This is a genomic window from Ignavibacteria bacterium (assembly GCA_017303675.1).
Taxonomy (GTDB): Bacteria; Bacteroidota; Ignavibacteria; order Tepidaquicellales; family OLB5; genus OLB5.
The window spans coordinates 288,358-346,028 of the sequence record JAFLBX010000002.1 but is presented as its reverse complement, the minus strand read 5'-3'; the positions used below and the strand labels follow the sequence as shown (position 1 = coordinate 346,028).

The following is a 57,671-nucleotide window of genomic DNA, read 5'->3' as shown; positions in this document are numbered from 1 at the left end:
ATCAATATTTCCACTTCCGTTGGCCTGTAATATTTTTCATCAACTTTTACAACTGTTTTCCCGGTTTCAACGCAAAAACCTTTTTCATTTTCATCTTTACCTTCCCATTTAAGGGTCATACCAAGCTCACCAAATGCATGTTCGCAGAATTCACGGACAGTATGCGTTTCACCTGTTGCAACAACATAATCATCTGGTTTATCCTGCTGCAGTATCAGCCACATTGATTCAACGTATTCAGGGGCATAACCCCAGTCACGTTTAGCGTCAAGATTTCCGAGATAAACAGTATCCAGCATGCCTGCTTTAATTTTTGCTGCTGCCTGTGTTATCTTACGGGTAACAAAGGTTTTTCCACGGCGCGGTGATTCATGGTTAAACAAAATTCCGTTACATGCAAAAAGATCATATGCCTCCCTGTAATTTACAGTTACCCAAAACGCGTATAATTTTGCTGCAGCATACGGACTCCTGGGATAGAACGGGGTTTTTTCACTTTGCGGTATTTCAGCAACTTTGCCGTAAAGCTCGCTTGTTGATGCCTGGTAAAACCTGGTTTTAAGCTGCAGTTCTTTTATAGCATCAAGAAATCTGAGTGTACCAACAGCATCGACTTCCGCGGTATATTCCGGGATATCAAATGATACTTTTACATGGCTTTGAGCTGCCAGATTATAGATCTCATCCGGCTGAACTTTATCGAGTATCCTGTTCAGATTGCTTGAGTCGGTCATATCTCCCCAATGCAGGAACAGTTTTTTATCTTTGATCTTTGGGTCGTTATATAAATGGTCAATTCTTTCAGTTGTAAAAATTGAAGCCGGTCTAAGAATACCGTGAACCTCGTATTCTTTACCCAATAAAAGCTCAGTTAAATATGAGCCATCCTGACCTGTAATACCTGTAATTAATGCTTTTTTCATGAGAATAATAAATATTAATTGAGTTTAGAATATTTAGTAAACTAAATTATATTTACGAAATATTGTAAATTTTTAGTAAAATGGGTATAATTTGTCATATATTCACTGATAAATTTTTGGTATAATTGTAAAAAATATATATAATTTATATTAATACGAACAAAAAAATACGCATTTGTTTCTTTTCCCATTCCTCAGGTTTAGGAGGTGCTGAAAAATCCTTTCCAAAACTTTTACTCGGTTTGAAGAAATACAATATAGAGTCATTAATAATATTACCTAAAAAAGGCCCGGTAGAAGATGTCTTAAAATCACTTAATTTCAATTATCGAATTATACCCTTTAAATTATGGTTAAATAATAATTCAGGATTAGTATCTAAATTTAAAAGAATATTATGGAATATCATAATAATGATACCATATGCTTTTATACTTAAAAAATATAAATTTGACCTTATTTACACAAATACAAGTACTGTCTCTTTTGGTGCTTTTATTGCAAAATTATTAAAATTGCCACATTTATGGCATTTCAGGGAATTTGGCTTTGAAGATCATGGTTATATATATGACCTTGGGAATGTAATTTCTAAAAAATTAACAAATTATTTATCAACTCTATGCCTGGTTAATTCTAATGCAGTTTTGAATAAATATAAAAATTTTATAAATACAGATAAATTATTTTTGCTATACGAAGCATACTATGATAATAATATTTATAATATAACAGCTGATTTTAAACCATCATTTTCATCCAAATTAAATTGCATTATAATAGGTACAATACATAGAGGAAAACAGCAACTTGATGCAATAAAAGCTGTAGATGTTTGCAGAAAACATGGAATAGATGTTTCTCTTACAATACTTGGAAGCGGGGATCCTATTTATAAAAATGAAATTATTGATTACATCAATCAAAATAAATTAAATTCCTATATAACATTTATTGATAATATTGAAAATCCTAAAAAAATATTACCATTTTATGATATTTTATTAATGTGTTCAAAAAATGAAGCATTTGGTTTGGTAACTTTAGAAGCATTGGAATGCGGCGTTCCAGTAATCGGGACTAAAAGTGGTGGCACAGTGGAATTAATAAATGATAATATTAATGGTTTATTATATAATCCAGGGGATTTTGTTGATTTAGCAGGAAAAATTTCATACTTATATCATAATCCTGAGAAAAGAATTGAAATGGGCAAAAATGGTAAAGATAATATTAATATTAAATTTTCACCTGCCAGATATATTGATCAATGTAATAAATATATTTTAATGGCAATAGATAAATTCAATTCCACATAATAATATTTCATCTAAAAAATTCAGAAACAGTTTTTAAAGATTTGTATATAATTCCAGGTGATTTACCATAAGAATCAGGAAAAATATATTTTTTTAAAATACTTTTCATAATTGGATCTAGTATTCCAGCACCATTTTGGCGAGAAACTTTAAAAATTTCTTTTGATTGCTTTCTAAGGCTGCGTAAAGTAAGGGTATCATCATAAATTCTTTGATATGCAAGAGGAATATCTAAAAATGAAGGTTTAGTGATCTTAAGCATTTTCAAAAATAAATCATAATCAAATACTATTTTAAGTGACTTATCTATACCACCGGTTTCAAAATACAACTTTTTCGTAAAAAAGGTTGATGGTTGTTTTATAATATCGGAATTTACTTTTACGAGATACTCAAAATTATATATATCATTATTTTTATTCTCATATAGATATTCTTTTTTATCAGATACGACTATCATATTTCCTACTACCATGTTGTATCCGGAATTAATTTCAGCAACTATTTTCATAAGAGCTGAGTTACAGAAATAATCATCAGAATTTAACCATGTAAATATATCCCCATCCGCAAGATTAAAACCTTTGATAATAGCATCTGCCGGACCCTCATCTTTTTCACTTATCCATTTTAAGTGATCATATTCTTTAAGAATTGATACTGTATCATCCTTTGAAGCACCATCAATTATTATATGTTCCCAATTTGAATAATTCTGGCTAAGTACAGATTCAATCGTATCACGGATATATTTTCCTTGATTAAACGATGGAGTAATTATGGAGATTTTAGGTAACAAAGTATTATTTTTATCAAATTTAAAAATTGTGTATATTTGATAAAAGATAAAAATAATAGTATTTTTTCAATATTATAATATTTGTGTTTAACATGTTAGTCATCATGAATGCGTAAAATCATAATTAAAAATTCTTTATCCGGTATTTTCCAGTTAACAATTTCCTCTATACTTGTTTTTCTCACTGTTTCAATATTCATTAGAACTCTGGGATCTGAATACTACGGACTTTTCGCGACTATATCCTTGATTGGAAACCTGAATATGCTTACTAATATTGGCTTGAACTCAACATTACTTATTTTTTTAGCTGAAAAAGGTAAGTGCAGAGAGAACGATCATAACATTATTATTTCTTTTTCAATAATACTTACTATAGCAATTTTAATTAGTTTTACAGCAATATATTTTAATCAATTTATTATATTATTTATATTAAACATTCCGATTAAATTTTACCTTCAAATAAAAATATTATTTATTCTCTTAGTTCTTTCTAATGCAATTCTTTTTATTGGCCAGGTATTTTCGAGTATTCTTGATTCAATGCAGAAAATGTACATTTCTAACTTTTACCAATTACTTTATAATATTCTTTATAATTCGTTAATTATTATCAGCTTATTGATTTGGATGGATTTTGTTCATATTGGTATAAGTATATTCATATCGGCGTTAATATGGTTTATGTTAATGTTTTATTCTGCTAATAAGTTTTGGGGTAAAATAGATTACTCTGATATTGGCAAAACATTTATTCCTTTACTAAAAAAACAAACATCTTTAGGCTTAAAGGTTTATTTCAGCAGTCTAGTGTTTTTCTTTTATGAACCTTTAACTAAACTACTTTTATCACATTTTATGGGATATTTAGAAGTTGGCTTTTTTGATATTGCTTTAAAAATAAGAAACCAAATTTGGGGTTTAATCAGCAAAGCTTCGCAACCATTATTGCCATTAATTTCAGGATCTAATGATAAAGTACAAATCAGAAATCTGGTTCATGACCTAGAACAAAAAACTTTTTTTTTAGTTTTACCGGTAGTTGTTATTGCTGTATTTTGCACTAAACCAATTATTTCTTTATGGATCGGAGGTGAATATGTAAACACTATATCAATAACAACATTTTTCATAACAGCAATTTACTTATTATTCAGCTCTACAATGATTCCGATGTATAATTATTTAATGTCTAAGGGTCACGCAGAAAAAACAATATATATACAGTTAACTAATTCAGTAATAAATATTATATTTATTTTTTTATTATATAACCCATTAGGCTTTTATTCATTTGTTATATCGTATTCCCTGGCAATAATATCATCATTTTTGTTAATGTTATATTATCAAAAAATAATTTTGAATTCATTAATATTCGATAATTTACAATCTTTGATAAAATTAGGAATAGTATTTGCTATTAATTTAACTATTAGCTACATTTTGCAAATAATTATACTGAATTATGTTCTACAAATAATTACAATATCATTACAAGTGTTTGTTTGTACAATATGGCTGTACAGGATATTGGAGATATTTAAAATTCAGGATATAAAAAGATATTTTGGCGCTGATAATAATATTACAAAAACATTGATAAAAATATTGCTTAAAAAAAATTCTTACTAATGCTCTCTCTTGAAAATTAAATCAGCCTGAAGAATTTCCCCATTTACAGGACTATATAACTGATTCATTACACCTTTAAACTTATAATTCATTTTCATAAATAATGAAAATATTTCTTCAAACTCCGGTTCAGATTCATATAATTTCACAATTGATGTCTCGATTATGACTAGATCAACCTTGTTTGACAAAAAATCAAATCCACCCAGTATAACTTCTTTTTCAAAACCCTGAACATCAATTTTTACTAATATTTTGTCATTATAATCAATCTCATTTAATATATCATCCAGCTTCTTAATTAGAATTTTTTCTTTTGTGCTCTTTGCTGTAAACGGAAAATTTTCAATATGTTTTTTTTCCATTTTCAGTATAGATGAAGATGGGGAAAATTGATTAACATTTATTTCAATTTCTTCATTCGTATTACCTAAAGCATAATTCATAGGAACGATCAACGGTATTTTTTTATTTATTTCAGTTAATACTTTATAACATTTAATAATCGGCTCAAACGAATAAATCTTAGCATCCTGAAACAACGAATTTGCAAATACGGCAAATTGACCTTCATTCGCGCCTATATCAAGTATAGTATTAAATTTATAATCCTTAAACCATTCAAGATTTGAATTTATAGAAAATCCATTTTCAACCTTAGTAATCTTGTATCCAACTTTTCTTAAAGCTGTGCCAATTATTCTTTTAAACATTTTTTTCATTTAAACGATATATTTTCACTTATTGGTTATTGATTCTACGTTGATTTTTGATGTTAATATACAGCATCCCCAAAAAAAACCAAGTTAAATGATACATAAAATTTTCGGGAAACAAAAAGAAATCTTCAAAAAATGAATAGATTACCACAGATAAAATTATCGAGAAATATAGAATTATTTCTTTATTACTGTTTTTCTGAAAAAGTAATTTTACACTTTTACTAAAAAGGATAACAAAAGAGAGTAATGTGAAGATTAGAGGTACTATTCCAAACTGAAGAATAAAAAATATATAACCATTATGAGGATAATTATGGCTATCAAATATCATATTTGATGTTTTAATTTTTTGGAATAAAAGAAAATTAGACTCTACGCCAAATCCGAAAAGAAAGCCCCAGAATGAACTTCTCATCATTTCAAATGATACAGTATAAAGCTGTAATCTCGCAAGTATAGTTCCTGCACCTTTTGTTATAAGAAATGTCAGCAAAAACGATGATAGGGGTATGATTACCAATATCATTCCAATTAATAATTTCCGGGAATAAAAAATTGTCATAAATGTAATACCTACAAACATAGAAATTATTCCGGACCTATTAAATGTAAACAACATATTAATTACCATTAAAATCAAAGCTAAATTTAAAATTGGCCTAGAAAAATAATTTAAATTATTTTTTTCAAAATATATTAAATACAATACACAAGGGATAGAAAATGTATATAGAAAACTCGGTAAATTAACATGTGCAAAAAATGAAATTGAACTATTTGGATAACTATAATATGGGTTAACATTTAAGAAAATCGTTATTATTCCTCCAATAGAAGATACAATGCCTGCTATTATAATACCTTTTATAATTAAATACTTCAGTTCAACTTTTTTTTCAATAATTTTAGGAAGATAGTAACCAAAGAATATTGCTGACCCTAAGTAAGCAATAATTTTTGGTAAACCGTAAGTATAAAAGAAATCTTTTAAGTTAAATAGACAAATTGAAATAATAAGAGAGATTATTTGTAGAATAAAAATTATCTTCCAAACACTATTAATAACAATTTTTTTGGAAGCAAAATCTAAATTAAATTTATGTATACCCCAAATTACATACAATACAGCTACTACAAACACGCTATTTTTGTTCAATACGCCCCATCCAGGCAAAACTGTCATTGCGTATAGAGTAAAGACAAATATTAGCGTAAATACAAATACATCAATATTTTTTGTAAATTCAAAGGTTAGAAAGAAAAATATAATTGAAGTGATCACTACAAAAGTGATTAATGTATATTTAGAATGGAAATCATCAACTAATATTATTGTAACAAAAATTATTGGTAAAACAATAAATAGTGAAAATGAATTATTCAGTATATACTTCACAATAATTATTTCTTAACTGAATTTTCAATTTCGATTCTGGACTTAAACTGATAATACTTTTCTCTAAATACAAAATACGAAAATGCACTTACAAACCCTATAAAAGTCCAGATAATGACCATTGTTAATCTCTTTGGCTTTTTCTTCCTTTCAGCAACATATGGCTTATCAAGTATAAGAACAGTAGGCGTTTCTCTTTGTTCTTCAATTTTAGCCTGTTCATAAAGGGGCAGCAAAAATGTTATTATCTTAGTTTGGATTTCAACATCTCGGCTCATACGAAGAAAACTCATCGCAATTTGAGGTGAATTCCCAAGCCTTAAAAAATCATTCAAATCCGTGGAATTTTGTATTTCAGATATCTTATTTTTTAATGATTTAACTTTTTCTTCCTGCAATTTAACTTCGGGTTGATCTGAACTTAATATTTTCCGGACAACATCTAATTTTACCTCTTCAGATTTTAATTCAGCTTCAAGAGTAAAAACTGATTGTGCAGAAGCTTTGATTAACAAATCCGGCGCTATTCCATAAATCTGTTGAAACGATTTTAATGTATCTTCAGTCTTGGTTAAATCCTCTTTGGCCTGTAAATATCGTTTTTCTATAAACTCCCTGTTGTTTTTTGCTTCCAGAACATTCATTTCGATATTTATTTTATTCAATTCTTCCAGCAAAAACTCTACCATTTCTTTTGCCAAAACAGGATCCTTGTCATAAACTCCGACATACATTACTCCCGCCAGTTTTTCAATTTTGATCTCAAGTCTGTTCTCTCTGAAATCTTTTACGAGATCTTCCATAAAATCAAACTCTTCGCGTTCTTTTAATCCAAATTTTAAAATTAGTGCTTCTATGCATCTTCTGCTATTGAGTATTTCTTCATAAGCAGCAAGTTCTTTTACCGTTTTAGAACCACTTAAACCTATATCATCTAATGAACTAAGATCAGGCACATCAACATTTAATGACCCTAATAAACCCCCGCCTTTCCCGCTGCTTTTTATTGTTGCAGTTGAAAGATATATTAGATCAAGTACAAAGAAATACACAACAACAGATACCACCAAAACGATCAATGTTGATATTAGGATATTTCCCTTGTTTTTCAAAAATATAGAAATCAATTCAATTAATGTTAAGGGTTTAGAATTTACATTATTTTCATCTTTCAATGTATTGTGTTCCAAAATTTTTCTTTCTACTTTTGTGATTGAATTACCAATAATGTTAATGTAATAACGCTTACAATTACTCCTGCAACTTTTGATATAAGATCTATATCATAAGCAAAATCCCGTTTAATTATTCTGGGAACATATACAAAATCACTGGATTGAATTGTGGCTTCTTCAGGTTCCAGCCACTCCCTGGTCTTAAATTTTATGACCCGGATCTCATCTTCATCAGCTCGTTCTCCATATCCTCCTGCTGCATCAATGTAATACTGGGCATCAGCCCCTTCCTTGTATGGAACAAATCCGGGCCTGTTGACCTGACCATATACATAAACATCTTTTTTATTATCAGCTATATATACAATATCACCATGTTTTAATATAATATCCTGAGAATTATCTCCTTTTTCAAGCTTAACGAAGTCCACATTTACTCTGCCGATTTTATATAGAAGGTCCTGGTCAAAGCTTTCCTTTTCTTCTTTATTGGATACAATATCATTTAATCTCCGGGTATATACATTTTCAAGCGTATCCCTGTTCTTTGTTTGGATAAAGAAAGTATCAATTTTTCTATAAACTTCGGAATTCGGCAAATAAGAATTAGGCAGTAATCCGCCAGCCTCATTGATAATATCAGAGAGCCTGGTCGTATTCAACGTTATTGGATAATTGCCGGGTCTTACAACTTCACCAAGTACTAATACTCTAAAATCACGCCTTACTTCTGCATGAGCATTCACATACACTCTGTCATTTGGCTCTAATTTAAAATTTTTATCCTTTTCAAAATTCAGATAGATCTTTTCCATTTTCGTAGCAGTTGGATCCATCCTTGAAACAGTGATACTATCTAAATTTGCTACAGAAGCTACTCCTCTTACCAATTGCATTGCTGTTTCAAGGTCATCACCCGGGATATACTCAAAAATACCGGGGAACTGAACCGCCCCCTGAACCGCTACAAACTTTCCTTCCCAATCGTATTTTTGAAGAGTGATCACATCCCCTTCCCTTAAAAACGGATTATACCGCTCATTCTGGGTTGCGAAATATTCATACAGATCAATTCTCTGTATTTCACCGTTTTTTCGTTTAAGCTTAATATTTCTGAAGCTGAAATTATATCTTTCACCGGGTGTAGTTCCGGATTTCATTAAAGATAAACTATCACTGAAAATAAATGCAATTAAAGAACTGGCTCTCATAATTGCAGATGTCGGGTATGTACCCTGTCCAACACCAGTTACTGTTACCAGAAACCTTCGAGGTGATACAAGAGTTAAAGTAATTTCAGCCGATATGAAGCGTTTTTTTACTGCTGTTATTACCCTGCTTTTAGCTTCTGCTAATGTCAGTCCTGAAACAGCAACTTCGCCAACAGATGGTATTATCAATGAGCCTTCAGGGCTTACTGCCAGTGGTAAAGGAGTATTCACTACACCCCATATACCTAAAGAAAATATATCATTTGGACCTATGATATATTTGCCGGCATCAATCGCTCCTTCCAGCAATTGATCATTATAAATAGTACTTGTGTTAGCAGATGGCTCGATCTGTTTAAGGATATCAAAATTCTGAAGATCCATTTTATTGGTATTCATATTAAGGTCAAGCTGTTTTAGCGGATTACTTTTGGAAGTAGGATCCTTATCATTCAAACCGCTTTGTGAAAACACATTCATTATCACTACCGTGAAAACAAATGCCAAAAATAAATTTAGTTTAATTGTCATTCTTATAGTTTAAACTTCTTTTTAATATCTGTTAAAATTTCTTCGGTTTTATTTTCACCGGTTGTTTCGGTATAAATTCTAAGCAAAGGTTCTGTTCCCGATGCTCTTACCAGCAGCCAGCCGTTTTTGAACAGAAGCTTACAGCCGTCAAGAGTATCAATGCCTACAACTTCAATTCCCGCAACTTCCTTCAATCCTTTGGTAAGCTCAATCAGCTCTGACTTAAGCTCATTGCTTGAAAGATGCTGATCAATCCTTTTATAATAATACTTACCGTATTTATTTTCAATTTCAGCAATAAGCTCGCTCATTTTTTTCTTTTTCACAGACAGCATCTCCGAAAACATCATACCATTGAATATACCATCACGTTCAGGCAAATGATGTTTTAGTCCAATACCGCCGCTCTCTTCAGCTCCGATTAAAATATCTTCTTTTATCATAAGCTCAGAGATATATTTAAAACCGATTGGTACTGTATATAATTTCAGGCCGTATTCTTCACATATTTCTTTTATAACATCACTTGAAGAAAATCCGCGCACTACCCCGCCGGTCATTTTTTTGTTTTCTACCATGTAAGTTAAAAGCAGTGCAAAGGTCTTTTGCGCATCAACAAACTCTCCGTTTTCATCAAATATCGCAATTCGGTCAGCATCACCATCTGTTACAATACCGATATCATAGTTACCGCTTTTCATTTCATCTGAAATTAGGGAGAGATTTTTCTGAACAGGTTCCGGACTTGAGCCACCAAATGATGGATTCACTTCATTTCTAAGTGCAGTAATATTGATAATACCATCCATCATTCCCTGTCCTGAGCCAAACATTGCGTCATAAATAATTTTTATACCGGAAGAATTTATCGTTTCTGTATCGATCTTTTCCTTTAAAGTATCCCTGTAATAATCCTTGCCTTTAATATATTCAATTTTTCGGGATTTAATAAATTCTTCCAAGCTACCTGTGCCGTAATTAAATGAATCTGCTTGTTTAAGCTTTTCTTCAATTATATTTAAATGTACAGGACCCATTGAACCGCCAAATTCATCTTTAAGCTTGAACCCGTTATATTTTGCCGGGTTGTGCGATGATGTTATCATTACACCGTAAGCAAGATTTTTATCCCTGCTAAGCAAAGATACAGTTGGCGTGGTTACAAAAGAATCAGTTAAATAAACCTTAATACCATGGTTTGCAAATACTTCCGCGGAACATTCCGCAAATTCTTTTGAAAGAAATCTGGTATCGTAACCAACAACTATTCCATTGTTTATTTTGGGATGTTTTTCAAAAGCTATAGCTGTAGCTTTTGATATTTTCTTTAAATTTTCAAAAGTATATTCATCTGCAATGACTGCTCTCCAGCCATCAGTACCGAATTTGATTGCCATTTAATATTTTAATTTAAAATTGTTATTAAACTTCCAGAGCTCTGTGTTCACTGACCCAATTTTTTACATATTCTATTGTTTCAGTGGTTGGTGTACCCGGAGTAAACAGCTCTCCTACACCAAGAGCTTTTAATTTTTCAATATCTTCTTTTGGAATAATTCCGCCGCCAAATAACAAAACATTATCCAGCTTTTTATTCTTCATAGTATCCAGTATTTTTTTAAATACGGTCATATGCGCACCGCTTAAAATACTTATACCGATAGCATCAGCATCTTCCTGCAAAGCTGCTTCAACGATCATTTCAGGGGTTTGTCTTAAGCCAAGGTATATTACTTCAATACCTGCATCTCTGAAAGCGGCTGCTATGACTTTTGCACCCCTGTCATGTCCATCCAGGCCGGCTTTTGCAATAATTACACGAATTTTTCTTTCCATAATGATTTTTTACTATGATTCCAGAACAATTTCATTAATATTTTTATGGGAAATTTTCTGATAAAACATGACTGCGATAATTCCCACTATTACCGCAAACCATAAAGTAGCTGCCCTAATTATCAAAGTTGCAGCTACAGAAACACTCTTTGGTATTGCCAGCAATACCAATAACCCAGTCATACTGGCATCAGTAGCACCCAGGCCCCCGGGCAGCATTGTTATTGCTCCTGCAATTGTTGCAAAGCCATAAATAAATGTTGCTATAAATATATCAATATGCGGAGCGCCTAATACCGTGAACCCGTTTATCACCAGGTAAAAGCTTAAACATTCAAAAGCCCATGCAAAAATACTTAAAATAATGGTTATTATTAATTCCTTAAATTTTACCATTTGGTAAATACTGTCATAAGCTGTATGCAGTTTATGTGAGATCCTGGCAATAAATTTGAATTTTTCCAGCACACCCAATATTGCGTAAGAAAGCTTTTTATTGCTTATTACAAACACCAGTAATACAAAAAATATACCAAAGCCTAGTATTAGATTCGTGCCGTAACCGAACATCAGCGCTCCGGTCAGGCTTAATAAAACCAGTGAAAGAAAATCAGTAATTCTTTCAGCAAAAACAATTGGAGCACTTTTACTAACAGGGGTTCCGTTTTGTTCTTTTAACAGGTATGATTTAAATACTTCTCCTATTTTACCCGGTGTAACTGACATAATAAAAGAAGATAAAAATATCAAAAAGCTTAGTTTGCGTTCAATTTTTATATCGAGTACTTTTGTGTAATACTCCCATCTTAAGAACCTGAAACAATAATTACATAATGAAAGAAGCAAAATAAACGGAAACATCAGCCAATTATACAAACCAAATGCTTCCATAAGTTCCTCAAAATTTGCGTAAATACTCAAACCCAGAAAAACAACAGCCCCTAACACAACTGAAAACAATATTTTTTTCTTATACTTCTGGTACAATCAATTTTTTTCTAATAAATCAATTTATCAATTTAATGAACTTATTCAATCCAAGATATAATTTCTGTAATGGTAACCCTACTACATTAAAATAATCACCAGAAATTTTCCGAACAAATGTACTTCCCAGGTCATCCTGAATTCCGTATGCGCCGGCTTTATCCATTGGAGAGCCGCCGCTGACATAAAACTTTATTTCACTTTTTAAAATTTTTCTGAATGTAACCTTCGTAATCTCATAAGTTTTATACATTTTATTATCATATGTATCATAAATAACCAAGCCTGTATAAACACTGTGTTCATTTCCGCTTAACAATTTTAAGGTCTTTTCTGCATCTTTTTTATCTATTGGTTTTCCTAGTACTTTACCTTTATAAACAACTATAGTATCAGCAGCAATTATAACACCATTTTTACGTACTGCGACCTCAAGTGCTTTGAGTTCAGCCAAATTTGCTGCAAAATTACCGAATTTTTTAACATTTTGAGGTATATATTCAACAATATTAGCTTGTATTACATCAAACTTCAATCCAAAATTATTTAATAGTGCTCTTAACAGCAATTTTCTTCTTGGTGAGCCTGAAGCCAATATTATTCGTTTTTTTTGCATTCTTTTCCTTACCATTTTTTCAATTCATAAATTTCATAATCATCAGCTTTTGTTTTAAAGTCATACCTGGCATTTAAAAACTCGTTAAATTCAGGAAAACGCTGAATCAGCATTTTTGAATCCTCATTATAACCGGATATATAATACAATGGATCATTTGCAGCTACAACAATGAGCTTTGGCTCTTGCTTATTTAATTCATCCATAAACTCTTTCCTGAAAGAAGAATTCTCCCCTTTCCATAACAATGGAAAATTGTAGATAAACCTCGAGGTACATTTCCTGTCAGATAGATAATATATCAGCGGATCGAATCCCCAAACATATATACCGTCATTAATATTCGAATTCTGTTTAACTATATCAACCGCTTTAAACGTTTTACTTATCATAAAAACGGAATCACTGGTAAAGCCGTTCTTAATATAAACGCTTTTCAGATCTTCTTTGCCGGATAAATAACTAAACAAGGTATCATAATTGCCAATGTAAGGTTTGAATCCGAATATTGTAAATCCACTTATAAAAACCAGTAATATAATTCTATATACAATTCTTTTGTTTTTAAAATGATTTTTTAAAAGCGAAAGTCCATACACAGCGCCAATTGAGATCGGCGGAATAATTACAAGGAAATGATAATAATAAAACTTCCATTGAATTATCAGGCTAATTAATGATGAAAGTATCCATGCAAAGATTAAAAGATTTCTGAAATCTGCTGCCTTGTAAATAACGGTATAAAGCAGAGCGAAAAATGATAATATTATTAAAGGTGAATAGGCTGAATAAAAGAATAATTTCAATATTTGTGAAGAAATATAGCCTGCCTGTTCGGTTTCATATGCTATTTTAGTGTATAACGGGGTCTGCACTAACTGAATATCCAGGAAAGCGCTCAGCGCTCCGCTGAAGTAATATACTGCAAAAATTAATGATCCTGTAAATGCAGCCCCAAGAGAAAAAACCAAAATATTTTTAAGCCTTAAACTCAATAATATTTTTTTATCTGCAATGAATACTATGAATAAAAATGGAACAAACGTAATGATAGTATATTTTATAACAAGTGCTGCCGCAAACAATAAACCTGCCAGAAAAATTTTTGCAAATGAGTGTAATTTATAACTGCCCAGTAACAGCAGCACAGCGGCAGCGAAAAATAAGTTCAATGCACCATCAGCCTGAAGAGTGTGCCAATAATCCAGCCTATAGTACAGGAATAAATAAAAAAATGATGAGAGTATCGAAAGTAATCTTCCGGCCTGGAGGCGGAAAGAAATTAGTGCAATTAAAAATGCGGTTATCGATTGCCACAGGATATCAAAAATCCTTGCATTGAACATTGATTCCCCGAAAATAAGCTGGATAAGTGAAAATAAGAAGTGAATCCCGGGAGGCTTAAGGTCAAAAACGTAAAGGTAATTCATTTTTCCTTCAAGCAGCATTTTACCTGCATATGCATAAATAGCCTGGTCTCTGCCGAAAGGATATGTTAAGCTGACGCTGCCAATAACTGCGCCAATTAACAATACAACAAGCCCGAAGGTAAATAACTGCCTGTTAGATAAACTTAATCCCAAAAATTTTAATTTAGTTTAAAAAGAATGGTATAAACTTTTTGCTATAGATTTGACCCTGTAGATTATTGAATTGTTTTGTAAAATTACAATTTTTTAGATAAATATCAATATTATATATTTTCCATTAACCCGGGAAGCTTATCAATAATAGATGAAAAATTAACTTTTACCCTTTCTCCGGTTCTTCTGAATTTCACTTCAATTTCATCGTTTTTCATGTTTTTATCACTTACAACAAGCTGCAGTGGGATACCTATCAGGTCTGCATCTTTGAATTTTACACCCGGACTTATATCATCTCTGTCATCGAACAATACTTCATAACCTTTTGAAGATAATTCATTATACAGTTTTTCGGCAGCTTCTTTTATCGCATCTGCCTTTTTATTGACACTTATTAAATGAATGCTGAAAGGTGAAATTTCACCGCTCCAGATAATACCGTCTTTATCGTGATTTTGTTCAATATACGCAGCAGCAATACGTTCAATTCCGATTCCATAACTGCCCATGATAATAACATTTTCTTTGCCATTAACATCCAGATATTTAGCGCCCAAAGCTTCAGCATACCTGGTGCCAAGCTTAAAAATATGACCAACCTCTATAGCTTTTGTCAATCTTAATGACGAATTTCCGTCTGTGGTTTTTTCACCATCCTTAACCTGCCTTATATCATAATATTTAATTCCGCTGACATCCCTTTTAAGGTCAATATTTTTGATGTGATAATCATTTTTACATGCACCGCTGATCAGCTCATCTGCATCCTCAAGTCTCTTATCAGCAATTATTTTAACATCTTTATTTTTGAAATTAACAGGTCCGATTGAGCCGGCATTTGCTCCTGCAATTTCCATTAGCTCTTCCGGATGTCCCGGTCTTATTCCCGGAAAAATGCCCGCCAGCTTAGTTTCGCTTACTTCATCATCGCCGCATACAAGTGCGAGCAAGTATTCATCTTTTTTACGTGCATCTTTTGCAGGAATTACAAACAATCTTGATTTGGCAAGCCTTGAACGGTCTGTTAAGTTTAAAAATCCGGCAAGCTCATCAATACTCTTGATATTGGGAGTATGGAACTCTTCATAAGCCAGCCCGGAATCTTTTCTATCTACTTTAACAGTGAATGAAGAAGCAACTTCAATATTTGAGGCATAAGTATTATCTAAACTTATAACTACAGTATCTTCACCTGAATCAGCTTCAACCATAAATTCTTCTGATTCACTGCCGCCCATAGCTCCGCTGAAAGCTGATACTGTAAAAAATCTTAGCCCGCATCTTGTGAATATATTTCTGTAAGCCTGAGCATGTTTGTTATATGATTCATCAAGTCCTTCCCATGTAGCATCAAAAGAATATGCATCTTTCATTGTGAACTGCCTTCCCCTCAGAACACCACCCCTTGGACGCGGTTCATTGCGGAACTTTGTCTGAATCTGGTACCATATCTGGGGCAGATGCTTGTATGAGATCAGGTTTGGCTTAGCAAGCGATGTAAATACTTCCTCGTGAGTCGGAGCAAGAACCAGCTCCCTGTTCTTTATCCTGAAAATATCGTCTCCATAGTCTTCCAGCCTGCCGGTTTCAGCCCACAATTCATTAGGTGAAAGCGCCGGTAAATAAAATTCCGAGCCGCCGATTGCATTCATCTCTTCACGCACGATTTTTTCTACTTTTTTAAAAACTCTTAATCCCAGGGGAAGGTATGAATATACACCGGCAGTCAACTGCCTGATCATTCCGGCTCTAACCATTAATATATGTGAAGGAATTACAGAATCCGAAGGTACTTCTTTTAATGTTGGAAGAAAATATTGGCTGAATTTCATTTATTTATTTAAAATTTAGACAAATATATCTTTTTTTAGCAAAAATCTCAATGAAATTAGCGATTAATTACATACTTACAAAGTTTATACCCCTTTACAGGTATTGAAATGGGGTTAGATAAATAATAATTTTACGTAGCTAATTAATGGTATATTTACCAAAAGGGAAAACAAAAATGTCTAATAAAGAAAGAAATAACAACAGATTGCAGAAATTTAATATAATATTGGCACTGGCAATGATGGGAGCCTTATTTATATTTGCCAATACAAATATATTGTTTGCTCAGCAGTTCAGGGAAGTTAATTTCCCGGATGGTTCAGTTGCAGGAATAGAAAACAGGGTTGTAATAGAAAAAGAATATAATATTTACCAGGTTTCGCAAAATCAGATCAAATTCGAACTGCCTTCATCTTCTTATGTGAATATTTCAGTTTATGATAACTCTAATAATTTGGTGAGAACCTATATTTACAATAATCTGGCTGCCGGGACATACGAAATTAATATTAGTCCTGAAAATTTCGGAAAGGGCAACTTCACTTGTGTACTTTCTGCAGGCGATATTAAAGAAAGTTCAAAATTAATAATTGATTAAATTTTTATTCATATAAAAAGAAAAGGGAGCTGAACTCAGCTCCCTTTTTTTATTCCAAAATTTACTTTTTTACCTGATAATTGCAAGAACCAGCAGCACTATCACAAGTACAAGAATAATTGTTATAAGTGTTCCTGTACTCAGGTCCATCGAATTTTCGGCGCTTGAAATTTTGTATTCAACTTTCTTTTCGGAGGAATTATAGCTTTTATCCTTTACTACAAACATATCCATATCGCCATCACCATCTTTATCAGCAAAGAACATCGGGTAAGGCATCTTAGGCTCAACAAAAAACGTTCTGCTGTATTTTTCGTAATTTTCATTTTCCAGAACAAACGAAGGCGCTTCATTGGTGCCCATATTTTTATAATATGATACATTCCCGTCATTGAATTTTAAAGCGTCGAAATCGCCGTCACTGTCAACATCCACCATTACAGGGTTTTCAAAATCAAGCTTACCTTCCAGATAAGCACCTGTAATTTTTTTGATATCATCATTAGAAAAGGTTTTTACGGGAGAATCTGCTTTTGTTACAGGAAAGAAACCAACTGACATAAATAACAGAATTGCGGTAAAAATTAATTTTTTCATTTGATTATCTAATGATTATTTTAAATATAAATTTTTTAAATATATCTATTATTCATTAATAAAACAAGCATACACTGTTCTAAGTTCTGCGGTTTTGAATAATTTTAAATTGAATATTATTTGCATAATAAGTAATTTGCAAATTCAGATGAATATTAAAAAAATCAAGAAAATATTTTATTTCCCGGTTAACTTTTCAATAATTGCTTTATTTATAACAACCTTAATTTGCTGCAATAAAGAGTCAGACCCGTTAATTCCTCCCGCTGAAAGCTCTTCCTGGATAAAGCAATCAACAAATATAACAAATAATCTCAAAGGAATATATTTTACAGATTCACTGACAGGCTATGCATGCGGTAATTCATTCCCAAATGACAGCAGTAAAATAATAAAAACCACCGATGGCGGAGCTTCATGGCATAAAAAACCGGTTCCTGTATCAGCAGCAAGTTTAAACTCAATTTTCTTTACAGGTCAAAATACCGGATATGCCTGCGGTTCACTTGGCAATATAATAAAAACAACGGATGCCGGAGAAAACTGGGCTCTTTTGCCTGTGATAACATCAAACTTCCTGTATGACATTATTTTCTATGACAGCCAAACCGGAATTTCATCAGGTATTAACGGAACAATAATTAAAACAACAAATGCAGGGCTCAATTGGCAAATAATCAGCTTGCCATTTTCAGGTACGCTTTACAGCATTGATGTTACTTTAAACGGGGAGGCTTTCATTTGCGGAGATTTTGGAACTGTTTATTTCAGCAGTGATTACGGCTCAAGCTGGAGCTTACAGCAGACACCTTCTCAAAACACTCTTAAATCAATTTTTTTTACCGATGCAAATACAGGATATTCATGCGGGCAGACAGGTACTTTACTAAAAACTACAAACAAAGGTGTTAACTGGGTCATTCTTCCGCCGCCTGCAACAGATGAGTTCACATCGGTTTTTTTTATAAATGAAAGTACAGGGTTTCTAACCGGGGATATTGGGGCTGTTTATAAAACATATGATGCAGGTAATAACTTTACAAGAAAGAGTACACCAACTGCTAATTTTTTAAGAAAATGTTTTTTTGTTTCACCGCAATATGGATGGATAGCCGGTGAAAGCGGTACTATCATACACTCATCAATGGGCGGGGAATGATCAATTCTTTAAAACACGTTTCAATGTATTTTCCAGCTGGTCATCTTCAAATGGTTTTACAAGGTAGCCATCCGGGCTTAATTCCCCGATCCTGTTAAGAGTTGTTTCATCTTCAAACGCTGTTAAAAATACAATATGTATGCTGTACTTTTCCCGAAGCAATCTTGCAGTATCAAGTCCGTTCAGCTGCCCTTTAAGCTCAACATCCATTAGAATCAGGTCAGGCAGAGATTCCTTAACAAGTTCAAGTACTTTTTCACCAGAATCAGAAATAAACGTTACTTCATAGCCAAGGCTTGCAAGGCACTTGCTGATATCCATTGCGACAATACCTTCATCTTCAACAACTGCAATTTTATTCTTTGTCATTAAGATAAAAAATTAATTACGGGAATTATGTTATTGTAAATTAATAATAATACTGTATTAAATCTATGAAAATCAGAATTTGATATAAATTGTAAAGGAAACAAATTTTTGGTATTTTTGTTAACAATGTTTAAATTTTAAGCGGGAGTAATTCAGTGGTAGAATGCCACCTTCCCAAGGTGGACGTCGCGAGTTCGAGTCTCGTCTCCCGCTCAAAAAAAGTTAAAGGACCTGTTATTATTTGCTCAACATAAATATTTACTCATTCAGCTACAAAAAGAGCGGGATTCCAGCGGATAGTTCATCTAATGGAGGCGGTTTTGTATTCGATTGCAGGTTTATATATAATCCCGGCAGAGAAGAATCATTTAAATCTCTTACGGGTAAAGATAGTGCAATTATAGAATTTCTTGACAGCAATGATGTAATGCAGGACTTTTTGAAAAATGTTTATTCAATTTCCTCTGCAGCGGTTGATAATTACCTGTATAGGGAGTTCGCGAATTTAATGTTCAGCTTTGGCTGTACAGGCGGACAGCACCGTTCAGTTTATTCAGCAGAAAAGCTTGGAGCTTACTTAAAGAATAAATACGGCAGTAAGGTAAATATAAATATATTCCATAACGAATTTCCTTCATTAAACATTAACTAATATCTAAAACAACGGGTAAGTAATTCAAAATATTGGATAACGATAGTTCCGGCCTTCACTCATTGGAAAAAAAGACCTTTACACTTCATCTGATCTCGCAGATCTTCAGCGGAATTGCAATTGGTGTTGTTCTGCTTCAGGATGTAATTCTTAAAAAAACACTTGGCGGCACCGATTTCCAGGTAATGATACTTTCGCTTCTTGTAAGCTCTTCATTTTTATTTTCTATATACGGAAGTGAGCTTGTTAACCGTTCAAGAAGCCGTGCAAAAACAATACTGCTTATTGGCATTACCGCAAAATCATTTCTTATAATTCTTCCGTTATTTGAAAATCCCGTTTACTACATAGCCTGCATAGCTGTAGGCGCATACCTTGATGCACTTTTGCTTTCAATATGGAACATAGTTTTTAAACATAACTACTCAGAAAAGAACCGAAGCAGGCTGTATTCCTATGCTACTTCCTTTCAAACAGTATTTGTTTTGATAGTAACTACTGTCTCCGGATATCTTCTCGATATGAACAGCTCAGTTTATAAAATATTATTTCCTGCAGCCGGTGTTTTCGGTATACTGGTTTACTGGAGCCTTGCCAGGATGATCAATCTGAGCATGGATGATTATTCAGGCAAAAACAAAAAGCAGAAAACATATTACAGCATAAGGCTGATAAAAGATATTGCAGTACTTCCGCTTAGGAACACAGCCAGGATTTTCAGGGAAAATAAACCATTCCTCAGGTTTGAGGCTTATTTCTTTTTATACGGAATGGCATTCATGGTGCTTTCGCCGGTTATCCCGGTTTTTTTGGTAGATAACCTGAAGCTCTCTTATTCCCCTATTTCATTTGCAAAAGGATTGATATTTCACTCAGCTTTGATAATTTTTACCCCGCTTATGGGAAGGTATCACGGCACAGGTAATCCTGCAAAGTTCTGCGGGTATGTGTTCAGTATCCTCGCTCTGTTCCCTCTGGTACTGGTCTCTGCGAAACATTTTGTTTCAATGGGATTAATTACTGATACTGATATTGTAGTGTACATCTCATTTTTTATATTCGGCTTCGCTATGAGCGGAGTTACAATTGCATGGGCGCTAAGCTCAATTTTTTACGCGCCAAAGAACGAAGTATCCAATTACCAGGCTGTACATATAACTTTAACAGGCGTGCGCGGAATTTTCAGTCCTGCCCTCGGTTATGCAGTTATGAAGATATTTGATATTGAATATTCATTTTACCTCTCAGCCCTGCTGTTTTTGCTGGGCGGAATAATGATGTGGAAAGACAGCAGAAAACTTAAAAACTGACTTGAAGATATTAAAAAAAGCTGTAATTTTGTATAACTTTACCAAAAGTAAGGGCGGTTAGCTCAGCTGGTTCAGAGCGCTTGCCTTACAAGCAAGATGTCGGGGGTTCGAATCCCTCACTGCCCACAGATAAGGCTCAAATCAGACGATTTGGGCTTTTTTATTATATAATTTGTCGACTACACAATGTAATTGATGAACAACAATCAATGCACCATAAACTTTGCCATATCCGATTTATGCAGTTTTCCTCGTTTGTTCAAGTAAACTTTTATCATTACAAAGATTATCGGTGTTACAAAAAGCACATGAATAGCTGAAGTAATAACTCCGCCAATCATTGGAACTGCGATTGGTTTTGCAAGATCAGCGCCTGTACCGGTTGCCCACATAATCGGGACTAAACCTATCAGGTTTGTAGCGACTGTCATCAATTTTGGTCTAAGTCTTAATATTGCGCCGTCTTTTGTTGCATCAACAATATCCTTTGTTGTCAATATATCATTTTTTTCGATTAATTTTTTATCCAAAGCTTCATGCAGATATATAACCATAACTACACCTGTTTCAACAGCCAGACCGTACAACGCAATAAACCCAACCCACACAGCTACAGAAAAATTATAATCAAGCATAGTCATCAGGTACACTCCTCCTATTAAAGCAAACGGCACAGATAACATAACAAGAATAGATTCAAGGAAATTTTTAAAAACCATATAAAGCATTACAAAAATTATCAGGAAAACAATAGGCATAACAATCTCCAGGCGTTCTTTAGCCCTAATCTGGTTTTCCCACTGTCCGCTCCATGTATAATAATAACCTTTTGGTAAGTTAGGAGCAAATTTTCTATCCAGAACATCCTTTGCTTCATTTACAAAGCCGCCCATATCGCGCCCTCGGACATTCAGGAATATTATTGAGCGGAGCATATTATTTTCACTGGATATCATAGGAGGTCCCGATGTTATTTTAATATCTGCCAATTCCCCAAGCGGAATCTGGAAAACATTACTTTCGGAACTGTTTGATACAGAAGAGTTGCTCATTTCTGAACCTGCATCCTCCTGCATTGATGAACCAGAGGAGCCTACGGTTACCAATATATTTTTTAATTTATCGATATCTTCCCTGTAATCCCTGAAGTATCTTACACGTATCGGGAATCTTCTTCTGCCTTCTACTGTGTTAGAAATGTTTTCACCGCCAATTGCAGTTTCTATTACATCCTGCACATCGCCAACATTCAATCCATACCTTGAAATAACATCACGCTTGATATCTATATCAATATATTTACCGCCCTGAGTTCTTTCCGCAAATACATCAGCTGCTCCGTTGACCTTCTTTACTATCTCCTCGGCATCTATTGCTAATTTTTCAAGGGTATCAAGGTTATCACCAAATATTTTAATGCCAAGGTCAGTCCTTACACCGGTAGAAAGCATATTTATTCTGTTTATAATAGGCTGAGTCCACGCGTTGCCAACACCGGGTATCTGCATTTTTGAGTTAAGCTCTGCAATTATATCGTTCTTAGTTAATCCTTCGCGCCATTCAGATTTATCTTTCAGTATTATAATAGTTTCAATCATATTCATAGGCGCAGGATCAGTAGGAGTATCAGCCCTTCCAACTTTACCAAGTACGTGAGCAACTTCAGGAACAGATTTAATGATCTTATCCTGCATCTGCATTATTCTTTTTGCTTCTGTGATTGAAACATTAGGCAGGGTCGTAGGCATAAATAAAAGACTTCCTTCATCAAGAGAAGGCATAAATTCGGAACCGCGGTTCATAACTAATGGAACAGTTATCAATAATGCCAATACATTTATGGCAAGAGTTGTTTTCCGGTATTTTAGCGCAAGGTTTAAAACAGGTTCATATAGCATTCTGAAGAATTTACTTACGGGGTTTTTATTCTCAGGATAAAATTTGCCGCGCATGAATAAGGTCATAAGCATTGGAACGAGTGTAATTGTAATAATTGCTGAACCTGCCAGGGCAAATGTTTTGGTAAATGCCAGAGGATGAAAAAGCTTTCCCTCCTGGCCTTCAAGTAAAAATACAGGTAGAAATGATACTACTATAATTCCAATTGAAAAAAATATAGCCCTGCCTACCTGTTTAGCTGATTTAACTGAAATTTCCGTATAATCTATGGTTCCTCCGTTTAACGAAGCTGCTGCCAGGTTTCGGTATGCATTTTCGACCATCACTATCGAAGCGTCAACAAGTACTCCAATAGAGATAATGAGACCTCCAAGGCTCATTATATTTGAAGTAATATTAAACTGTTTCATCAGAATAAATGCTATAAGGATTGAGACAGGTATTTCAATAATAATTCTGATTGCGCTCCGCCAGTGAAATAAAAATATCATAACTATCAGGCTGACTACAATTGCTTCCTCTATTAAAGAGTCTTTGAGTGTGTTGATTGCACTATGTATTAAATCGCTCCTGTCATATGAAGTTTCTATTTTAACACCTTCAGGCAGTCCTTTTTCAAGTTCAGCAAGCTTTTCTTTAACTCTGTCAATAACATCCGATGCATTTTCACCATACCGCATAACTATAATACCGCCAACAACTTCCCCTTCACCGTTCATATCAAGCAAGCCCCGTCTGGTATCACCGCCAATCTGTACAGTTCCAAGATCTTTAATTCTTACAGGTATACCGAACTTTGTATCTTTTATTGTAATCTCTTCTATATCATAAGGGGTTTGAATATAGCCTTTCCCTCTGATAAAAAATTCTTTGTCGCTTGATTCCAGGTTTTTTCCGCCTACATCTTTATTGCTGTTTCTGATTGAGTTAACAACATCATTAATTCCGATTCCGTAAGAAGAAAGTTTAGCAGGATCTATATCAACCTGGTACTGTTTTATAAATCCGCCAATTGAAGCAACCTCTGCTACACCTTCAACTGATGTTAACTGATATTTCAGATAATAATCCTGCAAAGCTCTAAGCTCACCCAGATCGTACTTATCACTTTTTAAGTGATACCAGAAAACATGACCTACCCCCGTTCCATCAGGACCCATTACCGGAGTTACTCCTAGGGGCAGGGTATTTTGCACCTGGTTAAGTTTTTCAAGTACACGGCTTCTTGCCCAATAAATTTCGGCGTTATCTTCAAAAATTACATAAATGAAGCTCATTCCAAACATTGACTGAGAACGAACTGCTTTTACTTTAGGGATTCCCTGCAGATTTTGCGTTAATGGATAGGTTATTTGGTCTTCAATAATTTGCGGACTTCTTCCCATCCATTCAGTAAACACAATTACCTGATTCTCAGATAAGTCAGGTATTGCGTCAACAGGGGTGTTGTATACTGACCAAATTCCAAAACCAGCAATAACCAGATACATCACAAGTATCAGAAATCGGTTACGCGCGGAAAATTCTATTATTTTTTCGATCATAACAATATTCTTTTCAGTGAATTATTTCATATCCGCTTTCTTCAATTGCTTCTGATATCTGCTGTTCTGTTAACTTTTCCTGATCATACTCAACGTAAAGTGAACCGAGCTCTACTTCATATTTATTAACAGGTAGCTGCTTAATAGCATCTTCAACAGATTTAATACAATGATTACAGGTCATACCTGAGATCTTTATTGTTTCTTTCTGCATTTTATTTTTGTGTTTAATTTTAATTAATGACCCATACATCCATGATGACCCTTATGATTATTTCCTTCGTCTTTTTTTTCATCTTTTTTGCTCTCAGTTTCTTTTAACTCTAAATCCATACCGCATTTAGGACATTTGCCCGGTTTTTCTGAAATTACTTCCGGGTGCATTGGGCATGTATAAGTCTTTGATTCGGTTGAATCAGTAATTGATACAAATTTGTCATTATATACAGTTTCAAAATTGGAATTCGGAGAAAAAGCATATAACCCTGCAAACGATAGGAAAAAAGTCAGGATTGATAATATCAATGTTTTTTTGTTTTTCATTTTAGATTATGTTTAAATTAATGTGATGATTTTTCTTTTTGGTCTTTTGGTAATTTGCAGCAATCATCAAGATTCTGGTATGCTGTAGGATCAGCTTTTTTATCATTAGCGTCATAACCTGCCATTGTAATTGCATTTTCTATCTTCGTAAGATCAGTTTTAGATTTATCATAATTTATGTGAGCTACTTTTTCATCTTTATCCACCTTCACATTTATAGTTCCCGGAACCTTATTTACAGCTTTTTCAATATTTTTCTTGCATATACTGCATTGTATCGTTGGAAGTTTTATTTCCACATGCTCTGCGTTCTTATCTGCGGTTTTCTGCATTTCCTGCTCTTTTGTTTGGTTAGATTGCTGTTTATCATTTTGGTTTTCAGTGTTTTCCTTTTTGCCGCATCCAAAAATCAGAAGAACTGCAAAAACCATGAATGAAATTGTGATTGTTTTAATTATTACTTTGTTCATTTTTAACTCCTTCTGCTAATAGCAGATTTTAGTTTTATATTAGTGTTTATGTTCTGTTTCAGTTTTTTTCTCTTTCATATCATTAAGGATATCCTGGTTTGGATTAATTTTTAATTCTTCATTAATATCTTTTTTTGGATCACCACTATGGTTTTCATGTCCTGATGTAAATCCTTTCTGTATCTGCGATTCGCTGTCTATCAGGAAGCCACCCGATATAACAACAAGATCTCCTTCCTGTAATCCTGAGGTTACAGCATAATATCCATCCTGTTCATAGCCAATCTTTACTTCTATTGGTTTAAATACTCCCTTTTCTTTTTCAATGTAAACATAATTATTATCTCCTGTTCTTATCACAGCATTTTTAGGAACACCAATAGATTGAGAAACGTAGGTATTTAACTTAACTTTCAGATACATATCGGGCTTTAATTTCATATCTTTGTTGGAAACATCAATACGAACTTCAAGAGTTCTTGATTCAGGATTAAATACAGGATTAATAAAATTTATCTTCGCCCTTAATACTTCACCCGGGTAAGCAGCAGAATAAATTTCGGCGGTTTGACCGTTTTTGATATACTGCATATCTGATTCATATACATTAGCTATAACCCACACCGAAGAGAGGTCTGCTACATCATAAATATCTTCACCAGCCATTGCCCAATGACCAACATGAACATATTTTTTAGTAATAATACCTGAATATTTAGAATACAATATTGTAGTATTTTTAACAACTTTGTTCCTTTCCAGTTCATCAATTTGCGCATAGGTCATTTCCCAAAGTAATAGTCTTTCCCTTGAAGATGTTACCAGGCTTTGAGCCTGTTCAATAGCCAGCCTGTTGCCGCTATTCTTGATCCGGTTGAAATTATCGATAGCAAGAAGATATTCTTTTTGAGTGGATACGAGTTCAGGTGAATAAATTTCCATAACTTTCTGCCCTTTTCTAACCACTTCACCTTCAAATGTAATAAACATTTTAACAATTTTCCCGGATACTGCCGTAGAAATATGTGCAAATTTACTTTCATTTATTTTTACATATCCGTTAAATGTTTTTTCACCCTGGAACTGCATAGTTTTAACTCGTTCAGTCTGTACATTAGCCAGCACCTGTTGCGAGGGAGATAACTTGACTGTACTGATATCAGCACCATCCAGGTCATGATCGGTTTGTTCGTCATCAACAACTTCTCCTTTTTGTACAAGGTCCATACCGCATATTGGACATTGTCCGGGTCTATCCTGGATGATCTGCGGATGCATAGGGCAAGTATACACTTCGTTTCCGGATGTGACATTATCGTTTTTCTGTATAAACGTAATGTATCCCCAATATCCGCCCGCAATTATGAGAACAGCAGCCAGAACGCCAATAATTATTTTTATAGGTTTATTCATAATACTTTTATTTATAGCATTAATTTTTCAGATTTAAGCCTGTAGCTTTTTCAAGTTCGGCTATCATTTTAAGATACATTGTTACCGATTCATAATACATTATTCTTGATTCCTGGTACATCCTGTAAGCATCAAGAAGGTCGAGGAACCCACCCATATTGGTTTCATACGAATATTGCGCAGACTTCATTGTATTTTCTGTTTGCGGCAATTGAACACTAAAGTAAAATCTCATAGTCTCTTTTAAAGCAGCCATATTATTGACAACAGTTGTAATCTCATTTTTAATCTCATTTTTTTTAAAGCTTAATTCATCAGCTGTGCTTTTGATAATTACTTCATTTCTTTGTATTGCATAATCATATTTTCCGCTGGACCACGGCGCAAAAGGGATATTAACTCCTACCATAAATGCAAAAGCATTTCTCTCTTCAAACGGCAGTATTTTATACCCAAGTTTAATATTAAAATCAGGTAATCGTTCAATTTTAGCCATTTCAAGATCTGTTTGATTCATAATGATCTTATTTTGTAAGGTTCTAATATCCGGTCTGTGAATGAATGCATAATCAATAAGTCTGGAATTTTGTATTTCATTAATCTTAAAACTGCTTTCATTCATCAAATAATCAGTGTCAATATCGGAAAAATTAATTTTTGTTTTTTCATCAACTGCAATTTTTGTAAGCTTTGTCAGTTCAGAAAATATATTTTTCCTTTGCTGCTTTAAAACAAACTCCTCATTCTGAAGGCGTGACATCTCTACCTGAGATTTGAAAACTTCCTGCTGCATACCTTTGCCTACCATATATTGTGCCTCAGCAGATGCGAGAAAGGTTTGCATAATCAGACTGTTATCGTAATTGATCTGCAGCTTTTTATTAACAAGGTAAAGGTCATAGTAATTCATCTTAATCATATTCATAATTTCAATTGCCATTGAAAGCCTTTCACTTTGCATCATTGCTTTTGCATCAAGTACTGATCTTTTTTCAAGAGCAAGTTTGCCCGGGAAAGGGAACATTTGTGAAACAAAAAAATTAATCATTCCTACCCTGTTAAAATCGCTCATAATATCATCAAGTTCAATTTCAAACATTGGGTCAGGCAAAAATGTTTTGGCTTCCGCAAGAGAATTGGAAGCTTCAATTTTAGTTTGCATTGCTGTCAGTTCCGGGTTATTATTTACGGCTGCAAACAGCAATTGGCTCAAAGAAAATACTTCCGATTTTCCGAATGAGTTATTAAAAGAGGTGTCGCTCAAGATATTTTGTGAGCGTGTGTTAAGAAGTGAGTCCAAGACTTTTAACGATGAATTGAACCTGTAAATTGAATCCTTTTTCAGGTAGTTATCAAAACCGTTTTGAGCAAATGCCTTGAAGCCCGTTAAAGCAAATATTGCCGAAACAAATAAAATGAATTTAGACATGATCTCATATTTCCGATTTTAAAAAAATATATAAAATAATTTTATAACAAATTATTCTGCAGTAAAACCTGGAATCGAAACGAGATTATTTTAGATTAGAAGAGAAGATGTAAAAACCGGTATGTCAATTTCGGGATGGTAAGTGTCCTGAGGTGAATAAATAAATAAACTATGGTTTATGATATCAAGATCAACTGTAGATATATAATATAAACAAATATTTACAAAAGAGTCGTGTTCCTGAGAATTATTCTGATTAAGAAGTGTATTTGTATTTGTAAGTTCAGCGGTTTTTTCCTCACAGCATTTTGAGTTTTCCTGTGTAAAGCTTACTCCTCGGAAGCGTACTTGTTCTTTGTGACTGCATTCACAGCTGCTGCTATCTCCGGTCATTTCGCAAAACATTAATTGAGTTGCAAAGCTAAAATTTGATAAAATCAGCATTAATGACAAAAAAACTACAAAGTATTTTTTGAACGCTTTTTTCACAACGTAAAGTTAACCATTTCTATGAATCAAAACAATGTCAAAATCAATAACCTGTAAAAATTGGATTTAGTTTCACTTATAAAGCCATTCGATTGAATTAACACCTTGAAAATGACCTAAAAACCCTTAATTTTGTATATATGTAAAGTTAATTTCATTCATTTTTTAAGGGATTAAGTGAAGAATACCAAGATACTGTTACTGATTTCCATAGCTGTGATTTTTGGAGTTAACTTACTTTCAGGTTCCATAAACTCTTATTACTACCAGATAATAATTTATTGCGGAATTAACATTGTACTTGCAGCCAGCCTTAATTTAATTAACGGTTATACAGGTCAATTTTCTTTGGGTCACGCCGGTTTTATGGCAATTGGAGCATATGTTTCTGCAGCGCTCAGCACTTATTTTGCACCTGCATTACTTTCTGTATTAGGTGATGGAGTTCTGGGCAGATCATTATGGTTCATTTTTGTCTTACTCGTAGGCGGAGCTGGGGCAGCATTTGCCGGAATAATAGTTGGAGTTCCTTCGCTTAGGCTTAAAGGAGATTATCTTGCAATTACTACACTTGGATTCAGTGAAATAATCAGGGTTATTATTCAGAACTTAAATGTCATTGGCGCTTCACAGGGATTCCGCGGTGTATATATTTATGATAACGGCGTAAGAAGCCTTGAGATGGTTCCGGAGCTTAGCAATGTTGCATACAAATTTTATGATATCCCTAAATACACAGATTTTTTCTGGGCATTTTTAGTTGTAGCATTAATAATATTCGGTATTACTAACCTGATGAAATCAACCTATGGCAGGGGCTTTATCGCTGTAAAAGATGACGAAATAGCCGCCGAAGCAATGGGTATAAATACAACTAAATTCAAAGTTACAGCATTTATAATCGGCGCGTTTTTTGCTGGTGTAGCAGGCGGCTTATATGCCCACTTCCTGCAGTATATTAATCCCGAAGATTTTAACTTCCTGCGCTCAGTTGAAATAGTAGCAATGGTAATCTTAGGGGGAATGGGAAGCACACCCGGCGTTGTTATTGCCGCTATTGTTTTAACTGTACTGCCTGAATTATTAAGGGATGTACAGCAATACAGAATGATAATTTATGCCCTGCTGCTTATAATTATGATGCTGCTGAGACCACAGGGGTTATTTGGCTTAAAACTTGAGCGTAAAGCCAAAAAGATCACACCTGAGCAGCCTCCTGATGTTACATTAAAAGATTAAATTAATTACACTGATAATAATTGGATATACTGACGTTAAAGAATTGCACTATAAGATTCGGAGGATTGACAGCAGTTGATTCGCTGGATGCTGTTGTAAGGCAGAATGAGCTTGTTGGGCTTATTGGACCTAACGGCGCGGGCAAAACAACGGTATTCAATATTATTACCGGGGTGTATGATCCAACTGAAGGCGACGTTCTGTTCAATGGTGAAAGTATTGTTCAGCTGAAACCTTTTGAAGTAACCCATAAAGGCATTGCGAGAACTTTCCAGAATATAAGGCTATGTCAAAGCCTTTCAGTTAAAGATAATGTGAGGGTTTCATATAATAACAGCTGCAAGGCAAAGCTTTGGAGTTCTGTATTCCAGCTAAAAAGCTATCATGATGAAGAAAAGGCAATTGATAAAGAAATCCATGAGCTGCTGGAGATGTTTGACCTGCATGTTGATGCGGACGAATATGCCAAGAACCTGCCTTACGGCGACCAGCGAAAGCTTGAAATAGTACGCGCTCTGGCAACAAAGCCAAAGCTTCTTCTGCTTGATGAGCCTGCAGCCGGTATGAATCCTTCAGAGAAAAAGGACCTAATGCATTTAATACAAACAGTAAAAGATAAATTCAATATTTCAATATTACTTGTTGAGCATGATATGAATGTGGTCATGGGAATATGTGAAAGAATATACGTAATTGATTACGGTAAAAAAATTGCCGAAGGTAAACCGGCTGAAATTCAAAGCGATCCAAAGGTGATTGAAGCTTATCTAGGGCAACCAGCTAAATAAAGATGTTAAAAGTAGAAAACCTGCATGTAAATTACGGAGCAATTAACGCTATTAAGGGACTTTCAATAAACGTTCCTGAAAAATCAATTATTACATTAATTGGCGCTAACGGAGCGGGTAAAACTACGACTCTAAGAGCAATTTCAAGTATCGTAAAGGCAGCCGAAGGAAGCAAAATTATTTATATGGGAGAGGAAATTACTAACCTTCCAGCCCATAAAATTGTGGAAAAGGGGCTTTGCCAGGTGCCGGAAGGAAGGTTGATATTTGCCAACCTGACTGTGAAGGAAAATCTTGATATGGGCGCATACCTGCGCAAAGATAAACAGAATTTTGCTTCTGATCTTGACCTGATATTTTCAATTTTCCCCAGGCTCAAAGAAAGAATTAAACAGCCCGGCGGAACACTTTCAGGCGGTGAGCAGCAAATGCTTGCGATATCCAGGGCATTAATGTCAAAACCCAAAATGCTTCTGCTTGATGAGCCTTCATTGGGAATTGCTCCTTTGCTTACAAAGACAATATTTGAAAAAATCGTCGAGATCAATAAAACCCTGGGTATGACAATTCTGCTGGTTGAGCAGAATGCAAATCTGGCATTGAGTGTTGCTGATTACGGTTATGTAATTGAAACAGGTAACATAATCCTGGAAGGTCCTGCAAAAGAGCTTGAATCAAACCCGGAGGTCCGCAAAGCATACCTGGGTGAAGCATAATAAAAGTTTAAAAGGAATTTTCTTATTAAATCCTATTCAAAAAAATTAAATATATATAACAATGAAATTCGCTGACGGAATATCCAGACTGGGAACAGAAACAGCATTCGAAGTCCTTGCAAAAGCAAAAGCTCTAGAAGCTGAAGGAAAAAACATTATTCATTTACAGATAGGTGAACCTGACTTCCCTACCCCGAAAAATATATGCGATGCCGCAGTAAGATCTATACAGGCCGGCGATACACATTATACCGGTGCTGCGGGAACGCCTGAGCTTAGAAAAGTAATAGCTGAGTATGTATCAAGAACCCGCGGTGTTGATTTTACCGCTGATAATGTAGTTATGACACCGGGCGCAAAGCCAATTATGTTCTTTGTAATACTTGCTTTATTACAGCATGGTGATGAAGCTATGTATCCAAACCCGGGCTTCCCGATATATGAATCCATGATAAATTTCACCGGTGCGAAGGCTGTTCCTATGCCTTTAACCCAGGAAAATAATTTTAATATTGACCTGAAGGATTTTGAGAGCAAGGTTAACGAAAAAACCAGGCTTGTGATAATAAATACACCTGGCAATCCTACCGGTAAAACCATTCCCAGAAAAGATATTGAAGCTATTGCTGAAATTCTTAAGAACAGGGATTGTATGGTTCTTTCAGATGAAATTTATTCAAGGATCTGTTACGATGGAGCTGAATCATTTTCAATTACAAAGCTGCCAGGGTATAAAGATAGAACTATTATTCTTGACGGTTTTTCAAAAACATACGCTATGACAGGCTGGAGAGCCGGTTACGGTATAATGAATACCGAGCTTGCCCCTGTTATTACCAAGCTTATGGTAAACAGTAATTCATGCAACAATGCTTTCGTACAAAAAGGCTGCATCGAAGCATTAACGGGTCCGCAGGATGCTGTTGACGCTATAGTAGCAGAATTTGACAGAAGAAGGCATATCATAGTTGAAGGTCTGAACTCAATTAAAGGTTTTAACTGTTCAATGCCGGATGGCGCTTTTTATGCATTCCCGAATATTACAGGAACAGGTTATAAATCAAAAGAGCTTGCTGACAAATTATTATATGAAGCAGGCGTAGCCTGCCTTTCAGGCACTTCATTCGGCGCATACGGCGAAGGATATATCAGGTTTTCATACGCAAACTCTGTTGAAAATATCAACGAAGCAATTAAAAGGATAAAAGCAGTTTTAGCATAAATAATCCGGTTTTTCTAACCCTCCGTTTGATAACGGAGGGTTTTTTGTTTTTACAATTTGTTACAAAATATACAATTATCTGCTATTTGAAATAATTGTATTTTTAAGCAAATTTGTACAATACCTAAACAGAAAATATTATGAAAAATGCTCTCTTAGCCGTTTTAATAGTTTTCATTTTAGCGCCTTTATTTAATCATTCCCGCAGCGGACAGGTAAATTTAGACCTCATCAACACATTTGAGTTCACAAGCGAACCTTTCGATATTGTGTTATATGATAATGCTTATGTTTTAACTCCAATAGCGGTTTATCCAGTATCAATTAGGGATCCATACAGCCCCACTATTTCTGAGATCAAAGAATTTGCCGGTACAAAAAGTATAGCTTTCATCGGACATTATTGTTATGCGCTGTTTGCAAATGAAATTGCAGTATATGACATGACAAAATCACCCCTAAAGAAAAAAACGCAGATACTGACAAACGGCAGAGTTACAAAAATTGTAATAGATAACGGCTACCTGTATGCAATCAATGAAGATGCCGGGCTGCAGGTATATGACGTTAATATTGCTGACTTCCCTGTTTATAAGAATACACAGATTATACCTTTCAGCGCAAGCGGAATTGCAGTATCAAATAATATAGCTTATGTATCAAGTTCGCTTGGTCACTTGACAATCATAGGCTTGAATGATAAATCAGCATTACCGATAATCGGTACATACACTTCAGGCGGCAGCTTTTTCGAGCCTTTTATAGATGGTAACCTGGCTTATATTCCACAGGGTTCGTCAGGTGTGCAGGTATTAGATATATCAAAGCTTCCTAATCCCGAATGGCAATTCAACCTTTTTGGCAGAAGGAATTCACACCAGGTAATTGCATCGAATTTTTATGTATGGGTAGCTGATGATAAAAGCATAGAAGGGTTCTATAACGATGCTCCTAAATCATATTACTTCGCCGGGAATTATAAGTTTTCAGATAAGGTGAACAGGATAGCTGTTGTGGACGGTAAATATATTTATGTCACAACAAAGGATAAAAAGCTGAAGATATTACAGATAAATTATAAGTATTAACCGTTTGCGGATTCAGTATTTTTTTTATTTCCTTATGTAAATACAATAATTTAAAAACATCAGATAATATAAGCTCCCCTCCTGTTTTTAGGAGGGGTGTCACGAAGTGACGGGGTGGTTGCTTCTAAAACAATCTTTGATTTTAATCAACACTTCATCAGTTTTCTCAAACACTTCTGCATTTTCAAATCGTATTATCCTTATTCCCAACGAATTCATATATTCACTCCTTTCAGCATCATATTTTATTTGTTCTTCAGTAAAATGATACATACCATCAAGTTCCACTCCTAGTTTCTGGGTAGAACAATAAAAGTCAATCACAAATTTTCCAAAACTATGCTGCCTTCTGAATTTTCTGCCTTCAAGCTGACTGTTCTTAAGATATTTCCACAAAAATGCTTCTGCGGGTGTTAGATTGGAACGTAGTTCTTTTCTTCTATCTCTTAACTTATCAATATTGTGTAACTGGTTTTTGCGCATTTCTCTATTTGATAATAAAAATATAACCACCCCTAGTCCCGCTTTCAGCGGGACTCTTCCCCTCCTAAAAACAGGAGGGGAGCTATATATTCTCTAAATTACACTCTCCCATACATCTTAATTACATTCCCGCGATAAGATTTTGCTCCATCACCCATCAAAAAAAGGCATGTTTCAGCAATTTCCAAAGGAGTTACCCAAGTGGAAAAATCCTGGTTCTGCATGCTTTCGCGGTTGGCGGGAGTATCAATAACACTTGGGATAATAGTATTGAAAGTGATATTATCAGCCTTATGTTCTTCGGCAAGAGTTAACATTAAGTTTACAACTCCCCCTTTACTGAAGCTATAAGCAAACTTGCCGGCAGTTGTTTCAACTGCGGGCTTTGCGCCAACTGAAACGACCCGCCCGAAGTTACTCATTTTAAAATAACTTAGCGCATGTTTTGTAAAAAAAAACATAGTATAAAAGTTCAGCATAAGCTGCTGTTCGATAAACTCCTTATCAGTATCTGTCACACTTCGTTTTGGGTGGTAACCGCCAACAGTATTTACGAGGAAATCTATTCTTTTTTCCTGTTTTACCACGTTATCGCAAAATTCCTTCACTTCAATTTCATTTGATGCGTCACATGGCAAGCCATATCGTTTGGGCAATCCTTTGAATTCAGTTTCATCTGTTTGTTCAAACACTTTCATAAATTCAGGCATAGAGCGAACCGGTACATACACTTTCATACCCTGTGCAGCAAAATGATTTACAATAACCCTGCCCAACGCTCCTGTACCGCCTGTTACAATCGCTATTTTATCTTTATACATAATGTTATGGTGGAATTTTAATTGCCACGACCTTTAGGTCGTGGATATATTTACTGACCTTTTAACGGCTTTAGCCGCTAACTGATTTTCAATTTTTTAGGGGCTGAAGCCCCTTGAGATGCTGTCCAGGGTCCACGACCTAAAGGTCGTGGCAACTATGACTAATCCACTTTCCGTAATTTAAAAAGGTAAAGAAAATGAATTCAGATAAAGATAAATACTTTCATTGCATGAATGCATTCTCAAAATGCCTGTGTCACTGTCTTTATCTCATGCCTGGCATATCTTTCCTAAAATAACATCTTTGGTTGAGCCGGTAACGCGGTTCATATTTGCGGGATTACCGTTAATACACTCATTTGCAAGTACGGCAAAAAGTACAGCTTCTTTATTTTTTGAATTGATTCCCCCGGCTTTAAGCCTGCAGACATTAACTCCTTTAAAATAATTCTTTAAGCTTCTCATTATTAAAGGATTTTCCGCTCCGCCCCCGCTTACAATAAGCTCATTTATTTTGCATTCGGTTTCGATATAATTGCGGTAGTTATACCAGATCGAATATGCAGTGAATTCCGTTACTGTTCTGATAATATCAAATTTGTTTATCCCTTTGAATTTTTTCAGAAGTTTTAACTGAAATTCTGCGCCGTAATGCTCTCTGCCCGTTGATTTTGGCGGCGGGCTTGAATAGCCCTTATCTTTTATCAGATAATTAAATAATTCCGTATTTACTTTACCCATTAAGGCAGTTGAGCTGTTTTTATCAAATTTCTTTTTGAACAAATGGTACATCAAGCCGTCAATTATCATGTTTCCGGGACCTGTATCAAAAGCAAAAACATCTCGTTTGGCTGAGTTTTTTTTCAATATAGTAATATTTGAAATACCCCCGATATTAAGTAATGCACGGTTTTTGCTTTTGTGGGTGAATAAAATATGATCGAGGTACGGAACAAGAGGCGCACCATCACCATCAACAGCGCAATCAGCTATCCTGAAATCACCCACGGTAGTAATACCGGTTAAATTCGCAATAATTGCGGGATCGCCAATTTGCAGCGTGGATTTGACTCTATACCCGCAATAATTCTTTTTTTCAGGAAGGTGGTGAATAGTCTGCCCATGAGAACCGATAAGATCGATATTATTTGAAAGTAACTTATTCCGTTTCAATATCTTCAGAACAGCATCTGCAAATAAAGCACCCATTATTACATTCAGCCTGGTAATTCCTTCAATTCTTGCCGTATTTTTAGCGGAATTCTTAAAAATTTCAAGTCTGACATTTTGGGGAACCGGATGTTCAATAAAATCCATAATTTTAACCCTTGTACCAGCTCCGCTGCCTGTAATTTGCAATAAAACCGCATCTATTGCGTCAACAGAAGTACCGGAAAGCAGACCGATTACTGTTCTTTTATTTTTCCTGAGTAAATTGATAAGCTTTTTGTTCATAATGCTTCAAATTTATCCATAAAATGATGAATAAACCATACATTTATCAATTATAGCCATGTTTTAATATTTTATCATTGTTCGAAAATTTGATAAAAGCTATATTTGCTGATTAATTAAACTGAAAATATGGAATTTAAGATAAATAAAATTGATGCTGTAAAACAGGAAGTTGAGTTCGAGTTAACATACGCAGATCTTGCTCCCCATTTTGAAAAAGCTTTTCAAAAATATCAAAAAAAGGCTGAAATCCCGGGTTTTCGTAAAGGAAAAGCCCCCGTTTCAATGATAAAACGCATGTACGGCGATATGATAGAACAGGCTTCCCTGGAAGATGTGGCTAATGATGTTTACAAAAATTACCTGGATGAGAACCACGTCCACCCGCTTGGTGAAGCGCAAATGGTGGATATGGATTATGAAGCCAAGCAGCTATTTAAATTTAAAATAAAATATGAGATCAAGCCAGAGTTTGAGCTTGCTGATTATAAAGGTGTTGAAGTAAACAGAACCATCCATAATGTTGATGAAAAAATGGTGGATGATGAAGTAAAATACCTGCAGTCAAAACATGTTACATATGAAGATGCTCCTAAAGCAGATGGTGATGAATTTTCACTGACAATGGATGTGCAGAAGCTTGATGAAACCGGCACTGAAATTATCGGCCAAAGCGATAAAGATGTGAGGTTTTACCTTAACGATCCGCAGATCAACAAGGAATTCAAAGAACAGCTTGCAGAGATCTCTGTTGGCGAAGAAAGAATTCTGAACCTGCCGGGACAGGAAGAAGGAACTATTGAAAAATATAAGGTACTTTGCAAAAAGGTCGATAAAGTAATTTTCCCTGAGCTAAACGAAGACTTCTTCAAAAGCATTTACAAAGATGAAGAAATTAAGACCACTGAAGAATTCAGAGGAAAAGTTAAAAAAGAGCTTGAAGGGATTTATAAGAATATTGCTGACCAGGAAATAAGGAACAATATTGTCAGCGAATTGATTAAGTTAAATGAGATACCTGTTCCTGATGCACTGGTTGAAAATATTCTGAATTCATACATTGAAGATGTAAAGAACCAGAATCCAAAGCGCCAGCTTCCCAAAGAATTTGATGAAGAAGAATACAGGAAAACAAAACGCGCTGATGCTATCCTGCAGGTAAAATGGTACCTGATAAGAGATAAGATCATAGAAATGGAAAAGATCGAAGTTACCGATAAAGATCTTGAGCCTGTGATCGAAGCTGATGCTAAGAAATACAACCTGCCTGTTGAAAAGATAAAAGCAGTTTATGAAAACAATCCTGATGTAAAATACAGGGTCTTGGATGATAAGCTGATGAACTTTTTGATAGAAAATGCAAAGATAAAGGATGTAGAAAGACACGATCATTCACATGATGATGGCGGCGAACATGACCACGGAGATGAAAAGAAAAAAGAAGCAAAACCCAAAAAGCCAAGAAAAAAGAAAACTGAATAAATAAAAAAGTTTTTACTCTAAATAATTCACTAATTAGAAGGAAATAAATGAATTATCAGAAGATCATATCCGGCAATAAGCTGGAAATTGAAAAAGGCCTCAATATTGCGAACCAGCTTGTACCTATGGTAGTAGAACAGACTGCCAGGGGTGAAAGAGGTATGGATATCTATTCAAGGCTGTTAAGGGAAAGGATAATTTTCCTTGGCTTCCCGGTTGATGACCATACTGCAAGCTTAGTAATTGCTCAGCTGTTATTCCTGGAATCTGAAGATGCTGATAAGGACGTGATGCTTTACATAAACTCACCGGGCGGAAGCGTCAGCGCTGGACTTGCTATATACGATACAATGCAGTATATCAAACCAACTGTAGCAACTATCTGCACGGGAATGGCTGCATCAATGGGCGCTGTTCTTCTTGCGGGCGGTACTGCAGGCAAAAGAACATCACTTCCCCACTCAAAGATAATGATACACCAGCCTTTAGGCGGCACACAGGGTCAGGCAACTGATATTGAAATTTACACCAAAGAAATGATAAAGACCCGCGACGCACTGTACAATATTCTTTCAAGGCATACAGGAAAGGATTTTGAGACAATTAAACGAGACTGTGACAGGGATAATTTCATGACTGCCGAAGAAGCTAAAGCTTACGGGCTTATTGATAACATTCTTGAAAAAAGAATTGTTGATAAAAAATAGATTAGCGGACATACTATAAATAAAAAAGGATACTTAATTTTAAGTATCCTTTTTTATTGTTCAAAATCCTGTTGATAATTACTTCTGCTTTATAGTTTCTTTTTCTTCAGCTTCGCTGTCTGATTTATTTTGAGTGGAATCTTTCTTAGTTGCCCTGCTGATCCTTCCAAGGTTATCTTCAGTCTTATTTTCCTTAGACGGTTCATTGACCTTTTGTTTTACAACATCATCATTTTCTTCATCAATAAGAATATTCTTTTTTTCATCAGAAACTTTTTTCTTTGGCTCCGTGGATTCTTTCTTTTCCATTCCCTTGGTTTCAGAATTAAAATCACTCTTAGATTCTTTTTTCATGATCCCGTCATGTTTTCTTTCGCCCTTGGTATCAACACCTTTTTCCATATCCTTATCAAAAGATCTCTGCATTTCTATCTTTTGTTCTTCACTTACCCTGTCAGGTTTTATCTCAGGTGCAACGGTCCTGGTAGGATCCGGTTTTGCGTAAAAATCAGATGTAGTTTCAACCGGTGCAGGAGCATAATCCCCTGATCTGGTTTCACCCGGCTCTACTGCGCTGTATTCCTTCGGGTAATTACTGCTGATATCTTCACCGTCCTTCTTAACATATATGATAAGATCACCCTGGTTTGTTGATGTAACAAATTGGCGTGTTGTTGAAGTATCAGAACTGTTCATTTTTGAAAAATACCCGAAATAAACAACTACAGCTACAAGAAGAACTACAGTTAAACCAAGCGCAGGCACAAATGAAGGCCTGAACAGGCTTTCAAACCAGCTCTTTTTTTCAGGCTGATGCTTGTACACAGGCTGGTTGACCATATTGGTTAACCGTGCCGGATTTTCAGCTTCTTTTAACCTGCGCATAAGACGGTCCTCAAAATCATGCTTTGCCTTAACGCGCGGAAGTGTTCTGAGCTGGTCTCGTAATGCTTTATATTTTTCGTCGTCCTGTAACATTTTTCCTCCTTTATAGGAGATGGTCGATTCCTTTTTTTATTCTTCTTTATAAATATCTTTCAGGAGCTCCTGCAGCTTTTCTCTGCCCCTGTTGATCCTTGATTTCACAGTTCCCATAGGTAATCCGGTCATATCAACAATTTCTTCGTATGAAAAATCTTCTATATCCCTTAAAATTACTAGTTCCCTGTAATTTTCGTTAATCTGCTCAAGCGCTTTTTGTATATGAGCGCTTAAAAACTTTGAATTTGCGTCAACTTCGGGACCGCCGTAAGCCTCATCGGGCAGGTCAAAATCTTTGTTCTCATCATTATAAACATCGCTGATAGAGAAAGTTTTATATTTTTGCTGCTTTACAACCTTTGTTTTTGCCAGGTTAATTGCAATCGTGTATATCCATGTTGAAAACTTTGCAATTTCCTTGTACAGATGTTTTGATACATAGACCTTAACAAAAGTATCCTGAACAATATCATCACACTCATCATAGTTGCCTACATAGCGGTAAATGTAGTTCGTCAGTCTGTCTTTATAACGCGCTACTATCTCATTGTAGGCTTCAATTTCGCCTTGCTGAAACCGGAAGATAAGCTCTTCATCAGTCAGTTTTTTTATATTTTTTCCTTCTTGCGAAGGCGCCATCTGTATCCTATTTATTTAACGAAAAATTTGGTTTTTTGTTCCGCTTTTTATAATTTTAAGCATTTATCAGCTCTTCTACAAGTGAAGTCATCAGGATTTTAGGGTCTAACATGCTTGTTTTCAGCTTTTTATCGGTTTCCAGTATCTTCGCAAATGAATGCTCTAATGAGCTGATATTTAGCAGTTTATGGTAATTTTTTGCGAATTTTACTCTGTCACCCCACATTTTATACCTCTGGTATAAAGTCCTGCTATCCATCGTATCTAGGCCTTGTGTTTTAAAAGAAAATAGGTCCATATAATAATTACTTACCGTCGAAAGTAAATATACTTCATTTAAAGCTTTAGAATTAAGCAAATTATTAAGTATAGAAAACGCCCTGTTTTGATCTTTATTTACGATCGCTGTCATTAACTCATCCGGAGAATATTCCCTGTCATAACCAATAAATTGCAGAATTATCTCTTTTGTTAATACGGGTTCTTTTCCCTCAAAGTCATAATTACTTATCTTTTCAATTTCAGTGCTCAGCAGATCAAATGATGAAGGCACTGAAGTGATAAAAAGGTCCAATGCATCATTATTTATCTTAATATTATATGATTCGAACTCCTGCTTAACCCAGTCATACAGTTCTCTTTGAGGAAGGTCTGAAAAATCATAAAACTCTATACCTTTGATCTCATGCAGCTTTTTTTCAATAACGAATGAAGTATCAAAAGCATAAAGGATATAGGAATCCTCTGCTTTTTCTTTTGTTCTTTCTATGAATTCACTTAGCTTTCTCGAGTATTTTTCGCATCGCTTAACAATTACAAGTTTTTGCGCTGAAAAAAGCGAAGCTCCGCCTGAGGTTAGATCGAACAATTCCTGCATAGGGGTTTCATCGGCATATTTAAGGAAGAAGTTCTCTTTGTTTTCTTTCGAGCCAAAGAGCTTCTCCCTTAAAATTTCGCCTGCCTTTGATAAAAAATAATTATCAATTGATGCAATATAATATACATTCTTCAGCTTCCCTGATGAAACCTCATTACGGAAATCCTGGAATGTACGCATTTAGAGCCTTAAAATTCTTACTTTTTAAATTCTACTTTTTTAATAGTAACTTTATCTATCGGGTTATCCATTGCATCTCTTTTTACATTTTCGATCTTAAGCGCAATATCCAAACCTTTTATAACTTTTCCGTAAACAGTGTATTGTCCGTCAAGATGTGAAGCTTCGCCGGTAACAATATAGAACTGGCTGCCGCTTGACTCTCTTTTTGGATTAACCTGGTCTCCCATTCTTGCCCCGGCAAGTGAACCTTTAACGTGTTTAGCGTTAATTTCTGCAGGAACTGTATATCCGGGGCCGCCCTGTCCGTCATTTGAACGGTCGTTATCCTTGGAATTGGGGTCGCCGCCCTGTATCATAAAGCCGGGAATTACCCTGTGAAATGTTGTACCTTCGTAAAATCCTGAGTTTACAAGCTTTTTGAAATTTGCTACATGCTTGGGAGCTTCTTTTTCAAATAATTCAATTTCAATATCTCCCATACTGGTCTTTAAAACTACAATGTTTGATTCATCTGTGCTTTTTGAATCTGTTGAATCTGTCTTGGTGGTCATGCTGTCTGTTTTCTTTTGAGTGTTCTGTGTTTGTGTGTTCTGCTGCTGGGTCTGGGTTTGCTGCTGGTTTTGAGTTTGGTTCTGTGTATTTGTATCTGTTTTGTTATCTCCGCAAACGAACGCGAAAAAACTTAATGTAAATGCTGTTAATAGCATTATTTTAAAAGCGTTTAGCTTCATTTTTATGATTTCCTTTCTAGTTATGAATTATTCCTGTTGCCAATAAAACTATTATAAGTATGCCGAAAATTATTCGGTAGACTACAAAAAGCATCATAGAATGCTTTTTAATATAAGAGAGCAAAAACCAAATTGACCAGTATCCGATTACCCCTGAAACGATCGTTGCAATTACAAGGCTCAGAATTGCGCTTTCACCGCTTAACAGGGTACTTCTCTGGCTGAAAAGCTCATATACACCGCTTAGCAAAACAGCCGGTATACTGAGCAAAAATGAGAACCGGGCAGCATCTTCCCTTGTCATATTGCGGAAAAATGCGCCGGATATGGTCGATCCTGAACGTGAAGCTCCCGGGATCAGAGCCATAGCCTGAAAAATACCGATTATGAATCCATCCTTAAAGCCAATGCTGTTTATATCATGTTTCTTTTTGGTAAACCTGTCAGCTATCATTAAAATAATTGAAAAAAACATTAAGCTGGCAGCTACAATATACATATTTCTGAACTGATTTCGTATCAGGTCTTTAAGCAAAAAACCCGCAATTACTATAGGGATTGTACCTAATATTATCATTATAAGCAGCTTAGTATCTTTACTGCTGTAATCTCTTGTTTTGATACTGGTAAACATAGATCTCGTCATGTTAATAAGGTCATTACGGAAATAAAGGATTATAGCTATCATAGTACCGACCTGTATTACTGCCGTATATGATGCCCCGATATCACCCCAACCAAAGAATGATGGGATTATCCTCAAATGCGCTGTACTGCTTATCGGCAGAAATTCCGTTAATCCCTGAACAACACCCAGTAATATAGCTTTTAAAATTTCCTGCATTAATTGATATTAAATAAAATTCCAAGCCTGGCGCCAATGCCGTACCCTTTTAGATCTGCTTCTGTAGTTGAATTCGGCGCTTTTAATATTTCCCCATTTTCATCCTTTAACTTACCATACATATTTGCAAAAGCGAACCCGCCTAAATAAACATAAAAATTTTCTGAAAATTTAGGGAGAAATGTAACATTCAACCTGAATGAGGGACCTGATGAAGTATATTTAAGGGTTGTAGAGTTGTTGATCTTATTATCAAGCTGCTGAAAGTGATAACCAATTGATCCGCCGAACTTAAAGTTATACTTCTGCTTCCTTAAATTATAGTTCACAAATAAGTATGGCTGGTGATTGGTTATTGTATAATCAAATACAGCCGGCGAATAAACATAACTTAATCCGCGGATATAATATGAATAATCAACCCCTGCTGATACGGTTTTCGAAATATCAAACTCTGCTCCGCCGTAAAATTCCACACCTGCGTTAAATGATTTTATGCTGTCAGAAGTACTGTATGGAATACTGGCGACCAGGAAATCCCTGAACTCAGGTGTAATTCCATACTGAATTCCCATACCGGTGAAAAAGGAAATTTGTTTTTTCTGCTTGACCACTGTTTGAGAAAACAAAGCAGCATTTATTAATATAAATGCTGCTATAAATGTAAATATTTTATTTTTCAAAAATTAAATATCCAGATTTTTTACGTATTTAGCGTTCTTTTCTATAAATGCGCGCCTGGGCTCAACTTCTTCACCCATAAGTGTTTCAAATACTTTATCAGCCGCTACTGCGCTATCGATAGATACCTGCAATATTGTCCTTGTATCAGGATTCATAGTAGTGGACCAAAGCTGTTCGGGGTTCATTTCACCAAGACCTTTGAACCTTGAGATGGCGAATCCTTTGCCTTTTGTTACAACTTCACCAGCTTCAGTTACTTCCGTTTCAGAAGGCTCAGTTTCTTTGACTGATTTGGTATTAATTTTAAATCTTTTCAGGATCTGTTCTTTATCGTTTTCATCGTAAGCATAATGTTCTTCCTTGGCTATTTTGATCTTATATAAAGGCGGCTGCGCAATGTAAAGCCTGCCGGTTTCAATTATCTCTTTCATATGCCTGTAGAAAAATGTGAGCAGAAGTGTACGGATATGAGAACCGTCTACATCGGCATCGCACATAAGGATAACTTTTCCGTAGCGAAGCTTTGATTCATCAAATTCATCTGAATTACCTATACCTGCGCCAAGTGCCGTAATAATAGATTTTATTTCATCGTTCTCAAGAACTTTGTTCATCCTTGCTTTTTCTACGTTTAGTATCTTTCCTTTAAGCGGAAGGATAGCCTGGAAACGCCTGTCCCTTCCCTGTTTGGCTGAACCACCCGCTGAATCACCCTCTACAAGATAAATTTCGCAATGGTCCGGGTCGCTGATTGAACAATCTGCAAGCTTTCCGGGCAGTCCCGAAAACTCTAGCGCATTTTTACGCCTGATAAGCTCTCTTGCTTTCCTTGCAGCTTCCCTTGCTTCTGCTGCGCGGAGGCATTTTTCAATGATCTTCTTTGCAACCGATGGATTTTCTTCCAGGTATGACTGAAGCTGCTCGCCTACAATTGTTTCAACAATACTTTTTACTTCACTGTTTCCCAGTTTTGTTTTAGTCTGTCCCTCAAACTGCGGTTCAGGCACCTTGGTGCTAATAACGCATGAAAGCCCTTCGCGGAAATCATCTCCTGTAAGCTGTATCTTATCATTCTTAATAATATTAGCTTTTTGTCCGTAATTATTCAGTGTCCTTGTAAGCGCTGTTTTAAACCCAACTAAGTGCGTACCGCCTTCATGGGTATTGATATCATTAACATAGGTGAAAATGTTATCATTATAAGTTTCATTGTACTGGAATGCCACTTCAACCTGGGTATTATCTCTTTCACCTTTAATAAAGATAGGCTCCTTCATGAAGGATTTGCGCGAAGAATCGATATACTTTACAAATTCTTTAATACCGCCTTCAAAGTGGAAAGTGTTTTCGCGTTTTGATCTTTCATCCTTTATCTTTATGGTAACTTCCTTGTTCAGGTAAGCAAGCTCTCTTAAACGGTCCTCGAGAATTTCAAACTTAAAGTTAACGGTATTGAATATAGTATCATCCGGCATAAAGGTTGTTTTTGTACCTGTAACTTTAGCATCAACTTTACCGATCTCCTTAACCGGTGCTGTTGGTACGCCTGCTTTATATTCCTGGTAAAATATTTTGCCGTCCCTTTTAACTTCAACTTTCAGCCATTTGGATAGAGCATTCACAACCGATACACCAACGCCGTGCAGACCGCCGGATACCTTATATGTATTCCTGTCAAATTTACCGCCTGCATTAAGAACGGTCATAACAACTTCAAGGGCTGATTTCTTTTCCGTCGGGTGCATACCTGTTGGTATACCGCGGCCGTTATCTTCAACTGTTATTGAGTTATCTTTGTTTATTGTAAGTGAAATCTTATCGCAATAACCGCCTAAGGCTTCATCGATACTGTTATCTACAACTTCGTATGCAAGATGGTGCAAACCGCGGCTTGATACATCTCCGATATACATAGCCGGTCTTTTGCGGACATGTTCGAGTCCTTTTAAGACCTGGATACTTTCTGCGCCGTACCCGCCTTTTACTTCTGTCTTCTTATCTGTTTTTTTATTTTTATCTGCCATTACTTAAATATTATATCCTTTAATTTTTTATTTTCGCTCAATAAGTTATTTACTTTTTCAAGTATTTCCTGCTTCATTCTTGTCAGCTCAAACCTTGAAACCGGGTTTACCACGTTTACGTACAGCACTCCGTGCTTTTTGAATGATGGCACTGCAATTTTTCCGATCTTTTCACCTACAGCAGTATACCAGAAATCAAACCTTTGTTTTTTTTGTTTTTTGATAGCACCGATAAGGTCAGCTATTTCATCATTTAAAGTGGATTGTTTCCTGTTATGTTTTTTAAAATCAATTAACATTATCCACCGCCCCGTTCACTATATTAAATGACCTGGTTTCTGAAAAATTCTTTTTCAGTATCTCAAGGTGGTCAATATCAGTAGTTGTAATAAAAACCTGGTTAAAATCTGTTATCAGTTCAGAAATTCTTGCTATCCTGGTTTTATCAAGCTCAGAAAACACATCATCTAAAAGCAGTACAGGTTCGCCTGAATTTGTATGATCAAGATTGCTGTTAATATACCCAAACTCTGAAAGCTTTAGAGCGACAACAAAAGTTTTGTGTTCACCCTGCGAAGCGAATGTTTTCATGTCAAATAATTCGCCCTGTTTATTCATGCTGAAGAGGTAATTATCCCTGTGCGGACCCGCAAGTAAAATTCCCCTTTTAATTTCCTGATCAAGCTTTTCTTCAAGTGAGCTTTCAAGCTTACTTTTAAGCAGTTCTATGCTGTATCCTGTTATTTCATTTTCATCCAGTATTTCACTTTGATATGAAATTACGGGAATATATTTACTGCCAACTATACGGTTAAAACAGGAATTGATGCTTAACTTGAATTCTTCTATGAAATCCATCCTGCGGATCATGATCTTAACGGCCAGATCCAGAAGCTCTGTATTCCATACACTGACCAGGTCTTTTAGCTCTTTTAAAGAATACCTTTTAACCGCCAGGTTTTCTTTAAGCAATGAATTTTTCTGCTTGATAATTTTAGAATATTTCCTCAGGTCGCTTAAATATACCCTGCTTACCTGTGATATCAGCAGGTCAAAATTCCTGCGTCTATCCTGCTGAGTGCCCATAGTAAGCTTCAGGTCATATGGTGAAAGCACTATTAGCGGGAACCTGCCTAAAAATTCATTTGAGCGCGTTACCCTGTCATTATCAAGAATAACCTGCTTAGAGCTCTCTTCTTTGTGATAAATAACCTTAACCCTGCTTTTACTGTTAACCCTGTTTCGGAAATCTCCGGTAATTTCAAAAGCATCCGTTCCGTATCTTACACAGTCAGATTCTGAATTCAGCAAAAAGCTTTTTGTATAACAAAGCAATGAAATTGCTTCGAGAATATTGGTTTTGCCGTTTCCGTTTTCTCCGTATATAAAGTTCAGTTTTGGGCTGAATGAGAAAGAACAATTGTTGTAATTTTTAAAATCAGCCAGGTAAAGCTCTTCTAATATCATATCAAAGGGTTTTCCTATCAGATATTTCTAACAGGCATAACAAGCATCATCAGGTCTTCATTTTCTCGCTGCTCCGATGGCCTTATTATTGATGCTTTCAAAGGAGTACTGAAATCAAAAAGTAATTCATCACTATCGAAATGCTGCAGAGCCTCAAGCAAATACTTACCGTTGAATGCAATTTCAAATTCATCTGCTTCGGTGAAGCTGCAATCTATGGTTTCATCTGCATCTGTTCCGTATTCGTTGTTTGCCGCCCTTACTTTAAGCTCGCTTTCGCTTATGCTGAACGAAGTTTTGTTCGTAACCTGGTCAGAAAGGATTATACTTCTTTTAACCGAGCCTATCAGCTCGTTTTTAGCTACCTTTAATATTTTTTCGTTATCATTGGGTATTACTGATTCATAGTTAGGAAATGTATCATCAATAAGCCTTGAGTGAATTGTAATATTGCCGAATGAGCATTTTAGGAATTCATTGCTGAAGAATACTGATACTTTCTGTGATTCACTGATTTCTTCGCCTTCTGCCGAATCACCCTGCTCTGCTGATGTTTTTGATTTAAAGAGCCTTGTCATAAGCTGGCAGGTTTTTATAGGCACCAGCATGTTGGTCTTTTCGCCGGAGTAATCAAAATTATTGTTGATGATTTTCACCAGCCTGTGGCCATCTGTAGAAACAACTTTGAACTCGCCTTTTTTTATCTCAAAAAACACACCATTCATGCTTCTGCGAAGCTCATCTGTGCTTGCTGCGTGGATGGCTTTGGGCAAATAGCGGGTTATAAGCGCTCCTGATATATCAATTTCCTTTGAGCCTTCAACTTCAGCAGGCATCGGGAAGTCGTTGGGATCTTCGCCTGTGAGTGTCCACTTTCCGCCCTTGGTTTTGATAATGGTCTTAAATCCATTTTGCAGATCAAAGCTCAGTTCCTTACCCGATAAATTTGTGAGAAGGTTTTCCAGCTTCTTTGCAGGAAGTGCAACCTGCCCGTCACTTTTACCATCAACGTTAATCTTGATTTCTATATAGACTTCAAGATCAGAACCTATCAAAGTAAGTTCTTTTCCTTCGAGACTGAAAAATATGTTGCTTAAAATAGGTAAAGTGGAACGTGTTGGAGTAACAGTAATAACTTTATTTATAGCGCCGATGAGATCATTGCTCTTAACAGTGAACTTCATTAAACCTCCCAAAAATTGCTTAATTTTACAAATTTACTGATTTTTCTTATCTATTTCAATCGATTAATTTAGGGCTTCTTCCGGTGTTTTGAAAGTATTTTGTAACTTTCACGGCAGATTCAACTGCCATACGCTCCCTGCTTTCAGATGTTTTACCGGCAAGATGCGGCGTAAGCACCAGATTTTTAAGCTTCAGGAATTTTTTATCAAAGCCCGGCTCCTGCTCAAATACATCAATACATGCACAGCGCAGCTTTCCTTTTTTTAAAGCTGCAAGAAGCGCAGCTTCTTCAACTACTCCCCCTCTGGCTGTATTTATAAGTACAGAATCATTTCTAAGCAAAGAAATATTTTTTTTATTTATGAGGTAACGGGTTGTGTTATCAAGAGGCGTGTGAATTGTAACTATATCAGAGTTTCTAAGCAGAGTATTCAGAGGTATAAATTCTATGAACCTGTATTTTTTCTTCAGGCTCTCTTTTATATCATTGCCTATTATTTTCATGCCGAAGGCTTTTGCAAGAACTGCTACTTTTGAACCTATCCTTCCGACTCCGATTATGCCGATCGTTTTTCCTGAGAGCTCTGTATTTTTGAATAAAGAATAATCAAACGTACCTTTTTGCATTTTTGAATTTGCGGGTACTATATTTTTTACAGCAGCAAGGATTAATCCCATCGTATATTCAGCAGCAGAGGTACTGTTAGCGCCGGCAACATTCATAATATCAATGCCGGCTTCTGATGCTGCGATTGTATCGATATTATCAAATCCCGCAGATACAGTGCAAATAAGCTTAATATTTGTTTTTTTAGCTGTTTTTTGCAGGAAATTTCTGTCAATTTTCCGTACTGAACGGACTATCAATGCATCTGCTGATGAATCACTTTTAGGCGAAAGATCTTTAAGCTTCAGGATGAGTTCTTTATTAGTAAGAGATTTAAGCGAAACAACATTAAATTTTTTTTTAAGTAAATCAATACCCTGTTGATGCAGATCATCAGCAAGAAAAATATTTACTTTATTTTTCAATTAATTTAATTTTTCAGATTATTGAATTCCTTTACAAGAAGTTTGTTCAGCTCAACAAAGTCGTTCATTTCCAGGTCGCCCATATGCGAAAATCTTGCGATCTTATCTTTCATCTCAGCCTGACCGTTGGCTATCTGCACGCCGTAATTATTCTTCATAGCTTCTATCAGCTTCCCGGTTGGAATGCCTGCCGGCAGAGTGATCGCAGTTAACGAATCGCTGGGGAATGAAGAGAATAAACCAAAACCGTTTTTCAATGATTCATTCCTGAAATATTCAGCAATTTCATGGGTCCGTTTCCATTTATTTTCAAGCCCTTCATTCAATATTATATCGCAAGCTTTATCAATGCCGTAAAATAAACCTACTGCGGGAGTCCACATAGTAACGCCATCTTCTTTTACAGATCTGTATTCCTTCCTCAGGTCAAAAAAATAACGCGGCATAGGGTTTTCTTCCATCTTAGCCCTGGCTGCTTCGCTGTATGCGATAATTGCTATTCCGGGCTGAGTCATTAATCCTTTTTGCGAAGCTGAAACTGCCACATCAAGCTGCCAGTCATCAAAGCTGAACTCAATAGCGCCAACAGATGTAACCGCATCTACTATTATCAATGCATTCGATCTTGATTTTATGTATTCCGCAAGAGCTTTGATATCAGTTACTGTAGCAGTAGATGTTTCTGTGTGAGTTAAAAATACTGCTGAGTAACCTTCAAGACCTGTCTTTTCAAGATCAGAAATTTCAGCCCTTTTACCGTAATCTATATGCAGTTCATCAGCTTCAATGCCGTAAGCCTTGCAAATTGCTCCCCACCTTGCACCAAACCTTCCCTGGTTGATATAAAGAACTTTATCACCCGGCGCGCAGAAATTAATGAATGCAGTTTCAAGTGAGCCTGTGCCTGAAGTTGTTAAAATATTTAAGTTTTGTGTTGTTTGGAATATTGTCTTAAGCTTGGCGCTTAATTCTTTGTGGAAAGCCTTAAAGTCACGGCTTCTGTGATAAGTATCGAATGAAATTGTAGCTTTCAGTACATCGGGATGGACCTGTGTGGGTCCCGGGGTGAATATCTTTTTTTTGAGCAAAGATATCTCCGGTTATTATTTATGAATTCAGACTTTCGGTTATAAGTTTTACGACAGTATCTTTGCCTTCTGCGGTGATTGCTGAAAAAGGTATATAATCTTTGCAGAGCTCATCATTGCTTACAATTTTGCTTGTTCTGTAGATCTGTCTTTCCATTTTATTAGCTGAAATTTTATCAGCCTTTGTAAGGACAATTGCATAGTTGATTTCGTAGTATTCAAGCCAGTTCACCATCAACTGGTCAAGATATGTAGGATCATGCCTTGAATCCATAAGCTCAAAAACCAGCTTAATATTTTTCCTGGTGCTTATATATTCTTCAACAAGCTTTCTCCAGCCTGTTTTTATCTGTTCAGGAACCTTTGCATAACCATACCCCGGAAGATCGACGAAATAGAATTCTTCGTTGATAAGATAATAATTAAGCATACGGGTCCTGCCGGGAACCGAACTGGTCTTTGCTAATTTTGCTTTATTGCAAATCTTATTGATAAGGGATGATTTTCCCACATTAGACCGGCCAATAAACACAATTTCAGGTAAATGAGCAGTTGGTAACTGGCTCAGATCTGATACGCTATTTACAAATTCAGCTGTTGTTATTTTCATTAACTGATAAGTTTTGCTTACCTTTTATTGTATTAATTACTCAGCTGCCTCTTTTTTCTTCCTGCCCTTTGTAGTCTTTTTTACTTCAGTATCAGCTGCCGCTTTTTTGGTCTTTGTAGTTTTAGTAGTTTTTGCTTTAGGTTTAGCGCCTGTTTTTGATTTACCTTTGGTTTCTTTTTCGGAAGTTTCGGTTTTTTCAGGTGTCTGTTCAGCGTTATAATCTACAAGCTCAATAATCGCAACTTCAGCGCCGTCTCCGAGGCGTCTTCCCATTTTAAGAACCCTGGTGTAACCGCCGTTACGGTTGGCAACTTTGGGAGCAATTTCATCGAACAGCATCTTTACTGCGCCTTTATCCTGAAGGAATTTGTTGACTTCTCTTCTTAAATGAACGCCGAATTCAGCTTTACCTGAACTAAGTGCTTTTCTTGATTTAGTGATAATGGGCTCAATATAAAGCCTTAATTCTTTGGCTTTAGCCAAAGTAGTTTTAACTTTTTTATGTTTTATTAAAGATACAGAAAGATTGGAAAGTAAAGCCTTCCTGTGTGTATATGTTCTTTTAAGTTTTCTGCCTTTTCTTCTGTGTATCATATCAGTTCAATCCAGCGTTTAATTTTAGTTTTCTTCTTTTATGTATTTATCCACATCCATACCAAAGGAAAGACCGTTTTCCTGAAGTATTTCGCCAAGCTCAGCAAGTGACTTTCTGCCGAAATTCCTGAACTGCAGCATCTCAACTTCCTGGTGCCTTACAAGATCACCCAAAGTTTTAATGTTTGCTGAGCGCAGGCAGTTCTGTGCGCGGACTGAAAGCTTAAGCTCATCAACATTGGTGAGAAGCATTTTCCTGATCCTTGCGAATTCAGTTTCTTCATCCTTTACCGGAGCTTTCTTTTCTTCAGTAACCTTGCCGAAGTTTTCGAACATTGCAACATGCTCATTAAGTATTGATGCAGCCTGAGTTAAAGCGTCAACAGGAATAATTGTTCCGTCGGTTGTTATCTCGAGTATAAGCTTTTCATAATCAGTTTTCTGTCCAACCCTGGTATTCAGTACTTCATACTTAACATTTTTTATCGGTGTGAATATTGAATCTATCGGAAGCATTAAAAGATCCTGCTCAGGGTCTTTGTTCTCTTCTGACGGAACATAACCAATGCCTGAACCTATCTTTAAAGTAATGCTTACATCAGCATTTTTATTTAAAGTAGCTATGTGATGGTTCGGGTTTAAAATCTCAAAGTCTTCAGTAGCTTCCTGTATATGCCTTGCGATGAAATCAAGCGGGCCTTTAAGCCTTAACTCAACTTTATTGGCACCCTTAATGTTCTGCTTGAACCTGACCTCTTTAAGATTAAGTACAATTTCAGAAACATCTTCAACCACATCTTTAATTGTGGTGAATTCATGCGGTACATTGTTTATCTTGATCCCGGTAATGGCGGTACCCGGCAAAGAAGAAATAAGCACTCTTCTTAATGCATTACCTAAAGTAATACCATAACCCTTATCAAGCGGCTGTATTGTGAAGCGTCCGAAATAACGTGTATTAGTTTCTTTTTCTAATTCTAATTTTTCGGGATACTGAATATATTGATTTGTCATGTTTATTTCTATTTTGAATATAATTCAACAATTAATTGTTCGTTGGCGTTAAACGGAATATCTATCCTTTCCGGGATAGCCAACAGTGTTCCTTTTAAAGCAGATTTATCAACAGATATCCAGCCGGGAAGCATATCATCTTTAACGCGTTTCATTGATTCATGAAATACTTTAACCTGCTTGCTGTTATCTTTTACCTGTATTGAATCACCGGCTTTTAATAAATAAGAAGGAATATTAACAGCCTGGCCGTTGATCTTGAAATGCTTATGAAGAATAAGCTGTCTTGCTGCTTTTCTTGAAGGAGCTAAACCTGAACGGTATACAATGTTATCCAGCCTTCTTTCAAGAAGCTTAACGAGGTTTTCACCTGTTCTGCCTTTTTGTTTGGAAGCCAGCTCGAAGTAATTCCTGAACTGTGTTTCAAGAACACCGTATGTTCTTTTTACTTTCTGCTTCTCTCTCAGCTGAATCGAGTAATCTGAGACTTTAGCTCTTCTTGAAAGTCCATGCTGACCAGGGGCATAATTCTTTCTTTCCACAGGGCATTTTTCAGTGAAACATTTTGTGCCCTTAAGGAATAATTTTGTCTTTTCTCTTCTGCAAAGTTTGCAGCTTGGTCCTGTGTATCTTGCCATTTATAGATATATTAAATTTTATTCTTTATACTCTTCTTCTTTTAGGTGGTCTGCATCCGTTATGCGGTATTGGAGTAATATCCTTAATACTTAAGATCTCAAGCCCTGAGGTCTGAAGTGATCTTATTGCCGCTTCACGTCCGGAACCGGGTCCTTTAATGAATACATCAACTTTTCTTAAGCCTGCATCAAGCGCGGTTTTCGCTGCGCTTTCAGCCGCAACCTGCGCTGCAAATGGTGTATTCTTTTTTGAGCCTTTGAATCCCATTTTTCCTGATGATGCCCAGGAAATTGTATTTCCTGTTACATCGGTAAGTGTAACTATCACATTATTAAAAGTTGCTTTAATATGCGCTACACCTGTGGATTCAACTATAGCTTTCTTTTTGGTTTTTTTTACCTGCTGTGTCATTATATATAAATTATGCTTTCAGTTACTTTAGTATTTAAAAATACAGAAGAGAATCTAACCGCCAGGTTACTTCTTGGCAGCAGCTTTCTTCTTGCCTGCAACAGTTTTCCTCTTGCCTTTTCTTGTCCTTGCATTGGTCTTGGTTCTCTGGCCTCTGACAGGCAGCCCTCTCCTGTGGCGTTTGCCCCTGTTAGAGCCAATATCCATAAGCCTCTTTATATTAGCCTGAACTTCAGACTTTAAAGCGCCTTCTACCTTGATCTCTGAGGTAATGATATTACGTATCTGGTTAACTTCATCATCAGTAAGATCAGCAACCTTTTTATCCTGGCTAATGCCGGTCCTTTCCAGAATTTTTTCTGAAGTGGTTTTTCCGATCCCGTAAATTGAAGTTAAACCTATTACAACTCTTTTGTTTTTTGGAAGATCAATTCCTGCTATTCTTGCCAATTGAAATTACTCCTGATAAATTTATTATCCCTGTCTTTGTTTATGTTTCGGGTTTTTGCAAATAACTCTTATAACACCTTTTCTCTTGATGATCTTGCAGTGTTCGCACATTTTCTTAACCGAACTTCTTACTTTCATTTTAGTTACCTCTTTTAATCTTTATATAAATGCCTGTAATAATTTTTGACGCTTTAAAACCGGTTAATACTGATTATTTATACCTGTATGTTATTCTGCCTCTTGTCAGGTCATACGGCGAAAGCTCAACTGAAACCTTATCGCCTTCGAGAATTTTAATAAAATTCATTCTCATTTTACCTGATATATGAGCAATAATTTCGTGCCCATTTTCCAGCTTTACCTTGAATGCAGCATTTGGCAGAGTATCAGTAATAATACCGTCAACTTTAATTGTTCCCTGCTTTGACATTAATTAACTTTAATTCTCCTTAGTTAAAATTTCAGGCTGCCCCTTGGTAATTAAGACTGAATGTTCAAAATGCGCGCTTGGTTTACCGTCTGCAGTTACATATGTCCATTTATCGCTTAACACTTTAACTTTGTACGTTCCGTAATTAACCATAGGCTCAATTGCAACCGTCATACCTTCTTTGAACTTGGCCCTGTAACCGCTGTGATAATAATTTGGTATCGGCGGGTCTTCGTGAAGCTCTTCCCCGATGCCGTGTCCAACAAGATCCCTTACAACCGAAAATCCCGCAGCTTCAACATGCTGCTGTATTGCCATAGAAACATCATTGATGTAAAATCCGTCTCTTGCATTTTCAAGTCCGAGGTAAAGGCTTTCTTCTGCAATCTTAAGCAATTTCTTCTTTGCAGGTGATACTTCGCCTATTGCGAAAGTTTTCGCTCCATCGCCATAGTAACCGTTCTTTTTTACACCAACATCAACGCTTACTATATCTCCTTCAAGCAGCTTTCTGCTGCCGGGGATACCATGAACCACCTCTTCGTTAATTGATATGCAGGAACTTGCCGGAAATATATTTTTGTGTACCTTATAACCTTTAAATGCCGGGTATCCGTTTTTGGATAATATATAATCTTCAACCAGCTTATCTATTTCCAAAGTAGTAATTCCCGGTTTAAGGAATTTTTCTATATAAGAAAGAACACCTGCTACTATTGAACAACTTTCTCTTACTGCTTCTATTTGGGCAGCGGTTTTTACCAAACCTTGCTCCTCACCAAATCCTGCTCCTAACCTCTTCTGCCTTTAATTTTACCGCTCTTCATAAATCCGTCATAATGCCTCATCACAAGATGAGATTCGATCTGCTGAAGAGTATCAAGCGCAACACCTACTACTATAAGAAGGCTTGTGCCGCCGAAGAATTGGGCAAGACCTTCAGTTACACCGGCCTGTGCAATAAATGCCGGCATTATGGCAATAATTGCAAGGAATATTGAACCGGGTAATGTGATCTTTGTTAAAATATTATCAATAAAATCAGAAGTTGCTTTTCCAGGCCTTACACCCGGAACAAAGCCGCCCTGCTTTTTCATATTATCTGAAACATCTTTAGGGTTGAACGCAATAGCTGTGTAGAAATACGTGAAGAATACTATCAGCGTACCGTAAAGAAAAGCGTAAACCATACTGGTATGATCAAAGTATTTTGAAATATCCTGCATGAACTGGCTGTTAGGGAAGAAGGTCAATATTGTGTTCGGAACGAACATTATTGACTGGGCAAAAATGATTGGCATAACACCTGCCTGGTTGACCCTTAACGGAATATACTGCGTAACACCGCCGTATATCTTTCTTCCTACAACACGCTTGGCGTATTGAACAGGTATCCTCCTCATCGCCTGTGTGACCATGACCACACCTGCAATAATTAATACAAGTCCTGCAATAATTATAAGCTCAACAATAATACTTCTTGCGCCTGAAGCAACAACCTGGTATTCATCAAGGAATGCATATGGCAGCCTGTCGATGATACCGACAAAAATGATAAGTGAAATACCGTTACCGATTCCGCGTTCGGTGATCTGTTCACCAAGCCACATCATAAAGATGGTGCCCGCCGTCATTAGAATGATACACGAAATAGTGAAAAGAACAGGTGAAACATCCGGCGAAACAATGCTAACGCCAGCAACATTTCTGCTCTTTAACTGAACACTAACTCCCCATGCCTGCATTAAAGCTACAGGAACAGTTCCGTACCTGGTTAACTGGTTAATTTTCTTTCTTCCTGCTTCTCCTTCTTTCTGGAGCTTCTGGAAGTAAGGAACAACAGCTCCTAAAAGCTGTATGATAATGGATGAACTGATATAAGGCATTATACCTAATGCGAATATAGCAGCATTTTTAAACGCTCCGCCTACGAACAGATCATACAATCCAAAAAGAGTATTATCTGACTGGTTTTTGGTTGCCTCAGCAAGCAGTCCGGTATCAATACCCGGAAGTGTTATGTGGGCACCTATTCTAACGACAATAAGGAGTAATACCGTAAATATTATCCTTTGCCGTAATTCCTGAATTTTAAATATATTTCTGAAACTGTCTACAAAACCACTCATAAAGTAATTGCCTTGCCCCCGCTTTTTTCAATTTTATCGAGCGCAGTTTTACTGAATTTATGAGCGCTTATTTCGAGTTTCTGTTTAAATTCACCTTCACCTAATATCTTAAGAGGTAATTTACCGTTTGAGATCACTCCAAGCTTATAGAGTGTTTCAGGATTTAAATTCTGGTCGCTTAATTTACCTTTATCGTAAAAACTCTGCAGCTTACCAAGATTTAAAACTTGAAATTCAACTCTGCCCGGATTTGTAAATCCAAATTTAGGTAATCTTCTTTGAATTGGCATCTGACCGCCTTCGAACCATGCTCTTACACCGCTGCCTGAACGTGAACCCTGTCCGTTCATACCTCTGGTTGAAGTTTTACCGTGTCCTGAACCAACACCTCTGCCGATTCTTTTTCTCTTTTTCTTTGAACCTTCTGCGTATTTTAAATTGCTTAAAACGTCCATTATCTTTTCCTAAAGTCTTACAATAAAGACCCCTCGTATTTCTACGAGGGGTCTAAATTTATATTAAAATATTAATTTACTTAGCGAAGTTATAAGAAGCTGAAATAACGCCGAACATATCTTCATTATCGCCGCCGCTTAAGAAGTTAAAGCCGTGTT

The 57,671-nt window shown here is 35.6% G+C and carries 59 protein-coding genes, 2 tRNA genes and 1 pseudogene (2 of these 62 only partly in view); 15 read left to right on the top strand and 47 right to left on the bottom strand.

Translation table 11 applies throughout. The annotated features are described in order from the left end of the window. Positions 1-923 carry the 5' portion of a GDP-mannose 4,6-dehydratase gene (gene gmd / locus J0M37_10880; GenBank protein ID MBN8585588.1) on the bottom strand. It extends 121 nt beyond the left edge of the window, so only the first 923 of its 1,044 coding nucleotides appear in the window; its start codon is at positions 921-923; the stop codon falls past the left edge of the window. A 242-nt stretch (positions 924-1,165) separates the two neighbouring features. Between gmd and J0M37_10875 the strand changes: the two genes are divergently transcribed. Continuing rightward, positions 1,166-2,242 (top strand): glycosyltransferase, encoded by a 1,077-nt coding sequence (locus J0M37_10875; protein ID MBN8585587.1) that lies wholly within the window; start codon positions 1,166-1,168, stop codon positions 2,240-2,242. 7 nt (positions 2,243-2,249) lie between these two features. Here the strand turns inward: J0M37_10875 and J0M37_10870 are convergent, their stop codons facing one another. Further along, the gene (locus J0M37_10870) at positions 2,250-3,041 is read right to left on the bottom strand and encodes a glycosyltransferase (protein MBN8585586.1); all 792 of its coding nucleotides are present in this window, start codon (positions 3,039-3,041) and stop codon (positions 2,250-2,252) included. A gap of 108 nt (positions 3,042-3,149) precedes the next feature. Here J0M37_10870 and J0M37_10865 point away from each other — a divergent pair, with 108 nt between their 5' ends. Continuing rightward, positions 3,150-4,679, top strand: coding sequence for an oligosaccharide flippase family protein (locus J0M37_10865; GenBank protein ID MBN8585585.1), 1,530 nt, complete (start codon positions 3,150-3,152; stop codon positions 4,677-4,679). Here J0M37_10865 and J0M37_10860 read toward each other — a convergent pair. The 10 genes from J0M37_10860 to J0M37_10815 all read right to left on the bottom strand — a co-directional run bounded on the left by J0M37_10860 (position 4,676) and on the right by J0M37_10815 (position 16,571). Next, entirely contained in the window at positions 4,676-5,401 is a 726-nt protein-coding gene (locus J0M37_10860) for an FkbM family methyltransferase (GenBank protein ID MBN8585584.1), read from the bottom strand. The genes J0M37_10865 and J0M37_10860 overlap by 4 nt on opposite strands. A 19-nt stretch (positions 5,402-5,420) precedes the next feature. Next, the gene (locus tag J0M37_10855; protein MBN8585583.1) at positions 5,421-6,797 is read right to left on the bottom strand and encodes an O-antigen ligase family protein; all 1,377 of its coding nucleotides are present in this window, start codon (positions 6,795-6,797) and stop codon (positions 5,421-5,423) included. 5 nt (positions 6,798-6,802) lie between these two features. Further along, positions 6,803-7,972: a hypothetical protein gene (locus J0M37_10850; GenBank protein ID MBN8585582.1), complete on the bottom strand. Its 1,170-nt coding sequence runs from the start codon at positions 7,970-7,972 to the stop codon at positions 6,803-6,805. Positions 7,973-7,998: 26 nt separating this feature from the next. Beyond that, positions 7,999-9,714 carry an SLBB domain-containing protein gene (locus J0M37_10845; protein ID MBN8585581.1) on the bottom strand — a complete coding sequence of 572 codons (1,716 nt, stop codon included), beginning with the start codon at positions 9,712-9,714 and terminating at the stop codon, positions 7,999-8,001. 2 nt (positions 9,715-9,716) lie between these two features. After that, positions 9,717-11,111: a phosphoglucomutase/phosphomannomutase family protein gene (locus J0M37_10840; protein ID MBN8585580.1), complete on the bottom strand. Its 1,395-nt coding sequence runs from the start codon at positions 11,109-11,111 to the stop codon at positions 9,717-9,719. A 25-nt stretch (positions 11,112-11,136) separates the two neighbouring features. Further along, positions 11,137-11,550 carry a cobalamin B12-binding domain-containing protein gene (locus J0M37_10835; protein ID MBN8585579.1) on the bottom strand — a complete coding sequence of 138 codons (414 nt, stop codon included), beginning with the start codon at positions 11,548-11,550 and terminating at the stop codon, positions 11,137-11,139. Between the two features lie 12 nt (positions 11,551-11,562). Beyond that, complete coding sequence (locus tag J0M37_10830) at positions 11,563-12,537, bottom strand: flippase-like domain-containing protein (protein ID MBN8585578.1); 975 nt, start codon at positions 12,535-12,537, stop codon at positions 11,563-11,565. A gap of 19 nt (positions 12,538-12,556) precedes the next feature. After that, positions 12,557-13,168 (bottom strand): septum formation protein Maf, encoded by a 612-nt coding sequence (maf, locus tag J0M37_10825; GenBank protein MBN8585577.1) that lies wholly within the window; start codon positions 13,166-13,168, stop codon positions 12,557-12,559. Next, complete coding sequence (locus J0M37_10820) at positions 13,162-14,736, bottom strand: glycosyltransferase family 39 protein (GenBank protein MBN8585576.1); 1,575 nt, start codon at positions 14,734-14,736, stop codon at positions 13,162-13,164. The genes maf and J0M37_10820 overlap by 7 nt, the downstream gene beginning before the upstream one ends. 110 nt (positions 14,737-14,846) lie before the next feature. Then, positions 14,847-16,571, bottom strand: coding sequence for a proline--tRNA ligase (locus J0M37_10815; GenBank protein ID MBN8585575.1), 1,725 nt, complete (start codon positions 16,569-16,571; stop codon positions 14,847-14,849). 176 nt (positions 16,572-16,747) lie between these two features. On the opposite strand from J0M37_10815, the gene J0M37_10810 reads away from it, so the two are divergent. After that, a complete protein-coding gene (locus tag J0M37_10810; GenBank protein MBN8585574.1) occupies positions 16,748-17,170 on the top strand; it encodes a hypothetical protein in 423 nt (140 codons plus the stop codon). Positions 17,171-17,239: 69 nt separating this feature from the next. Here the strand turns inward: J0M37_10810 and J0M37_10805 are convergent, their stop codons facing one another. Then, positions 17,240-17,767 (bottom strand): VCBS repeat-containing protein, encoded by a 528-nt coding sequence (locus J0M37_10805; GenBank protein ID MBN8585573.1) that lies wholly within the window; start codon positions 17,765-17,767, stop codon positions 17,240-17,242. A gap of 148 nt (positions 17,768-17,915) precedes the next feature. Between J0M37_10805 and J0M37_10800 the strand changes: the two genes are divergently transcribed. Continuing rightward, positions 17,916-18,926: a hypothetical protein gene (locus tag J0M37_10800; protein ID MBN8585572.1), complete on the top strand. Its 1,011-nt coding sequence runs from the start codon at positions 17,916-17,918 to the stop codon at positions 18,924-18,926. Here J0M37_10800 and J0M37_10795 read toward each other — a convergent pair whose 3' ends face one another. After that, complete coding sequence (locus J0M37_10795; GenBank protein ID MBN8585571.1) at positions 18,927-19,295, bottom strand: response regulator; 369 nt, start codon at positions 19,293-19,295, stop codon at positions 18,927-18,929. A 141-nt stretch (positions 19,296-19,436) separates the two neighbouring features. On the opposite strand from J0M37_10795, the gene J0M37_10790 reads away from it, so the two are divergent. The 4 genes from J0M37_10790 to J0M37_10775 all read left to right on the top strand — a co-directional run bounded on the left by J0M37_10790 (position 19,437) and on the right by J0M37_10775 (position 21,383). Then, positions 19,437-19,508, top strand: a tRNA-Gly gene (locus J0M37_10790). 28 nt (positions 19,509-19,536) lie between these two features. Next, positions 19,537-19,947 (top strand): ATP-binding protein, encoded by a 411-nt coding sequence (locus J0M37_10785; GenBank protein MBN8585570.1) that lies wholly within the window; start codon positions 19,537-19,539, stop codon positions 19,945-19,947. A 32-nt stretch (positions 19,948-19,979) separates the two neighbouring features. Beyond that, positions 19,980-21,257, top strand: coding sequence for an MFS transporter (locus J0M37_10780; GenBank protein ID MBN8585569.1), 1,278 nt, complete (start codon positions 19,980-19,982; stop codon positions 21,255-21,257). 51 nt (positions 21,258-21,308) lie between these two features. Next, positions 21,309-21,383, top strand: a tRNA-Val gene (locus tag J0M37_10775). A gap of 80 nt (positions 21,384-21,463) precedes the next feature. On the opposite strand, the gene J0M37_10770 is transcribed toward J0M37_10775, so the two are convergent. From J0M37_10770 to J0M37_10745, 6 genes and pseudogenes are all read right to left on the bottom strand, one after another. Beyond that, positions 21,464-24,700: an efflux RND transporter permease subunit gene (locus tag J0M37_10770; protein ID MBN8585568.1), complete on the bottom strand. Its 3,237-nt coding sequence runs from the start codon at positions 24,698-24,700 to the stop codon at positions 21,464-21,466. A gap of 13 nt (positions 24,701-24,713) precedes the next feature. Further along, on the bottom strand, positions 24,714-24,914 hold the full coding sequence (locus J0M37_10765; GenBank protein ID MBN8585567.1) for a heavy-metal-associated domain-containing protein: 201 nt from the start codon (positions 24,912-24,914) through the stop codon (positions 24,714-24,716). A gap of 98 nt (positions 24,915-25,012) precedes the next feature. After that, a pseudogene (locus tag J0M37_10760) lies at positions 25,013-25,243 on the bottom strand (hypothetical protein). A 17-nt stretch (positions 25,244-25,260) separates the two neighbouring features. Next, positions 25,261-25,713, bottom strand: coding sequence for a heavy-metal-associated domain-containing protein (locus tag J0M37_10755; GenBank protein ID MBN8585566.1), 453 nt, complete (start codon positions 25,711-25,713; stop codon positions 25,261-25,263). A gap of 39 nt (positions 25,714-25,752) precedes the next feature. Then, entirely contained in the window at positions 25,753-27,126 is a 1,374-nt protein-coding gene (locus tag J0M37_10750) for an efflux RND transporter periplasmic adaptor subunit (GenBank protein MBN8585565.1), read from the bottom strand. A gap of 19 nt (positions 27,127-27,145) precedes the next feature. Beyond that, the gene (locus J0M37_10745; GenBank protein ID MBN8585564.1) at positions 27,146-28,555 is read right to left on the bottom strand and encodes a TolC family protein; all 1,410 of its coding nucleotides are present in this window, start codon (positions 28,553-28,555) and stop codon (positions 27,146-27,148) included. 666 nt (positions 28,556-29,221) lie between these two features. Here J0M37_10745 and J0M37_10740 point away from each other — a divergent pair. From J0M37_10740 to J0M37_10720, 5 genes are all read left to right on the top strand, one after another. After that, the gene (locus J0M37_10740) at positions 29,222-30,283 is read left to right on the top strand and encodes a branched-chain amino acid ABC transporter permease (GenBank protein MBN8585563.1); all 1,062 of its coding nucleotides are present in this window, start codon (positions 29,222-29,224) and stop codon (positions 30,281-30,283) included. Between the two features lie 26 nt (positions 30,284-30,309). Then, positions 30,310-31,071 (top strand): ABC transporter ATP-binding protein, encoded by a 762-nt coding sequence (locus J0M37_10735; protein ID MBN8585562.1) that lies wholly within the window; start codon positions 30,310-30,312, stop codon positions 31,069-31,071. Between the two features lie 2 nt (positions 31,072-31,073). Continuing rightward, the gene (locus tag J0M37_10730; GenBank protein ID MBN8585561.1) at positions 31,074-31,787 is read left to right on the top strand and encodes an ABC transporter ATP-binding protein; all 714 of its coding nucleotides are present in this window, start codon (positions 31,074-31,076) and stop codon (positions 31,785-31,787) included. A gap of 61 nt (positions 31,788-31,848) precedes the next feature. After that, on the top strand, positions 31,849-33,009 hold the full coding sequence (locus tag J0M37_10725) for a pyridoxal phosphate-dependent aminotransferase (protein ID MBN8585560.1): 1,161 nt from the start codon (positions 31,849-31,851) through the stop codon (positions 33,007-33,009). Positions 33,010-33,149: 140 nt separating this feature from the next. After that, complete coding sequence (locus J0M37_10720) at positions 33,150-34,097, top strand: hypothetical protein (protein MBN8585559.1); 948 nt, start codon at positions 33,150-33,152, stop codon at positions 34,095-34,097. Between the two features lie 99 nt (positions 34,098-34,196). Here J0M37_10720 and J0M37_10715 read toward each other — a convergent pair whose 3' ends face one another. The 3 genes from J0M37_10715 to J0M37_10705 form a co-directional block, all read right to left on the bottom strand. Continuing rightward, a complete protein-coding gene (locus J0M37_10715) occupies positions 34,197-34,580 on the bottom strand; it encodes an endonuclease domain-containing protein (GenBank protein MBN8585558.1) in 384 nt (127 codons plus the stop codon). Positions 34,581-34,678: 98 nt separating this feature from the next. After that, the gene (locus J0M37_10710; GenBank protein MBN8585557.1) at positions 34,679-35,401 is read right to left on the bottom strand and encodes an SDR family oxidoreductase; all 723 of its coding nucleotides are present in this window, start codon (positions 35,399-35,401) and stop codon (positions 34,679-34,681) included. A gap of 270 nt (positions 35,402-35,671) precedes the next feature. Continuing rightward, positions 35,672-36,856 (bottom strand): anhydro-N-acetylmuramic acid kinase, encoded by a 1,185-nt coding sequence (locus J0M37_10705; GenBank protein ID MBN8585556.1) that lies wholly within the window; start codon positions 36,854-36,856, stop codon positions 35,672-35,674. 129 nt (positions 36,857-36,985) lie between these two features. On the opposite strand from J0M37_10705, the gene tig reads away from it, so the two are divergent. Next, positions 36,986-38,338 (top strand): trigger factor, encoded by a 1,353-nt coding sequence (gene tig / locus J0M37_10700; GenBank protein ID MBN8585555.1) that lies wholly within the window; start codon positions 36,986-36,988, stop codon positions 38,336-38,338. A gap of 47 nt (positions 38,339-38,385) precedes the next feature. Further along, a complete protein-coding gene (gene clpP / locus J0M37_10695; GenBank protein ID MBN8585554.1) occupies positions 38,386-39,045 on the top strand; it encodes an ATP-dependent Clp endopeptidase proteolytic subunit ClpP in 660 nt (219 codons plus the stop codon). Between the two features lie 78 nt (positions 39,046-39,123). Here the strand turns inward: clpP and J0M37_10690 are convergent, their stop codons facing one another. The 24 genes from J0M37_10690 to J0M37_10575 form a co-directional block, all read right to left on the bottom strand. Then, positions 39,124-40,023, bottom strand: coding sequence for a hypothetical protein (locus tag J0M37_10690; GenBank protein ID MBN8585553.1), 900 nt, complete (start codon positions 40,021-40,023; stop codon positions 39,124-39,126). 36 nt (positions 40,024-40,059) lie between these two features. Further along, on the bottom strand, positions 40,060-40,665 hold the full coding sequence (locus J0M37_10685; protein MBN8585552.1) for a sigma-70 family RNA polymerase sigma factor: 606 nt from the start codon (positions 40,663-40,665) through the stop codon (positions 40,060-40,062). A gap of 55 nt (positions 40,666-40,720) precedes the next feature. Further along, positions 40,721-41,722, bottom strand: coding sequence for a DNA polymerase III subunit delta (gene holA / locus J0M37_10680; GenBank protein ID MBN8585551.1), 1,002 nt, complete (start codon positions 41,720-41,722; stop codon positions 40,721-40,723). Between the two features lie 17 nt (positions 41,723-41,739). Beyond that, positions 41,740-42,276: a peptidylprolyl isomerase gene (locus tag J0M37_10675; protein MBN8585550.1), complete on the bottom strand. Its 537-nt coding sequence runs from the start codon at positions 42,274-42,276 to the stop codon at positions 41,740-41,742. 196 nt (positions 42,277-42,472) lie between these two features. Beyond that, positions 42,473-43,300: an undecaprenyl-diphosphatase UppP gene (gene uppP / locus J0M37_10670; GenBank protein ID MBN8585549.1), complete on the bottom strand. Its 828-nt coding sequence runs from the start codon at positions 43,298-43,300 to the stop codon at positions 42,473-42,475. After that, positions 43,300-43,983 (bottom strand): hypothetical protein, encoded by a 684-nt coding sequence (locus tag J0M37_10665; GenBank protein MBN8585548.1) that lies wholly within the window; start codon positions 43,981-43,983, stop codon positions 43,300-43,302. Before J0M37_10665 ends, uppP begins: the two co-directional genes overlap by 1 nt. 3 nt (positions 43,984-43,986) lie before the next feature. Next, positions 43,987-46,008, bottom strand: coding sequence for a DNA topoisomerase (ATP-hydrolyzing) subunit B (gene gyrB, locus J0M37_10660; GenBank protein ID MBN8585547.1), 2,022 nt, complete (start codon positions 46,006-46,008; stop codon positions 43,987-43,989). After that, a complete protein-coding gene (locus tag J0M37_10655; protein ID MBN8585546.1) occupies positions 46,008-46,307 on the bottom strand; it encodes a DUF721 domain-containing protein in 300 nt (99 codons plus the stop codon). Before J0M37_10655 ends, gyrB begins: the two co-directional genes overlap by 1 nt. After that, a complete protein-coding gene (locus J0M37_10650) occupies positions 46,297-47,475 on the bottom strand; it encodes a DNA replication/repair protein RecF (GenBank protein ID MBN8585545.1) in 1,179 nt (392 codons plus the stop codon). Before J0M37_10650 ends, J0M37_10655 begins: the two co-directional genes overlap by 11 nt. 17 nt (positions 47,476-47,492) lie before the next feature. After that, positions 47,493-48,659, bottom strand: coding sequence for a DNA polymerase III subunit beta (dnaN, locus tag J0M37_10645; GenBank protein ID MBN8585544.1), 1,167 nt, complete (start codon positions 48,657-48,659; stop codon positions 47,493-47,495). A 55-nt stretch (positions 48,660-48,714) separates the two neighbouring features. Next, positions 48,715-49,692: a 3-phosphoglycerate dehydrogenase gene (locus J0M37_10640; protein MBN8585543.1), complete on the bottom strand. Its 978-nt coding sequence runs from the start codon at positions 49,690-49,692 to the stop codon at positions 48,715-48,717. A 5-nt stretch (positions 49,693-49,697) separates the two neighbouring features. Beyond that, the gene (locus J0M37_10635; protein ID MBN8585542.1) at positions 49,698-50,780 is read right to left on the bottom strand and encodes an alanine--glyoxylate aminotransferase family protein; all 1,083 of its coding nucleotides are present in this window, start codon (positions 50,778-50,780) and stop codon (positions 49,698-49,700) included. Positions 50,781-50,799: 19 nt separating this feature from the next. Continuing rightward, positions 50,800-51,390 (bottom strand): YihA family ribosome biogenesis GTP-binding protein, encoded by a 591-nt coding sequence (locus tag J0M37_10630; GenBank protein ID MBN8585541.1) that lies wholly within the window; start codon positions 51,388-51,390, stop codon positions 50,800-50,802. A 36-nt stretch (positions 51,391-51,426) separates the two neighbouring features. Next, entirely contained in the window at positions 51,427-51,984 is a 558-nt protein-coding gene (gene rplQ, locus J0M37_10625; GenBank protein MBN8585540.1) for a 50S ribosomal protein L17, read from the bottom strand. 24 nt (positions 51,985-52,008) lie between these two features. Continuing rightward, on the bottom strand, positions 52,009-52,998 hold the full coding sequence (locus tag J0M37_10620) for a DNA-directed RNA polymerase subunit alpha (protein MBN8585539.1): 990 nt from the start codon (positions 52,996-52,998) through the stop codon (positions 52,009-52,011). A gap of 8 nt (positions 52,999-53,006) precedes the next feature. Beyond that, positions 53,007-53,636, bottom strand: coding sequence for a 30S ribosomal protein S4 (gene rpsD / locus J0M37_10615; protein MBN8585538.1), 630 nt, complete (start codon positions 53,634-53,636; stop codon positions 53,007-53,009). 25 nt (positions 53,637-53,661) lie between these two features. Then, the gene (gene rpsK, locus J0M37_10610; protein ID MBN8585537.1) at positions 53,662-54,048 is read right to left on the bottom strand and encodes a 30S ribosomal protein S11; all 387 of its coding nucleotides are present in this window, start codon (positions 54,046-54,048) and stop codon (positions 53,662-53,664) included. A 66-nt stretch (positions 54,049-54,114) separates the two neighbouring features. Then, the gene (gene rpsM / locus J0M37_10605) at positions 54,115-54,498 is read right to left on the bottom strand and encodes a 30S ribosomal protein S13 (GenBank protein ID MBN8585536.1); all 384 of its coding nucleotides are present in this window, start codon (positions 54,496-54,498) and stop codon (positions 54,115-54,117) included. Between the two features lie 24 nt (positions 54,499-54,522). Then, positions 54,523-54,636 (bottom strand): 50S ribosomal protein L36, encoded by a 114-nt coding sequence (gene rpmJ / locus J0M37_10600; protein MBN8585535.1) that lies wholly within the window; start codon positions 54,634-54,636, stop codon positions 54,523-54,525. Positions 54,637-54,709: 73 nt separating this feature from the next. After that, positions 54,710-54,928: a translation initiation factor IF-1 gene (gene infA / locus J0M37_10595; protein MBN8585534.1), complete on the bottom strand. Its 219-nt coding sequence runs from the start codon at positions 54,926-54,928 to the stop codon at positions 54,710-54,712. 9 nt (positions 54,929-54,937) lie between these two features. Beyond that, entirely contained in the window at positions 54,938-55,693 is a 756-nt protein-coding gene (map, locus tag J0M37_10590) for a type I methionyl aminopeptidase (GenBank protein ID MBN8585533.1), read from the bottom strand. A gap of 26 nt (positions 55,694-55,719) precedes the next feature. Beyond that, positions 55,720-57,057 carry a preprotein translocase subunit SecY gene (gene secY, locus J0M37_10585; protein MBN8585532.1) on the bottom strand — a complete coding sequence of 446 codons (1,338 nt, stop codon included), beginning with the start codon at positions 57,055-57,057 and terminating at the stop codon, positions 55,720-55,722. Beyond that, positions 57,054-57,512 carry a 50S ribosomal protein L15 gene (rplO, locus tag J0M37_10580; protein MBN8585531.1) on the bottom strand — a complete coding sequence of 153 codons (459 nt, stop codon included), beginning with the start codon at positions 57,510-57,512 and terminating at the stop codon, positions 57,054-57,056. Before rplO ends, secY begins: the two co-directional genes overlap by 4 nt. Positions 57,513-57,588: 76 nt before the next feature. Next, a protein-coding gene (locus J0M37_10575; protein MBN8585530.1) for a hypothetical protein crosses the window boundary here: on the bottom strand, positions 57,589-57,671 show its final stretch. 1,138 nt of this gene lie beyond the right edge of the window; 83 of the gene's 1,221 nt are visible here — the last part of the coding sequence; its start codon lies beyond the right edge, outside the window — the gene reads right to left on this strand; it ends in the stop codon at positions 57,589-57,591.

Bases quoted from the DNA above. Each gene is read 5' to 3' on its own strand.
- J0M37_10865 (MBN8585585.1), top strand. From the start codon at position 3,150: ATGCGTAAAATCATAATTAAAAATTCTTTATCCGGTATTTTCCAGTTA.
- J0M37_10860 (MBN8585584.1), bottom strand. From the start codon at position 5,401: ATGAAAAAAATGTTTAAAAGAATAATTGGCACAGCTTTAAGAAAAGTT.
- J0M37_10845 (MBN8585581.1), bottom strand. From the start codon at position 9,714: ATGACAATTAAACTAAATTTATTTTTGGCATTTGTTTTCACGGTAGTG.
- J0M37_10840 (MBN8585580.1), bottom strand. From the start codon at position 11,111: ATGGCAATCAAATTCGGTACTGATGGCTGGAGAGCAGTCATTGCAGAT.
- J0M37_10835 (MBN8585579.1), bottom strand. From the start codon at position 11,550: ATGGAAAGAAAAATTCGTGTAATTATTGCAAAAGCCGGCCTGGATGGA.
- maf (MBN8585577.1), bottom strand. From the start codon at position 13,168: ATGGTAAGGAAAAGAATGCAAAAAAAACGAATAATATTGGCTTCAGGC.
- J0M37_10815 (MBN8585575.1), bottom strand. From the start codon at position 16,571: ATGAAATTCAGCCAATATTTTCTTCCAACATTAAAAGAAGTACCTTCG.
- J0M37_10810 (MBN8585574.1), top strand. From the start codon at position 16,748: ATGTCTAATAAAGAAAGAAATAACAACAGATTGCAGAAATTTAATATA.
- J0M37_10805 (MBN8585573.1), bottom strand. From the start codon at position 17,767: ATGAAAAAATTAATTTTTACCGCAATTCTGTTATTTATGTCAGTTGGT.
- J0M37_10800 (MBN8585572.1), top strand. From the start codon at position 17,916: ATGAATATTAAAAAAATCAAGAAAATATTTTATTTCCCGGTTAACTTT.
- J0M37_10795 (MBN8585571.1), bottom strand. From the start codon at position 19,295: ATGACAAAGAATAAAATTGCAGTTGTTGAAGATGAAGGTATTGTCGCA.
- J0M37_10770 (MBN8585568.1), bottom strand. From the start codon at position 24,700: ATGATCGAAAAAATAATAGAATTTTCCGCGCGTAACCGATTTCTGATA.
- J0M37_10765 (MBN8585567.1), bottom strand. From the start codon at position 24,914: ATGCAGAAAGAAACAATAAAGATCTCAGGTATGACCTGTAATCATTGT.
- J0M37_10755 (MBN8585566.1), bottom strand. From the start codon at position 25,713: ATGAACAAAGTAATAATTAAAACAATCACAATTTCATTCATGGTTTTT.
- J0M37_10750 (MBN8585565.1), bottom strand. From the start codon at position 27,126: ATGAATAAACCTATAAAAATAATTATTGGCGTTCTGGCTGCTGTTCTC.
- J0M37_10745 (MBN8585564.1), bottom strand. From the start codon at position 28,555: ATGTCTAAATTCATTTTATTTGTTTCGGCAATATTTGCTTTAACGGGC.
- J0M37_10730 (MBN8585561.1), top strand. From the start codon at position 31,074: ATGTTAAAAGTAGAAAACCTGCATGTAAATTACGGAGCAATTAACGCT.
- J0M37_10725 (MBN8585560.1), top strand. From the start codon at position 31,849: ATGAAATTCGCTGACGGAATATCCAGACTGGGAACAGAAACAGCATTC.
- J0M37_10720 (MBN8585559.1), top strand. From the start codon at position 33,150: ATGAAAAATGCTCTCTTAGCCGTTTTAATAGTTTTCATTTTAGCGCCT.
- J0M37_10715 (MBN8585558.1), bottom strand. From the start codon at position 34,580: ATGCGCAAAAACCAGTTACACAATATTGATAAGTTAAGAGATAGAAGA.
- J0M37_10710 (MBN8585557.1), bottom strand. From the start codon at position 35,401: ATGTATAAAGATAAAATAGCGATTGTAACAGGCGGTACAGGAGCGTTG.
- J0M37_10705 (MBN8585556.1), bottom strand. From the start codon at position 36,856: ATGAACAAAAAGCTTATCAATTTACTCAGGAAAAATAAAAGAACAGTA.
- tig (MBN8585555.1), top strand. From the start codon at position 36,986: ATGGAATTTAAGATAAATAAAATTGATGCTGTAAAACAGGAAGTTGAG.
- clpP (MBN8585554.1), top strand. From the start codon at position 38,386: ATGAATTATCAGAAGATCATATCCGGCAATAAGCTGGAAATTGAAAAA.
- J0M37_10690 (MBN8585553.1), bottom strand. From the start codon at position 40,023: ATGTTACAGGACGACGAAAAATATAAAGCATTACGAGACCAGCTCAGA.
- J0M37_10685 (MBN8585552.1), bottom strand. From the start codon at position 40,665: ATGGCGCCTTCGCAAGAAGGAAAAAATATAAAAAAACTGACTGATGAA.
- holA (MBN8585551.1), bottom strand. From the start codon at position 41,722: ATGCGTACATTCCAGGATTTCCGTAATGAGGTTTCATCAGGGAAGCTG.
- J0M37_10675 (MBN8585550.1), bottom strand. From the start codon at position 42,276: ATGACCACCAAGACAGATTCAACAGATTCAAAAAGCACAGATGAATCA.
- uppP (MBN8585549.1), bottom strand. From the start codon at position 43,300: ATGCAGGAAATTTTAAAAGCTATATTACTGGGTGTTGTTCAGGGATTA.
- gyrB (MBN8585547.1), bottom strand. From the start codon at position 46,008: ATGGCAGATAAAAATAAAAAAACAGATAAGAAGACAGAAGTAAAAGGC.
- J0M37_10655 (MBN8585546.1), bottom strand. From the start codon at position 46,307: ATGTTAATTGATTTTAAAAAACATAACAGGAAACAATCCACTTTAAAT.
- J0M37_10650 (MBN8585545.1), bottom strand. From the start codon at position 47,475: ATGATATTAGAAGAGCTTTACCTGGCTGATTTTAAAAATTACAACAAT.
- dnaN (MBN8585544.1), bottom strand. From the start codon at position 48,659: ATGAAGTTCACTGTTAAGAGCAATGATCTCATCGGCGCTATAAATAAA.
- J0M37_10630 (MBN8585541.1), bottom strand. From the start codon at position 51,390: ATGAAAATAACAACAGCTGAATTTGTAAATAGCGTATCAGATCTGAGC.
- rplQ (MBN8585540.1), bottom strand. From the start codon at position 51,984: ATGATACACAGAAGAAAAGGCAGAAAACTTAAAAGAACATATACACAC.
- J0M37_10620 (MBN8585539.1), bottom strand. From the start codon at position 52,998: ATGACAAATCAATATATTCAGTATCCCGAAAAATTAGAATTAGAAAAA.
- rpsD (MBN8585538.1), bottom strand. From the start codon at position 53,636: ATGGCAAGATACACAGGACCAAGCTGCAAACTTTGCAGAAGAGAAAAG.
- rpsK (MBN8585537.1), bottom strand. From the start codon at position 54,048: ATGACACAGCAGGTAAAAAAAACCAAAAAGAAAGCTATAGTTGAATCC.
- rpmJ (MBN8585535.1), bottom strand. From the start codon at position 54,636: ATGAAAGTAAGAAGTTCGGTTAAGAAAATGTGCGAACACTGCAAGATC.
- infA (MBN8585534.1), bottom strand. From the start codon at position 54,928: ATGTCAAAGCAGGGAACAATTAAAGTTGACGGTATTATTACTGATACT.
- secY (MBN8585532.1), bottom strand. From the start codon at position 57,057: ATGAGTGGTTTTGTAGACAGTTTCAGAAATATATTTAAAATTCAGGAA.
- rplO (MBN8585531.1), bottom strand. From the start codon at position 57,512: ATGGACGTTTTAAGCAATTTAAAATACGCAGAAGGTTCAAAGAAAAAG.